This window comes from Parashewanella hymeniacidonis, assembly GCF_016900895.1.
Lineage (GTDB): Bacteria > Pseudomonadota > Gammaproteobacteria > Enterobacterales > Shewanellaceae > Parashewanella > Parashewanella hymeniacidonis.
Window position 1 is genome coordinate 1 of sequence record NZ_JAFEUN010000023.1, and the last position, 46,492, is coordinate 46,492.

At 41.2% G+C, this 46,492-nt stretch carries 44 protein-coding genes and 2 riboswitches; of the genes, 27 read left to right on the top strand and 17 right to left on the bottom strand.

The genetic code is table 11. The features are described 5' to 3' along the window. Positions 1–358: 358 nt before the first annotated feature. The 5 genes from JQC92_RS06565 to JQC92_RS06585 form a co-directional block, all read right to left on the bottom strand. Complete coding sequence (locus JQC92_RS06565) at positions 359–2,812, bottom strand: ankyrin repeat domain-containing protein (RefSeq protein WP_204998901.1); 2,454 nt, start codon at positions 2,810–2,812, stop codon at positions 359–361. A gap of 365 nt (positions 2,813–3,177) precedes the next feature. Beyond that, positions 3,178–4,638, bottom strand: coding sequence for a M16 family metallopeptidase (locus JQC92_RS06570; protein ID WP_204998902.1), 1,461 nt, complete (start codon positions 4,636–4,638; stop codon positions 3,178–3,180). After that, positions 4,635–5,969: a M16 family metallopeptidase gene (locus JQC92_RS06575; RefSeq protein WP_204998903.1), complete on the bottom strand. Its 1,335-nt coding sequence runs from the start codon at positions 5,967–5,969 to the stop codon at positions 4,635–4,637. Before JQC92_RS06575 ends, JQC92_RS06570 begins: the two co-directional genes overlap by 4 nt. A 61-nt stretch (positions 5,970–6,030) precedes the next feature. Then, the gene (locus JQC92_RS06580) at positions 6,031–7,332 is read right to left on the bottom strand and encodes an amidohydrolase (RefSeq protein ID WP_204998904.1); all 1,302 of its coding nucleotides are present in this window, start codon (positions 7,330–7,332) and stop codon (positions 6,031–6,033) included. Between the two features lie 119 nt (positions 7,333–7,451). Continuing rightward, positions 7,452–8,678: a hypothetical protein gene (locus tag JQC92_RS06585; RefSeq protein WP_204998905.1), complete on the bottom strand. Its 1,227-nt coding sequence runs from the start codon at positions 8,676–8,678 to the stop codon at positions 7,452–7,454. Positions 8,679–8,870: 192 nt separating this feature from the next. Between JQC92_RS06585 and JQC92_RS06590 the strand changes: the two genes are divergently transcribed. The 4 genes from JQC92_RS06590 (at position 8,871) to JQC92_RS06605 (ending at position 12,461) form a co-directional block, all read left to right on the top strand. Then, entirely contained in the window at positions 8,871–9,674 is an 804-nt protein-coding gene (locus JQC92_RS06590) for a putative porin (protein ID WP_129946227.1), read from the top strand. An 86-nt stretch (positions 9,675–9,760) separates the two neighbouring features. Beyond that, positions 9,761–10,558 (top strand): putative porin, encoded by a 798-nt coding sequence (locus JQC92_RS06595; RefSeq protein ID WP_204998906.1) that lies wholly within the window; start codon positions 9,761–9,763, stop codon positions 10,556–10,558. Positions 10,559–10,657: 99 nt separating this feature from the next. Further along, entirely contained in the window at positions 10,658–11,473 is an 816-nt protein-coding gene (locus JQC92_RS06600) for a putative porin (RefSeq protein ID WP_204998907.1), read from the top strand. A 157-nt stretch (positions 11,474–11,630) separates the two neighbouring features. Continuing rightward, positions 11,631–12,461, top strand: coding sequence for a putative porin (locus JQC92_RS06605; protein ID WP_204998908.1), 831 nt, complete (start codon positions 11,631–11,633; stop codon positions 12,459–12,461). 45 nt (positions 12,462–12,506) lie between these two features. Here JQC92_RS06605 and hydA read toward each other — a convergent pair whose 3' ends face one another. The 4 genes from hydA to aptA all read right to left on the bottom strand — a co-directional run bounded on the left by hydA (position 12,507) and on the right by aptA (position 18,121). Continuing rightward, positions 12,507–13,952, bottom strand: a complete 1,446-nt coding sequence (hydA, locus tag JQC92_RS06610) for a dihydropyrimidinase (protein ID WP_204998909.1) — start codon at positions 13,950–13,952, stop codon at positions 12,507–12,509. Further along, positions 13,952–15,193, bottom strand: a complete 1,242-nt coding sequence (locus tag JQC92_RS06615) for a Zn-dependent hydrolase (RefSeq protein ID WP_204998910.1) — start codon at positions 15,191–15,193, stop codon at positions 13,952–13,954. The genes hydA and JQC92_RS06615 overlap by 1 nt, the downstream gene beginning before the upstream one ends. Before the next feature lie 14 nt (positions 15,194–15,207). Then, positions 15,208–16,707 (bottom strand): CoA-acylating methylmalonate-semialdehyde dehydrogenase, encoded by a 1,500-nt coding sequence (locus tag JQC92_RS06620; RefSeq protein WP_204998911.1) that lies wholly within the window; start codon positions 16,705–16,707, stop codon positions 15,208–15,210. A 97-nt stretch (positions 16,708–16,804) separates the two neighbouring features. Further along, positions 16,805–18,121: an omega-aminotransferase AptA gene (aptA, locus tag JQC92_RS06625; RefSeq protein WP_204998912.1), complete on the bottom strand. Its 1,317-nt coding sequence runs from the start codon at positions 18,119–18,121 to the stop codon at positions 16,805–16,807. Positions 18,122–18,237: 116 nt separating this feature from the next. Between aptA and JQC92_RS06630 the strand changes: the two genes are divergently transcribed. Next, positions 18,238–19,143, top strand: coding sequence for a LysR family transcriptional regulator (locus JQC92_RS06630; protein WP_204998913.1), 906 nt, complete (start codon positions 18,238–18,240; stop codon positions 19,141–19,143). Here JQC92_RS06630 and JQC92_RS06635 read toward each other — a convergent pair. The 3 genes from JQC92_RS06635 to JQC92_RS06645 are packed head-to-tail and all read right to left on the bottom strand — an operon-like array spanning position 19,127 to position 20,767. Continuing rightward, positions 19,127–19,774: a class I SAM-dependent methyltransferase gene (locus JQC92_RS06635; RefSeq protein ID WP_204998914.1), complete on the bottom strand. Its 648-nt coding sequence runs from the start codon at positions 19,772–19,774 to the stop codon at positions 19,127–19,129. The two genes, JQC92_RS06630 and JQC92_RS06635, sit on opposite strands and share 17 nt — an antisense overlap. Next, the gene (locus tag JQC92_RS06640) at positions 19,767–20,138 is read right to left on the bottom strand and encodes a hypothetical protein (RefSeq protein WP_204998915.1); all 372 of its coding nucleotides are present in this window, start codon (positions 20,136–20,138) and stop codon (positions 19,767–19,769) included. Before JQC92_RS06640 ends, JQC92_RS06635 begins: the two co-directional genes overlap by 8 nt. Before the next feature lie 35 nt (positions 20,139–20,173). After that, entirely contained in the window at positions 20,174–20,767 is a 594-nt protein-coding gene (locus JQC92_RS06645; protein WP_204998916.1) for a tRNA-uridine aminocarboxypropyltransferase, read from the bottom strand. Positions 20,768–20,858: 91 nt separating this feature from the next. On the opposite strand from JQC92_RS06645, the gene JQC92_RS06650 reads away from it, so the two are divergent. The 3 genes from JQC92_RS06650 (at position 20,859) to JQC92_RS06660 (ending at position 24,161) form a co-directional block, all read left to right on the top strand. Then, positions 20,859–20,972 (top strand): hypothetical protein, encoded by a 114-nt coding sequence (locus JQC92_RS06650; protein ID WP_204998917.1) that lies wholly within the window; start codon positions 20,859–20,861, stop codon positions 20,970–20,972. A gap of 241 nt (positions 20,973–21,213) precedes the next feature. Then, complete coding sequence (locus JQC92_RS06655; RefSeq protein ID WP_204998918.1) at positions 21,214–23,043, top strand: M14 family metallopeptidase; 1,830 nt, start codon at positions 21,214–21,216, stop codon at positions 23,041–23,043. Between the two features lie 254 nt (positions 23,044–23,297). Then, positions 23,298–24,161, top strand: coding sequence for a DUF4097 family beta strand repeat-containing protein (locus tag JQC92_RS06660; RefSeq protein WP_204998919.1), 864 nt, complete (start codon positions 23,298–23,300; stop codon positions 24,159–24,161). A 58-nt stretch (positions 24,162–24,219) separates the two neighbouring features. Here JQC92_RS06660 and JQC92_RS06665 read toward each other — a convergent pair whose 3' ends face one another. Next, positions 24,220–24,510, bottom strand: coding sequence for a GIY-YIG nuclease family protein (locus tag JQC92_RS06665; RefSeq protein ID WP_204998920.1), 291 nt, complete (start codon positions 24,508–24,510; stop codon positions 24,220–24,222). A gap of 61 nt (positions 24,511–24,571) precedes the next feature. Further along, positions 24,572–24,772: riboswitch (FMN riboswitch) on the top strand. Between the two features lie 174 nt (positions 24,773–24,946). Between JQC92_RS06665 and ribB the strand changes: the two genes are divergently transcribed. Next, the gene (gene ribB, locus JQC92_RS06670) at positions 24,947–25,594 is read left to right on the top strand and encodes a 3,4-dihydroxy-2-butanone-4-phosphate synthase (protein ID WP_204998921.1); all 648 of its coding nucleotides are present in this window, start codon (positions 24,947–24,949) and stop codon (positions 25,592–25,594) included. 41 nt (positions 25,595–25,635) lie between these two features. Here the strand turns inward: ribB and JQC92_RS06675 are convergent, their stop codons facing one another. Both JQC92_RS06675 and ftnA read right to left on the bottom strand, forming a co-directional pair. Continuing rightward, the gene (locus tag JQC92_RS06675) at positions 25,636–25,776 is read right to left on the bottom strand and encodes a hypothetical protein (RefSeq protein ID WP_198677763.1); all 141 of its coding nucleotides are present in this window, start codon (positions 25,774–25,776) and stop codon (positions 25,636–25,638) included. Between the two features lie 99 nt (positions 25,777–25,875). Beyond that, positions 25,876–26,409 carry a non-heme ferritin gene (gene ftnA, locus JQC92_RS06680; protein ID WP_204998922.1) on the bottom strand — a complete coding sequence of 178 codons (534 nt, stop codon included), beginning with the start codon at positions 26,407–26,409 and terminating at the stop codon, positions 25,876–25,878. Positions 26,410–26,669: 260 nt separating this feature from the next. Here ftnA and moeA point away from each other — a divergent pair, with 260 nt between their 5' ends. The 6 genes from moeA to JQC92_RS06710 all read left to right on the top strand — a co-directional run bounded on the left by moeA (position 26,670) and on the right by JQC92_RS06710 (position 34,618). Further along, the gene (moeA, locus tag JQC92_RS06685) at positions 26,670–27,923 is read left to right on the top strand and encodes a molybdopterin molybdotransferase MoeA (protein WP_204998923.1); all 1,254 of its coding nucleotides are present in this window, start codon (positions 26,670–26,672) and stop codon (positions 27,921–27,923) included. Further along, positions 27,923–28,684: a molybdopterin-synthase adenylyltransferase MoeB gene (gene moeB / locus JQC92_RS06690; RefSeq protein WP_204998924.1), complete on the top strand. Its 762-nt coding sequence runs from the start codon at positions 27,923–27,925 to the stop codon at positions 28,682–28,684. Before moeA ends, moeB begins: the two co-directional genes overlap by 1 nt. A 24-nt stretch (positions 28,685–28,708) precedes the next feature. Then, on the top strand, positions 28,709–29,416 hold the full coding sequence (locus JQC92_RS06695) for an SDR family NAD(P)-dependent oxidoreductase (RefSeq protein ID WP_204998925.1): 708 nt from the start codon (positions 28,709–28,711) through the stop codon (positions 29,414–29,416). Between the two features lie 13 nt (positions 29,417–29,429). Further along, positions 29,430–30,560 (top strand): glycerate kinase, encoded by a 1,131-nt coding sequence (locus JQC92_RS06700; RefSeq protein WP_204998926.1) that lies wholly within the window; start codon positions 29,430–29,432, stop codon positions 30,558–30,560. A gap of 634 nt (positions 30,561–31,194) precedes the next feature. Next, positions 31,195–34,194, top strand: a complete 3,000-nt coding sequence (locus JQC92_RS06705; protein ID WP_204998927.1) for a TonB-dependent receptor — start codon at positions 31,195–31,197, stop codon at positions 34,192–34,194. 250 nt (positions 34,195–34,444) lie between these two features. Then, positions 34,445–34,618, top strand: a complete 174-nt coding sequence (locus JQC92_RS06710) for a hypothetical protein (RefSeq protein WP_204998928.1) — start codon at positions 34,445–34,447, stop codon at positions 34,616–34,618. Between the two features lie 600 nt (positions 34,619–35,218). Here JQC92_RS06710 and JQC92_RS06715 read toward each other — a convergent pair. Next, positions 35,219–36,868 carry an electron transfer flavoprotein-ubiquinone oxidoreductase gene (locus tag JQC92_RS06715; protein WP_204998929.1) on the bottom strand — a complete coding sequence of 550 codons (1,650 nt, stop codon included), beginning with the start codon at positions 36,866–36,868 and terminating at the stop codon, positions 35,219–35,221. A gap of 334 nt (positions 36,869–37,202) precedes the next feature. Then, positions 37,203–37,360: riboswitch (molybdenum cofactor riboswitch) on the top strand. On the opposite strand from JQC92_RS06715, the gene moaA reads away from it, so the two are divergent. From moaA to JQC92_RS06775, 12 genes are all read left to right on the top strand, one after another. Next, entirely contained in the window at positions 37,348–38,328 is a 981-nt protein-coding gene (gene moaA, locus JQC92_RS06720) for a GTP 3',8-cyclase MoaA (RefSeq protein WP_204998930.1), read from the top strand. It overlaps the preceding riboswitch by 13 nt. Positions 38,329–38,359: 31 nt before the next feature. Further along, positions 38,360–38,893 (top strand): molybdenum cofactor biosynthesis protein B, encoded by a 534-nt coding sequence (gene moaB, locus JQC92_RS06725; protein ID WP_204998931.1) that lies wholly within the window; start codon positions 38,360–38,362, stop codon positions 38,891–38,893. After that, the gene (moaC, locus tag JQC92_RS06730; protein WP_204998932.1) at positions 38,893–39,378 is read left to right on the top strand and encodes a cyclic pyranopterin monophosphate synthase MoaC; all 486 of its coding nucleotides are present in this window, start codon (positions 38,893–38,895) and stop codon (positions 39,376–39,378) included. Before moaB ends, moaC begins: the two co-directional genes overlap by 1 nt. 26 nt (positions 39,379–39,404) lie before the next feature. Further along, complete coding sequence (gene moaD / locus JQC92_RS06735) at positions 39,405–39,656, top strand: molybdopterin synthase sulfur carrier subunit (protein WP_204998933.1); 252 nt, start codon at positions 39,405–39,407, stop codon at positions 39,654–39,656. Next, complete coding sequence (gene moaE / locus JQC92_RS06740; protein ID WP_420851301.1) at positions 39,656–40,114, top strand: molybdopterin synthase catalytic subunit MoaE; 459 nt, start codon at positions 39,656–39,658, stop codon at positions 40,112–40,114. The genes moaD and moaE overlap by 1 nt, the downstream gene beginning before the upstream one ends. Beyond that, the gene (gene modA, locus JQC92_RS06745) at positions 40,086–40,898 is read left to right on the top strand and encodes a molybdate ABC transporter substrate-binding protein (RefSeq protein WP_204998935.1); all 813 of its coding nucleotides are present in this window, start codon (positions 40,086–40,088) and stop codon (positions 40,896–40,898) included. The genes moaE and modA overlap by 29 nt, the downstream gene beginning before the upstream one ends. Positions 40,899–40,924: 26 nt before the next feature. Further along, on the top strand, positions 40,925–41,599 hold the full coding sequence (gene modB / locus JQC92_RS06750) for a molybdate ABC transporter permease subunit (RefSeq protein WP_204998936.1): 675 nt from the start codon (positions 40,925–40,927) through the stop codon (positions 41,597–41,599). Then, positions 41,586–42,647: a sulfate/molybdate ABC transporter ATP-binding protein gene (locus JQC92_RS06755; RefSeq protein ID WP_204998937.1), complete on the top strand. Its 1,062-nt coding sequence runs from the start codon at positions 41,586–41,588 to the stop codon at positions 42,645–42,647. Before modB ends, JQC92_RS06755 begins: the two co-directional genes overlap by 14 nt. A 256-nt stretch (positions 42,648–42,903) precedes the next feature. Continuing rightward, positions 42,904–43,422, top strand: coding sequence for a hypothetical protein (locus tag JQC92_RS06760; protein ID WP_204998938.1), 519 nt, complete (start codon positions 42,904–42,906; stop codon positions 43,420–43,422). A gap of 8 nt (positions 43,423–43,430) precedes the next feature. Continuing rightward, entirely contained in the window at positions 43,431–44,108 is a 678-nt protein-coding gene (locus JQC92_RS06765) for a response regulator transcription factor (RefSeq protein ID WP_129946194.1), read from the top strand. Positions 44,109–44,133: 25 nt separating this feature from the next. Further along, entirely contained in the window at positions 44,134–45,414 is a 1,281-nt protein-coding gene (locus JQC92_RS06770; RefSeq protein WP_338049497.1) for a sensor histidine kinase, read from the top strand. A gap of 15 nt (positions 45,415–45,429) precedes the next feature. Then, positions 45,430–46,077, top strand: coding sequence for a TIGR01621 family pseudouridine synthase (locus tag JQC92_RS06775; protein ID WP_204998940.1), 648 nt, complete (start codon positions 45,430–45,432; stop codon positions 46,075–46,077). A 60-nt stretch (positions 46,078–46,137) separates the two neighbouring features. Here the strand turns inward: JQC92_RS06775 and JQC92_RS06780 are convergent, their stop codons facing one another. Further along, positions 46,138–46,344 carry a hypothetical protein gene (locus JQC92_RS06780; protein ID WP_239480430.1) on the bottom strand — a complete coding sequence of 69 codons (207 nt, stop codon included), beginning with the start codon at positions 46,342–46,344 and terminating at the stop codon, positions 46,138–46,140. Positions 46,345–46,492 lie beyond the last annotated feature (148 nt).

Below are 46,492 nucleotides of genomic sequence, written 5' to 3' on the forward strand. Positions count from 1 at the left end.
GTGGTTTATCTGCGCTCGAAGTTATCTCTGAAATTGTTACGGCTGTAACACAACGTAAACCTTATCCAGATGTGTTTAACCTCACCAGCGATTAGTCAATACTACGCTGGTGAATGGTTACAAAAACGCAGTTGGTCGCTAAAAACAAACTTAATTTATTGATACGATATTAATATCCGCAATGTAATAGCTCACTTAAAAGGTGAATCGCTATACGCTCACAAGCTTGCTAAAATTCCCGATTACTGCGTTGTAACTTTTGCGAGTAGAATTACTACTTGCTGCAAGCTACGCCTTGTTTTCTGAAATTTTTCTACGCCTGAGTTCGTATCCAACTGCGTTTTCTAGGATAATCGAACTAAGACTCTTTATTAAAAGGAGTCATCTCAATCCCTGCAGACCTAGGCTTAGAATTCGTCTTTAATATTGAAGGTGTTGACGATGCTTCTGCAACGTCTATGATATAAGCACCACTAAATTGTGAGTATGTTTTTTCAATATAACCCAGTGCTAACTTATTGTTAAATTGAAAGGCTTGCTGCCAAACATTTACTGTCAACTCTTTTAATTTATCACCGGTCGAGTTTGTTGTTTTTTCAATCTCAGAAAGCGCATTTTTAATCAATTCAACATCTTCTAATTTGGCAATGCTTATTAAAAATACATCTGACATTAATATGCTTTTAGATTCTTCAGTCTCAAATAGGTTAATTAATTTTACTAGGGTTTCACCTTTACGGTCTTGCAACGCTAATTGAAATAAGCCTCTCACCTCTGGTACACTAAATGATCTAACATCGGCTTTAACCCAACGGTCAATTTCATCGATATTTCCATCAGCTACGGCCTCTTTAAAACGCGCTTTTTTAAAAAATAGCGTTCTATTTTTATCTTTTTTCGCTTGAGCTTCTGGGTTAACGTTATTTTCAACGGCCGTATTGCTGCTTGTCACTTTCTGCATATATGTTTTGACATTACTTTTCGAAGCTCTCTCTAGAGATTGAGTATCTAAACCATCAACATCACTTCCTATAGGTAGGATGAACTTAACCAAATATAAATGTCCTTTTTTACATGCCCATTGCAACATGCTTGTTTTACCTTCTGGATCCCGTAATTTTCTCAACTCACTTGGTGTAAAGTTGGAAAGCAGCTCTTTCACAAGCTGTTCATTACCATCCGAGAGCGCTCGATTAAATATAAGAATGCTCTCAGATTGAATGCTTGAAACCATCGGCCCAACGAGTGTTTGGGATCTGACGACATTGACCTGCTTTACATCTATATCATGATTACGCATTAAAAAACGCACAACATCAAATTGTTGTATATGACATGCATGGGCAAATAAGGTTCGAGATTCCCTTGCATTGCCAATACTTTGAACTGGATAATCAGAAGTTACACTACAAGCTGTATCACCAAGCAAAGTGAGTAAATATCCAAGAATTGTCGTGTTATTTTTTTCAACCGCTTCAAATGCTATTTCTTTTACTTCATGTTCTACTCTGTTTTGAAGATTGCAATGCTGTATTAAATCTAACCATCCGCGTTTAACCGCCATGGATAGCATAGGTTTTATCTCTTCCCAAGGTATTTTTTTTAGGACGTCCTGAGGTAATGAAAGTAGTGTCTGATGCTTAAAAAGACATAATGCAGAAATAGGAAGAGATCTTGCCTTAACGACCACGTCCAAAAGCGCTTTTTGTTCTGAAGCAGGTAAAATTGAGCAAAGAGTTAATAACTGATGTTCTTTAAAAGATTCGCCTTCAATATATGGAGTGAAACTCTCTGAATGAGCTTGATCTTTACTTAATTGTTGAGCTTTATTTTTAAATGCCATCTCTAGTATTTGGTACGTCTCATGCCCACTTTGTTGAGCATTAAACTTAGGAAGAACTCTAAGCGCCAATTTGCAAACATCTTCGGTTGATTTGCATTGTGAAATCGCAGCCTCACACATTGGAATATAAATATGAGGATGCATCGAACTGACATCTAATTGTGGAATACATTCCTGTTGTATGCTTGTATACTGGTTCCAAGGCATAACCTGAACATTATATTTTTTACTTCCCCAACGGAACCCTTCAGGTGCTCTCTCCACAAGCTTTGAACCCCATGCAATTGCTACTCTGGATACTCCCTTAGCTGCCGTTTTATTCATAATTCTAGTCGGAGAAAGATATGCGTCCGCTAACTTTAAAAACCCTTCTGCATCCGCGTATGAAACATGTCCTAATTGTGAACATCTTACGAACCCATTTCTTGATTGTTGTTCAGGTGACTGTTGTTCCGGCTCATAGCCGAAATCACTTGCTGCAAACCTCACAAGTTGAGCCACATACTCCTTTTTATCCGCCTTAATATCATCTCTAGAGTCAACATATTTTTCTGCCAACTCGATAACCAAGCTCTTTTTCACCTCTATAAAAGATTCAGTGCACTTTTCGTTCTCACAATTTAATGTTTGAATTGCCCTGTATAACCTGGTTGGAGCGCCCATAGTAGCGTTAATTTGTTTAACAGCCGCCTCTTTAACCTTTAAAGGGATATTTTCATCTGCCATCAAGGCATTAAATTTTGCGAATTGCTCTTTTGGTGTTCCATACAGATTTTTATGATGCCGAAATTCAGGTGGTTGTTTTGATAAAGCGGAAAATTTAGGTTCGAGCTCATACTGACATAATAATCCTCCTGCGCAAACAGGCTTCGATTCATCAGGAATCACCCATTCATCTTCATCGAAGGAATAACTTTGTTGCTCAGGTGTAGTTTGTGGCTCACGAGTACTACTTGCTGCTAAAGACATATCAAACCATTAATAGTATAGTAAGTTGCTGTTAACCATATCACTATCGTTATCAATGTATTAATTAAACTCTCTTCATAATTCAAGCATCAACAATTAATCTTATCGGCCAAAAGCATCGAAGTAAGCCCAAGGAATTGAGCTTGAAGTATCTCCAAAACTTCCCAACTCAATGTCTTAACAATTCCATTGATGAACCTCGATGTTCGAGATCGGCTTTGCTTTCAACTTTGTCGATCAACTTCCTCATGCAACTCTAAGCATTTATATCCTTCAATACCTTCAAATGCTTGTTGAATCGTTTTGTAAGACCCAAAAAAAAGCATGGTTTGAAACCATGCTTTTTTACTGAATCAACTTTGAGTTTACTGAGTGTTAAACCCAACGGATTTAATGTCAACTTGAGTCACTTCCCCGTACTGTTTCGCTATTGGTGCCACTTTTCCTGCATTACCAATCAATACATATTGTAAGTTCTGTTTCGGGAAATACTGCTTCACTAGACGCTTAGTTTCATCCAGTGTTAAGCCATCAACTTTTGCTTGAAAATCGTTGATGTAACTGTCGTCAAAACCATACAAATACATATCACCGAGAAGCTTTGCCAGCTGACCACTGGTTTCATATCTTGGCGGGAATTGACCTTTTACATAGGCTTTAGCTGAATCAAGGGTCGCTTGGTCGATACCTTGCTCCCATAAACGGCCATAAGTCTTCAGAGCTAAGTCAATCGCTTCTTTTGTGGTGGCCACTTTAGTAAATGTGCTGATACGAAAGATACCGTCTTTTGCGTAGGGAACAAATGCAGAACGCGCACCGTAGGTCAGACCCGCGTTAACACGCAGCTCGTCATTAAGCCATGAAGTAAATCGACCACCTAAAATCGTATTTACAACCGTTAAACCGACACGATCTTTATTGTCGAAACGGATACCTTTACCACCAATTAAAAAGGTCGTTTCAATGGCATCACCTTTGTTCACCAATAACACTCTGCTTTTGCTTGGCTTTGGCAATGCGGCTAAATTTGGCTGTTGAACCTTTACCGTCGATTTCCAAGAGCCAAATGTAGCGTCAAGCTTCGCTTTCATCTGTTTTACGTCAAAGTCACCTACTATGCTGATTGCTGCATTCTGCGGTTGATAATAAGCTGCATAAAACGCTTTAAGCTTTGCTACATCGAGCTTTTTAAGGCTATCACTGTTGCCTGAACTCGGCTTACCATAAGGGGTATCAGCAAAAATCATACGGTCAAAGTAACGACCGATGACATTTCGAGGGCTCTCTTTCGCTTGCCCTAAACCAGCAATCTCACGATCTTTAAGCTTAGAGAATTCTTTGCCATTAAACTTAGGATCAAGCAATACCGCTTCAATGATCGGTAACATCTTATCGAAATCTTTAGCCAAAAAGTCACTGCGAACGGAACTGCCTTCTTTACCTGCATTAGTGGTTAAACTTGCCCCCATAAAGTCAATGGTTTGTTCAAGTTCAGACTTTGACCACTTCCCAGCACCAAGCATCAGCCCCTTCGCTGTTAAGCGAGCTTCTCCACCTAAGATATCATTAACGCTACCCACTTTAATTGCAGCATTAACCGTGATCAATGGGACTTCTTTATGCGGCATTAAATATACGGTCAGCCCGTTGCCCATTTTATAAGTGTCATAAGTCGGAATTTTAAAGCTACCAGTATCAACAACTTCAGCTTTAGCCGCTTGAGGCGCTGGTGTTGAATTACAGGCGGAAAGCGTTACTGCACAACCTAAGGCTAAACCAAGCATCCACTTAGAGTTGATGGCCGTTGTCATTTTAGATGGCTTCATTGATCTTTCTCCTCATGAGCCGCTAAAACGCCCACTGTGCGGTTAGATTTTTTAAGATAGGTTTGCGCAACACGCTGAATATCTTCAGGCGTAACTTTGTTGTAAAGTTCTGGTGCATCAAACAGCTTTTTATAGTCTCCAAAGAACATTTCATAGGTTCCTATGGTGTTTGCCTTACCATTTATGGTTTCCATCGTACGATAAAAATCCATCAATTTGATGTTCTTCACTTTATCGAGTTCATGCTGAGAAACACCTTTCTCTGCAATCAGATCGATTTGCTCTATCAAGGCTTTTTCTAGCTGTTTTTCAGACACTTTTTGGCTTGCTATTCCGTAGATATAGAATAAGTTAGGATCAAAAGATTTTGGGAGATAAGACTCAGCTGCAATCGCTATTTGTTTATCGACTAACCCTTTATATAAGCGAGAACTCTTACCGTCACTTAGTATCGAAGACAAAATATCTAATGCGTAATAATCGGCAGATTTTGAATTTGGGATATGGTAAGCCAACATAAGATTTGGCGTGCTTACTGATGCTTTTTTTACAAAAACTCGACGTTCACCTGTTTGCTCTGGCTCAACGGTGCGAACCTTAGCCGGTGGCGTCTGTGCAGGAATCGGCTCAAAGTACTTCTTAGCTAAACGCTTAACATTATCAAACTGAACATCACCAGCAATCACCACAACCGCATTATTCGGTGCATAATAGGTTTTGTGATACTGCTGTAAATCTTCCATCGTCCATGCTTGAATATCAGACTCGTGACCAATAACAGGCCAAGAATAAGGATGGGCGATAAATGCCACACCTTTAACAGGGCCTGATAATGCACGCCAATTTGAGTTTTCCAAACCTGTGGTGCGCTCAGACGCAACAACACCTCGTTCGCTTTGTACCATCTTTGGATTAATATCTAAATGGCCTATGCGGTCAGCTTCTAAGTCAAACATGGTTTCAATCGCATTGGATGGAAACCAATCGGTATAGACGGTTAAATCTTCTGTTGCATAAGCATTATTAGCGCCACCAGCGGCTTCCATGGTGCGGTCGAACATTTTAGGACCGTATTTCTTAGCACCATTAAACATCATATGCTCGAAGAAATGTGAAATCCCCGTTATGCCAGGCACTTCATTACGAGATCCGACTTTCCAAAATAAATACATGTTGGCATTCGGTATTGAATGATCTTCCAATACCATCACTTTCATGCCATTTTTTAAGGTAAAGCTTTTCACATCTACTGCTGTGGTTTCTGCTTGTACCGAGTTTGCGGTAAACATTAACCCCAGAGATAGACTTAAAGCTGTGAGTGTGCGCTTCATTATCGTTCCCTATTTTTCATTGTTAAGGCTGAGAATTCTCATCTTTTTTTAGTTTTTAACGTTATTTTGTTGCATTTAGCTCTGTCATTGCTAACTTCGTCATCGCCTCTACCCCAATTTTAAATGCTGATTCATCCGCATAAAAATGCGGAGAATGATTGCTGGCAACGGTTTTTAAATCTTGATCTGGCGGAGTAACGCCAAGAAAAAAGAAGAACCCAGGCGTTTCCAATGCATAATAAGAAAAGTCTTCTGCACCCGTAAATAAGCTTGGCTCAATCAATTTGCCTTCGTCTACAACAGTGGCTAGTACGGGTCGCATTTTTGCTACTAATTCTGGGTTGTTCACGGTAACCGGATAACCATCATCAATTTTGGTTGTCGCTGTTGCGCCTAATGTTGCCGCAGCATTCGTTACAATCTCGCCCAGTCGCTTTTTAATGTCTTTACGCATAGCCTGATCAAAAGTACGAATGGTACCGATAAGCTCAACTTCATCAGGAATAATGTTCGAACGGACGCCACCATTGATGGCACCAAAACTGACGACTGCTGGGGCTTTTGTCACATCTACTTGACGACTGATGATGGTTTGAACACTATTGATCACTTGCGCAGACGCTACGATAGGGTCAACACCTTGCCATGGACGAGAGCCGTGAGTTTGCTTACCTTTTACCTTGATGGTAAAAGAATCTTCACTCGCCATAGCTGGACCACTGCGTAGGGCGATTGTGCCAGTATGCATGCTAGAGCTGACATGCAGACCAAACACTTTTTCAGGTTTCCTTTCAGCAAATAAACCTTGTTTCAACATCAACTCAGCACCACCTTCTTCGCCTTCAGGTGCGCCTTCTTCAGCAGGCTGGAAAATAAACATCACATCACCAGCTAACTGATCTTTAATTTTTGTTAAGTTATGCGCCACACCTAATAACATGGCCACATGAGTATCATGTCCACAGGCATGCATTACTCCAACTTTGTTACCTCTGTACTCAGCCGTCGCTTTCGATGCGAATGGTAAATCAACTTTTTCAGTAACGGGTAACGCGTCCATATCCGCACGCAAGGCAATCAAAGGGCCGGGGTTCCCCCCTTTGAGCATACCCACAACACCAGTGTGAGCAACACCAGTTTGCACCTCAAGCCCAAGACGGCGTAGTTTTTCTGCAACAAGTTTACTGGTTTTAACTTCTCGATTTGATAATTCTGGATACTGATGCAACTGCCTACGTAGCTCAATAACTTTCGCTTCGATGTTAGTCGTGAGCTGTTTGGCATCAGCAGCTGATGCTTGTGAAAAAAAGAGAGGAGTCGTTATCAGAGTGAATAAAGAAAACGACTGTTTGAAGTTAAGCATAGCATTCCATCCGTGTCATTTGAGAACGCTACGTTACCGATAATTTTACAGTTTGTTAACTATTTACACGTTATTTTTAGTAACTAAGTGTGAACATGTGTTGCCTGTTTTTTTGATGATCACGGTTTCACTGTTGATGACTGTACTTTCACTGCCTCTCCTTGAGAGTATTGAGGTAGTGCACTCTGTACCCATTTCATTGCTGTTGTATCTTGATCTTGATTAAACATGAGTAAATGCACACCATTCGGATGTTGGAGCGAAACATAGCTCGGGATTTGTAACTGAAAATATGAAACATTGCTCGAATGTTTATCCAAATGTTTTTGGAAATTATCACCAAGTAAAATCAACGAGAATGGCTTTTTGAAGTCTTTAGTAAATTCACACAGTTCTTTAAGCATGTCTTCTTCAATGGCTGCGGCGATGAATACCATCGGCTTATCAGTAGCATATCTTTTAATGACCGCTTTTTGTTCGTATGAATATACTTTTACATTCCCAAACTTTTTTTTAGGTGGTGTTTTATCCGTGGCATACCCTTTTAAGCCCATTTTCTCTCCATTACTCTCTTTGAGCGCTACTGTAGTCATTGCTCTACCTGCACCAATTTCGACGAACCCTCTATCTCCTCTCGGTAACGCTTTGATCACCACTTTCAAATCCTCTGCTAAATCAGCACTGGAGATCTGATACAGCTGTAATTGAGTCGTTATATAGAGGTGAGCAAAGCTAATAAACTCTGACATTGTGGCTTTTTCTGTAATTTGATCTCGTCTTTCACCGCCTATAGCTCCATCACGTAAACGTTCTTCAATCACTTTTAAGTGAGCAAGCGACTTCGGGACTTTATCATCATTGAGTTCTGCAATGGTTTGCATTAGTGCTTTCGCAGCATCGACATCTTCTTTTGAGATAGAGCTATCACTTTCGAGCATTCGAACGCACTCCACCAGCCCACGTAAAATCTCATTTTTCTTATAGACACCACCCAGTTTCATATTCTTATCTAATGACTTAAAAAGTGTAAGTTGAGAACTTTTTGAAGCCGGCATTTCTGAATATCGACTCTGAAAGGCATCTGCAGCATCAAAGTCATGAAATGATCTTGCATTGATTAAATCAGCAATAGCTTGCTGCTGGTTCACACCCGATTCATAGAGATATTGAAAGCATTCCAAACCATCCGGTGGGCGAGTATGAATACTCTGCGATTTGCCTTGCGTATAGGTTTCGCTCAACTGAGTTTTTAATACTTCAGCTATACCACTTAACTGGTAATCGGCCTGAGATTGTAAATAGTTCGGCGTTAATGATATTGCTTGTTTTGAAGCTGCTTCAGCCATGACTCCGCCCTTATGACCAATATACCGTCAAAGCATACCACTTCGCCTTGTGACCGAATTAAACGAGCCGATTAAACTTGATTAATTCTTGTTTATCTTATTCACGGAGATCGAATAATTTAAGCAAATATCAAATTTGTAACTACACTTTCATTGGATTTGAAATATTACTTTCATGGAGGAAAGATCCCGATGAAATCGTTATCTAAGCTTATTATCTCTAGTGTCGCTTTAACCAGCTTCAGTGCCTTTTCAGCGCTTGATTTAGACTATCAACATGAAGTGAGCCTACAAGCTAAAGACCAAACTGGGAATTCCAATTCCGATACTTATTGGAAAGGTCAATACACCTACTATGCAAAGCCTATAGAGCAAACCAAAGGTCCTTATATTCTTAATGCTTTTCTGGCTCATAGCTCTCAGCTGACCCTCATGTATGGTCATAAAAAAGATGACAATGATTATGGTATCAAGGGTAAATGGTTTGTAAGAGATCACTGGTTCATCGCCGGTGAATATGAACGAGCTGAACTGTACGGTGACTACTTTGATAGATATCATTTTGAAGTCGGTAACTATGTCAATGACTACACCAAAGTGTATGTATCAGCAGAGCGTGATGATTTGGGGGATAAGAACGGTAAGCTAGAAATCGATACATACAGCCTTGGCGTAAAAAGTTTTATATCTCTGCCTAATGATACGGGTGTATTACTAAAAGCAGCTTACTTATTTAAGGACGTTGAAACCGGTGCACCAAAGTCGGATACCAATAACATCAAACTCCATGCTGAGTATTTCTTTAATCAGTCATTTTCTATCGATGCCCATTATGAAAATGGGAATAATGATGATGCTCAATATGGTGTGAAAGCGGCCTACTTTATTCGTATCTTAGACAATTTATCTTTAGATCTCACAGCGGGTAAATACTTTGAGCCAGAGGATAAAGACTCAGGCATCAATTGGTCAGCAAGATTCGTTGGACGCTTTTAATCTAACTAAGATTTGATTTAACTAATTACTCTATAAAGGACTGTCATAAACTCATTGAGTTCATGAATGGTTTGCAAGGACGAATGATGAAATTTAATCGTACTCAACTCGCATTGCTCATCGGTTGTATAAGTTTATCCTCTTATGCAGCTCAAGATGAAAAGTACCACCATGAAGGTGGTATTGGAACATACGACAATACTTCTGTACCAAATTCTGATGCATATTGGATTGGTGATTACACGTATTATTCAAAAGGTATTGATCAGAATAAGGGGCCTTACCGTTTAAATGCATTTTTGGCTCACTCTTCACAGGTGCATTTAAAGTATAAACATCGTGATGACTTCGATGCTTATACAATAAAAGGTAAGTTATTTTTTGGTGACCATTGGTTTGTTGCTGGCTTATACGACTATACCGATGACCTAGGAACAGGTGAAAACACCTATAAATTAGAGCTCGGTAATTATATTAGCGACACGGCAAAAGTGTATATTTCGGCTCAACGCCTTGAACGCGATATCTCTCCTGCCAAGTATGACTATGACAAGTATGCCATCGGCGCAAAAGGCTTTATTCAGACCAGCGGCGATATGGGCTTTCTCCTAAAAGCAGAGTACCTATTCAAGGAGTATAAGATTTCCGATTATAAATCGGATTCGCATGGGTATTTAGCTGAAGCCGATTACTTCTTTACTAAATCGTTTTCTGTCGGCGGCTTTTATTCGGATGGTAATCATGAAGATAAATCCTATGGCGGACGAGCGAACTATTTCTTACGTCTAACGGACAACTTATCACTGGATTTATCTGTCGATAAAAAATACGAGCCTAAAGAAGATGGTACCAATTGGGGAGCAAGGCTAGTAGGACGATTTTAATAAACGCTTACAAGTAAGCCATTGAACTTTAATTAGACCTTGTGCTCTAATAAGCCGCCAATATTAAGTATTGGCGGCTTTTAATTACAAGGATGAATTATGAAATTTACTCAAACGGCACTTGCCGTACTTTTAGGGTGTGTGAGCTTTTCTTCTTTTGCTACTAACGACAAACCGTTTCAACATCAAGTGTCAATTAGTGCTGCTGATTCGGTAAACAGTGATTACGATTCTGACACCTTTTGGTCAGCATCGTATCAATATTACTTTTCTCCTGTTTCCCAAGAAAAAGGGCCTTATGCCTTAAATAGCTGGTTAGCACAGACCAGTGAGCTCGGCGCAACGATTGCGAGTGGAAGCGACTCTCGAAACTATGGACTGAATGGCAAATACGTTACTGATTCAAAATGGTTCATCAGCGCTAGCTATTTAATGTCGGACCTAGATGCACCACGGAATCCATCGATAGATAGATATGGTGTTTCTGTAGGTTATTATCTAGATGACTGGACGAGTATTAGCCTTTCGTATGACAGAATTGAATTTAATGAACTTTTATCTGATCCTGAAACCACTGGTTACGCAATCAATGCCAGCAAATACTTTTCATTTGAGAACGACAGCGGCTTATTTTTAAGGGGTAGCTTTGCTTATGCTGATTTCGAACACGGTGAGTTTAATGATGACTCAACGTCGTTATCCATCAGTTCTGACTATTACTTTAATAAGTCTTGGTCTGTCGGATTGAATTACTCAAGAAATAACGATAAAAATGATGAACTCTATGGCATTCAAACAAGTTATTTTTGGCGAATTACCGATAGCATGTCTTTAGTCGCTGATTTGAGCAAAGCGCTTGAATCTAATTCTGACGATGCAATACAAGTGGGATTAAATCTCACTGGAAGATTCTAGCCCTATCGCATGACTAAGGTTAGTGAGTTAACCACCACTAACCTTGTAACCCAGCTATATCAAAGATTAATTTTTTAATCAAAAATTAGACATCCAAAAAATAACTTCTATGCTTTAGCCTGATTTTACAATTATGTTAAACATAGGAAGAATGAAGATGATGAAATGGACGTCAACACTTACCGCATTAAGTTTAAGCGTTATTGGCTTTTCAGCACTCAGTGCACAAGACAATAATTACCAAAGTGAGCTTACCGTAAGTTACATGGATTTTTCGTCTAATAAGTTAGACATTGATCCAACATGGGGTGTTCAATATTCTTATTATGGTTCACCGATATCACAATCTGCAAGCCCATATCAGTTAAATCGCTTCCTATCTCAAACTTCAGTATTGGATTTAAATTATTCAAATACTGATAGTAATAATACTTATGGTATCGCTGGCAAATACGTATTTGATTCAAAATGGTTTGTGGGTGCAAATTACCAAAGCACAGATACAGGCTCGTTTGGCGATGCTGATATTTATAATGTCAATCTTGGTTATTATCTAAATGAATTCACTTCTGTTTATGTTGCAGCAACCAAAACAGATTCTGGTAATAGTAGAAGTGCAATTATCATTGACGACTATCAGTATGATATTGGTATTAAAAGTTTTATTGAGACAACTTACGGTGAAGGCGTTTACTTTACTGCAGATTACAGCTTTTCCGATGATGAAATTAAGACACCTATAGGTACGACTAAACTGGATTATCGTAACTGGGGGGTATCTGTCGATTATTACTTAACGAATGCATTTTCTATTGGTGGCTCATACTCAGACGCTTCTTACGACAATGCTGAAGACACTTACGCTGTGAATGCCGCCTACTTTATTCGACTTGTCGATAACATCTCATTATCTATTAGAGCAGATAAAACACTAGAGCCTAGCTCAAGTGGCTTTAGTTACGATATAGGTCTCGTCGGTCGTTTCTAAACTTTTGGATGATGTCTACGCTTCTGGGTAGACATCATCCTTCATTTACTGATCTCGTTTTACCGCTTTTGCCACCTTGCGTTGATGACTCTGTTCTATGGTTTGATAGTATGAGGCATAAGGCGGACGGTTAATGTATTTACCCTTACCCACTTTGACTAAAACTTCGCCACGTTGATAAGCCACTTCTCCCGCCGCAATCGTGTATGCAGGAATACCTGTCATCGTCATGCCTTCATAGATGTTAAAATCAACCTTTGAGTGTTGGTTGATGACAGATAGCACTTTCGTTGCTTTAGGGTCCCAAATAACCAGATCCGCATCAGCGTTAATTTGAATTGCACCTTTTCTTGGATAGATATTAAAGATTTTCGCAGCATTGGTGGACGTGACAGCCACAAATTCATTCATTGTAAGTTGTCCTGTATTAACTCCATTATTCCATAACACCATCAATCTCTCTTCCACTGAAGAAACACCGTTTGGGATGTTAGTAAAATCATTTTTGCCCATGGATTTTTGTTCTGCACAAAACGCACAGTGATCTGTTGCCGTTGTTTGCAATGCTCCCGACTTTAGCCCGTTCCAAAGCGCTTGTTGATGATTTTTAGGTCTAAAAGGTGGGCTCATGACATGTGCTGCAGCATGCAACCAGTTTTTATCTTGATAGACACTATCATCAATCGTTAAATGAGCGGCTAAGCACTCTCCAAAGACGCGTTGCCCGTTCTCTGTCGCATAACGAATGGCATCGAGTGTTTGGCTGGCCGAAACATGCACTAAATAGAGTGGGCTGCCAAGTGTATCAGCAATACTAATTGCACGATTCGCAGCTTCTGACTCTACAATTGGTGGTCTAGATAAGGGGTGTGCTTCTGGCCCTGTAATATTTCTTTCTAATAATGATTGTTGTAGGTGATACACCAATTCACCATTCTCGGCATGTACGGTTGGGATTGCACCTAGCTCAATACAGCGGCTAAAGCTGGCGATCATCATATCATCAGTGGCCATAATGGCATTTTTGTATGCCATAAAGTGCTTAAAGCTATTTACACCATGTTTCTCTACCAGTGTTTGCATGTCCCGAGATACTGAATCATCCCACCACGTTATCGCCACATGAAAGCTATAGTCACACGTGGCTTTCTCTGCCCAGCCACGCCATTGATGGTAAGCCTCCAATAAATTCTGCTGCGGATTTGGGATAACAAAGTCGATGATCATCGTAGTACCACCTGCTAACGCTGCTTTAGTACCAGATTCAAAATCATCTATTGCGACCGTTCCCATAAATGGCAGTTGCATGTGCGTGTGAGGGTCAATCCCTCCCGGCATAATCAGCATTCCTTGTGCATCAATCACTTCGGTGACATTTTCATCGGGAATATGGTCATTAATTTGTGTAATCACACCGTCTTCGCATAACACATCAGCAAAGTAGCTTTGCTCATGAGTGATAATCTGACCATTTTTGATGAGTAGGCGCATTATTTAGCTTCCTCTGCAAGACGTTGACTGGCAGCCAACATACTATGAAGAAGTACATTTGCCCCTGCTTCACATTGTTCTGGCGTCGTGTTCTCGATTTCGTTATGGCTAATGCCATTCTCACACGGTGTAAAGACCATTCCTGATGGCACAATATCCGCCATATAACAGGCATCGTGTCCGGCTCCCGCCACGATATCCATATGACTGTACCCCACTTTTTCAGCGGCTTTCTTCACATCATCCGAGGCTTGAAACTTCACAGGAGCAAAATACCAAAAATGATCAACCTCTATGTCGACCTGACGAGCTTTAGCAATGCTTTGACACATAGAATTGAATTCTTCATGCATAGACTCAAGCACATCTGGATGCGGATTCCTTAAATCAACACTAAAGCGAACTTGCCCCGGAATGGTATTTCTAGAGTTTGGCGTTACTTGCATAAAACCTGTTGTACCAACGGCATGTTCATACTTTAATCCGAGCTTTTCGACTTCAGTGATCACTTCGCAACTGGCGGCCAACGCATCTTTACGCAACGCCATGGGAGTTGTGCCTGAGTGAGACTCTTGTCCATTAACCACCACATCATACCAACGGATCCCTTGCCCTAATCGAACAATGCCCACCTCTTTGGATTGGTTTTCAAGTATTGGGCCTTGCTCAATGTGCGTTTCAAAAAAAGCGCCGAAGTTGCGTTGGCCAATAGGCTCACTCCCTAAATAGCCGATGCGCTCTAGTTCATCTTTTACATTATGTCCATCGACATCTGTTTTATTCCATTCGGTTTGTAAATCGAAACGCCCAACATAAACACCAGAACCTTGCATTGCTGGCTGAAAGCGTGAACCCTCCTCGTTGGTCCATACACTGAACTCAAACGCGGTTTCAGTTTCTATGTTGTTATCATTGAGTGTTCTGAGGACTTCTACTCCTGCTAAGACGCCGAACACACCATCAAATTTCCCTCCCGTTGGTTGAGTATCAAGATGACTCCCGGTTGCAACCGAAGGCAAATCTGAATTTTGCCCTTTACGTTTAGCAAAAATGTTTCCGAATTGGTCGATACTTATCTCGCATCCCGCCTCTTTACACCATTTACAAAATAAGTCTCTGGCCTTTTTATCATTATCTGTCAGTGCGAGCCGATTGCATCCCCCTTTTTCAGTCAATCCAAACTGAGCCATGATCATCAAAGATTCCCACAGCCTTTCAGCATTAACTTTGAGCTTTTGCATCAAATACCTCTTAATTAACTGGGAAAAGAAAACTGGGCTTGTTGCTCTAAATTTGCCAACCAACGAGCCGTAATGGTTTTCCTTTGAGTATAAAATCTAACAGCGTCTGGCCCGTAAGCGCTTAAATCCCCAAAAATTGATTGCTTCCAGCCGCCAAAGCTATGACTGGCCATAGGTACCGGCAATGGCACATTAATGCCAACCATGCCCACTTCAATCGCTTGACTAAATTCACGAGCGGCATAGCCATTCTGGGTAAAAATGCAGGTACCATTGCCATAGCGGTGGTTATTGATAAGCTTTATTGCGTCAGCCAATGATGACACTCGAACAAGACACAATACGGGCCCAAAAATTTCCTGTTGATAAATGTCCATTTCAGGTGTGACATGGTCAAATAAGCTGCCTCCGAGAAAATAACCTTGCTCGAATTCAGTGCTTGAGCCACTCAAGTGAAACTGCCGTCCATCAACAACGAGAGTTGCGCCTTGCTCGACCCCTTTTTCAATTAAGCCTAGAACCTTCGCTTTATGCCCTGCAGAGATCAATGGCCCCATATTGTTTTCTTCATCAAAGCCAGAACCAATTTTAAGATTTTCAATCAGAGGTGCTAACTTGGCCGTGAGTGATTTTGCAATATCATCACCCACAACTACTGCAACCGATATCGCCATACAACGCTCACCGCAAGAGCCAAACGCAGCTCCCATCAATGATTGAGCGACAAGATCAATATCTGCATCCGGCATAACTACCGCATGATTTTTTGCGCCTCCGAGTGCCTGGCAACGCATATCCGCCATCGTAGCTCGACGATAGAGTTCTTTCGCTACTGGCGTTGACCCTACAAAACTTAACGCTTTAATTCTCTTGTCTTGCAGTAAAGCTTCAACCGTTTCAGCATTACCATTGATGACATTGAGCACCCCAGGGGGGAAGCCCGCCATCTGTGCGAGTTTACAAATAAAATAGGGGGCACTCGGTGCTTGCTCAGAAGGTTTGAGGATGAAAGTATTGCCGCACATAACGGCCATCGGCCACATCCACAATGGCACCATTGCAGGGAAATTAAATGGCGTCACGCCTAAGACGACGCCTAAAGGTTGAAGTTCGCTCCAAGAATCATGTTGACTACTGATATTAGGCGAGTGTTCACCTTTTAATAGTTGTGCGATGCCACAAGCATATTCGATGTTTTCAATCCCTCGATTCAATTCACCTCTGGCATCATCTAATACTTTACCGTGCTCTTCTGTTAGCAAGTTACACACTTCATTGGCGTGCTGTTCGAGTAGCGTTTTAAATCGAAATAAAATTTTTGCCCGTTGGCTAATTGATGTTTGTTTCCAACGTTTAAAGGCCATCGTGGCGGCTAAAATCACTTCTTCAACAATCAACTTAGACGCACATTCAACTTCTGCGGTTTGCATTGCGGTCGCAGGATTGGTTACAGGGAGCGTAGATTGATTTTCAGAAAATGGTTCGCCATTAATCAAATGAGAAAGGTACTTCATTTATACTCCTTTCATGACTCAATAATGTGTTTATGTTGCTTTTTTACTGAGATAATAATCAAATAATGAGTGGTTCATGACTCACTCATTATGTTAATTAAAGCTTGGCAAGCACATCTGATAACGCATTTATCACATCATCAATTTGTGTTTGTTCAATAATGAAAGGCGGTGCAAATTGAATCGTATCGCCTCCCCATCGCACGTAAAACCCCTTACGCCACATAGACATGGCAATCTCATAAGGTCTTTGGGTTACTGATTCTTTATGGGGGTCAATAGTAAAGCCAGCGGCTAAACCATAATTTCTGATGTCAGTGATCGCATTAGAGCCACGCAGACTGTGAACCGCTTGCTCAAAATATCCTGCCACTGATTTAACACGTTGTGGAATTTTCTGCGTTTCTAAAATCGTCAAACAGGCACTTGCGGCTGCACACGCAACAGGGTGACCTGAATAGGTATAACCGTGAGGTAATTCAACATCATGAAGCGGCTTATCGGTGTCCATAAACGTTTGATAAATTTCACTACTGCAGACAACAGCACCCATTGGAATAACACCATTGGTCAATTGTTTAGCGAGGTTCATGATATCGGGTGTCACGCCAAACTCTTGGGCACCGAACATCGATCCTGTACGACCAAAGCCCGTAATGACTTCATCAAAAATTAACAGAATATTATACTGGTTGCAGATTTCTCGAAGTCGTTGCAAATAACCAACGGGAGGAATGATAACGCCCGCTGAACCAGAAAACGGCTCAACAATCACCGCAGCAATATTTGACGCATCATGCAGCGCAATGAGCTCTAGTAACTCGTCAGCTAAGTATGCGCCAATTGCTGGCATCCCCTTTGTGAATCGGTTTTCATCCAGTAACGTATGCGGTAGGTGATCAGCATCGATAGCCTGCCCCCAAATTTTGCGATTCCCGCCTATTCCACCAAAGCTTATCCCGCCCCAGCTAGAGCCATGGTAACCTTTCATTCTGCCAATGATTTTTGTCTTTGATGAGAGCCCTTTTTCTCGCCAATAACCTCGAGCAATTTTTGTTGCAGTGTCAGCGGACTCTGATCCAGAGTTGGTATAAAACACATGATTTAACGGCTCCGGTGTCAGGCGAGTAATTTGTTCTGCAAGCTCATGAGCTTTAGGGTGAGAAAACTGAAATGTCGGTGCGTAATCCAGTTCATTGAGTTGTTGCTGTACGGCAGAAATAATATCCGGTTGCCGATGTCCAAGGCCACACGTCCACAGCCCTGATAATCCATCTAGGATTTTTCTGCCATTACTGTCGATTAAGTAGACCCCTTCTGCACTGTGTATCATTCTGGGATCTGACTTAAATTGCCGATTCGCCGAATAAGGTAACCAATATGCATCGAGGTTGGGTAGAGAATCATTTGTCATAAGTTGACCTAAAACTGAATAAAGTCGAGTTAAATCAATCAAAAATTCACTATATCGTCGGATCTGTGTTTAATAAATGATCACTTTTCTATGTTTACTTTCATAACGGTGAAACTTTGAAAACAACCATTGGAAATTTGTCTAACATTGATTTGCGTCTACTGCGTGTATTTAAACGAATTGTAGAAGCTCACGGGATCTCAGCGGCTGAGCGCAGTTTAAACATCGGCCGCTCTACCATCAGTCGGCATTTAAAAGAACTCGAACACCGTTTAGGTGTGGTGTTGTGTTATCGCGGGCGCAGTGGTTTTAAACTGACAGAAGAAGGTCTGACAATCTATCATGCCATCAACACCTTACTCGATTCTCTTGATGAGTTTTGTCAAAGAGTTAATCAGATTAATCATGAGCTTAAAGGCAAACTGATTATTGGTATCTTCGACAATATGGTAACCAACCCGAATTGTCAGTTTCATACTGTTCTTAACCAATATTATCAACTTGCACCAGCGGTACACATAGAGATTCATGTGCTTCCAACTGTTGAAATTGAGCAAGGGATCTTAGAAGGGAAGATTCATTTTGGTGTGCTTCCTTGCCACAACCCAACGAATTCGCTGTGTTATTTGCCATTGTTTTCAGAGGAGATGACCATCTTTTGCGGTGTTACTCACCCTTTAGCTAACAACAATAAAGCGGTGACAAAAGAGGCATTACTTGACTATTCTTTTGCAGGATTGGCTTTTAGCAGCACCAACAATGAACTGCTCACACAAAACAATCTGATGGTCTCAGCGTCAGCATACGCACAAGATGGTGTCGCATTATTAATTCTCACCGGAAACTACCTAGGTTTTTTGCCTCGCCATTTTGGTTCGGTATTTGTAGAGCGACATCAAATGTTCAGCCTCTCACCTACACCTTTAGATTACTGTAGCCACTTCAGTGGTATTTTCCGCTTTGACTCGAAAAATGATAGAAAAATAAAACAGCTGATTGAAATCATTAAGGCTTACTCTTAAATAACAAAACGACGTCATTAGCGACAAACTCGAAATGCCAGTTATAACTGTTGGCAAGCCACTCAAAGGTATATTCGGAATAAAAGCAAATATGAGTAGGGTCATTTTTATAGTGCCAGCGACTGAAAGCATCAACATCTTTTATTCGCTTAGTCATTAGCGCTAACATTCCACCAGTCTTTAATCGATCATCAAATAACTCAAATGTGCCTTGGGCATCATAGATATGTTCGATCACTTCAGTCGCTGTAATAAAGTCGTATTGCTGCTCAAGAACAGAGTTATCATTAGCATAAAAGAGATCATAATTACTCATAGCAAAGCCCGCTTCTTGCGCCATTTTACTGAGCACTCTCCCTTCTCCACAGCCAAAGTCTAGTCCTTGTTGCTGGGGGCTGACCATTTCAAGAACTGGGTCTAGACATCGTGATAAAAATCGACGATAACCTGCATCATCATCTTGATTATCATGTTTATCGTACTCAGCTTTTTCTTGCTCAACAGTAAGGTGAAATGATTTTGGAACTTGAACGAGCAGGCAATGCTGGCATTGCCAATATTCACGTTGTTTATCTTGGTGGTAAAACGTTAGAGACGGCTGTTTACACAACACACAGCATTGATCAGTCATACTTATCTATTTTTTTCTCTTTTTTAGCGGCTTGTTTGGCATCTTGTAATTGTTTTGAAATACGTTTCTTTTGCTCAACAAACTGTTTTTGTGAACGTTTTGTCTGCTCACTTTCCCAGTCTGGTCTCAGCTGATTTTGCTGTACTTTCAACTCACGTTTTTGAATCTCTGAATTTGCTTGCTGAGCTTTCTTTAGTTGCAGCTGTTGTTCTGCACTGTATTCCGTCGGCTTTTGTTGAGGCTTTTCTGCAGCTTTAGGTGTCCATTTAAGGCGCTTTTTTTCTGAAGCCTGAGCAGGGAATGTAAACATGCTGATCAGCATCAGTGAAAGTATAACGAGCGACAGTTCCGTTGTCTTTGGCATAACATTGTTCCATTTGCTATCTATATTGCATTGAATTAGCGGTATCGTTTTCGTACATTAGCAGGCATAGCCGCCAATTGCTGGGCTATCATAGCATCAAATAAATTCAAAAGTGGAGAAATATTCACCATTGGTTCTAATGTCTTAATGCCGAATGCGGCGGCTTCAAGGCTCGATAAACTATCGCTACGACTGGCTTTACGAATTTTGTAATTTGATGGCCTGTCTGGCGTAATACTTAAATGCGTAAACGCTAATAACCAAGGGTTAAGCATCAACATCTTATGCGCTTTTCTCCATGTGCCATCGAGTACGATCAAAATGGCATTTTCAGTTGCTTGAGTTTCACTGATATCCCGACTGCTATCCGAAGGATAAAGCAAGTAAATGGGTTTCTTCTGTGTAATTAACCAAGCTCTTAATTCAACAAAATCCGCTTCTGATTCCCCCACTACAATTTGTATGTTTGGCAAACTAAGAGGCAATAATCTCACTGAATTTTTAGCGTGCTTCACTTCTGACGGGTGCTGCAAAATAATAAGGTGAGTTTCACAATCCACCTTTTCTACATGCCCGCACAAGCAATGTGACGCAGGAAACTGACATTTTGAACAAAGATGACGTGACATAAACTATTGAAATAATGAAACCAGTACTTATTTTATCAAGATTTTTTTAAAGCAACTATAGTTATAGCAGGCTCAATAGCAGGGATTCGCTATGAAGTGTGCTGAAGCAATTACCATTTTTGATACCACCTTGAGAGATGGCGAACAAATGCCTGATGTCACTTTCTCTCCCAACCAAAAATTAGAGCTTGCGATTGCTCAATAAAATGAATGAGCTCAACATAATCTTGCCATCAGAATCTGACTTTGATGACTACTTTCACAGCGTGAAGCGAGTTGCAGCAAAGCAACAGGTCTGTGATAACACATTAATACAGCTTCAAAAAAAGTATTAAGACGGCAGGCACTCGTCACCTAAACAAACTGTTTTAAGTTAAGCGGTTGCACTCAGTTAGCGTATCGGCAAAGATACTCAATAATTATTTTTATTGCTACGGATTGCTACCATGCGCACCGCTCTCACTGCTTCATTCTTATTGTCTTCACTCAGTGGTTTTGTTTACGCTGCTGACCATAGTACTCCAACCATTCAAGAAACCTACGTTAACGACCCTTTTCTGCCACCACAAATCACGTGGCACGGCAAAAGCGAAGCCTTATTACAGTCAACTGATAACCCATGGGTCACTGACTTCGAATTATCAGATTATATCGATAGCCCAAGTTATCAACGTACTTTCGAATGGCTTGACCGACTCGTCGAGAGCAGTGACAAACTCAAGAAAGTCAGTTTAGGCAAAAGCCCGCAAGGTCGTGACATTTGGATGGTAATCGCCACTCAATCGGGTGTAAGTAGCCCTGAAACACTCAAAAAAAATAGTAAACCAACCGTATTGGTTCAAGCAGGCATTCACGCTGGTGAAATTGATGGAAAAGACGCCGGTATGATGCTGCTTAGAGACATTGTACATGGTGAGAAAGCACAACTATTAAAAAACGCTAATTTGCTCTTTGTGCCTATTTTCAATGTTGACGCTCATGAACGTGCTGATAAGCATAACCGAGTGAATCAACGTGGCCCGATATCCATGGGTTGGCGTACCAATGCCAATAACCTTAATCTAAATCGCGATTATGCAAAAGCCGATACCTCTGAAATGCAGCATATGCTCAGGGCGATCAACACTTGGCAGCCCGACCTTTATATCGATGTTCATGTTACTGATGGCATTGATTATCAATATGACGTGACCTATGGCTACAACTTATCGGTCGGTTTAAGTCCTGCCAGTTTTGATTGGCTAGAAAATACTTATAAGCCACAAATTGATGCCACCTTATCCGAACAAGGCCATATTCCTGGCCCATTGGTGTTTGCGATGGACAAAATGGACATCAACAAGGGGATGGCGTTATGGCATGCTTCTCCACGTTATTCAAATGGCTATGGTGATGCGAGACATTTACCAACCATTTTAATTGAGAATCATAGCCTAAAACCTTATAAGCAACGTGTACTCGGCACTTATGTCATGCTTGAGCAAACACTAAAAACCTTAGCGAGCAATGGCATAAAGCTGAAAGCCGCAATATCTAAAGATAAATTTGCTTACCCGCAACGAGTCACACTCAATTGGAAGTCAGAGCAACAAGCTAAAGGCTGGGATTTTAAAGGCATCGAATATTCAAAAGAATATAGTGATATCAGTGGTAAAGAAGTGGTGCGTTGGTCGGGTATCCCTAAACTCTATCCAAACTTACCTGTTATTGGCCGAACTCAAGCAGATGTGACCATCAATCGTCCAAGCGCTTATTATCTTCCACCCCAATGGCAGCAGGTGATTAAGCGCTTATCAATTCATGGCATTCGTATGACTCGCCTAGAACAGCCAACAACCAAAACATTGCAGCAGTATACTTTTGATAAGCCTAAATTTGCCGATAGCTCGTATGAAGGTCACTTACAAGTCACCGCAACACCAACCTCTTCTCAGCAGCAAGTCACTTTACCTGCTGGAACGGTGAAAATTGATACCGAGCAACCATTGGGCAATTTAGCGATTTTGCTGTTAGAGCCGCAACACGGTGATTCCTTGTTCCAATGGGGGTTCTTTAACCCTATTTTTACTCGAACTGAGTATATTGAGGATTATGCTATTGAGCCGTTAGCGCAAAAAATGCTGGCCGCCGATCCTAAACTGCAAGCTGAGTTTGATAACGCTCTAAAAGATAAAGATTTCGCTAATGATTCAAAAGCCCGCTTACGTTGGTTTTACGAGCGCAGCCCATACTATGACAAACAGTATTTAATCTATCCGGTATTGAAAGAACTCTAAATTCATCACCTTGTTTCAAGTCGCCAATATCGCCAAATTCACTCTCTGAAGTTGGCGATATTAATTCATTTGTTATTTTCACCATTAAGTTGCGGTTTCAACACATTAGTGTCCATTTTTGAATTGAACACCCTCACAACAAAACATAAAACACTTAAAAATCAATGATTTGAAATTTGGCACGTTAACTGCCTTACAAAACCAACTGACTGATTAAATAAAAAATTACAGCATTAGGATTAAGGACAACCACAATGAAATTGAAAGCACTTGGGATCATCATTGCAAGTAGCATTGCGCTATCAGGCTGCATTATTAACGTGAACGGTAAAACATCAGGACCCACCCATAAGGAACATAAGTCCTTAGAGCTTAATGCTAGTGATTTATCTGCATTTAAAGCCGCCGTTGGTGCGGGTGAACTGTCCATTAAAGGTGTCCGCGGACAGACCGATGTCCGAGTCGAAGCGGACATTAACACCTACGATGATGTGAGCTATACATTAACGCTTGAAAAATCGGGGAATAAAGCTGAATTGATTGCTGAGTTCGACAATAATTTCAGTTTCAACCGTTCGCCTTACATTGATTTAGTAGTGACTGTCCCGCAACAAATGATGCTGGACATCCATGATGGTTCAGGCCCTATTAATATTCGTGGTGTCGATGCTGATATCAATATTAACGATGGTTCTGGCAGCATCGATTTAGTCGGTGGCCAAGCGGTGAGCATTCAGGATGGATCTGGTTCAATTTCAATTAGCAATGCCAAGCAAGACATTGACATCGCCGATGGCTCAGGTGGGATTGAAATTGATGGCGGGCAAAATATTGATATCAACGATGGTTCTGGCAGCATTTCGGTAAGTAACACCAATGGCAAACTCGATATTGATGATGGTTCCGGCAGTATCGACATCGATCATATCGGAGGTAACACCAAGATTAATGATGGTTCAGGTTCGATTTCAGCACATCATATCAACGGTAAAGTCACCATTGATGACGGCTCAGGCAGTATTGATGTCGAATACACCAAAGGGTTAAACATTATTGATTCAGGCTCAGGCGGCCTGAGATTCAAACATATTGATGGGCCAGTATCTGTCGACGAATAAGACAAGGCTCGTTGTAAATAAACTTCCCGACGCAAAACTGATTAATAACACTATCGCCTTATTTCTCAGTTTTGCTCCCCATTGATATTAAGGTTAATTTTTTTGACCGAGGCATTTTCTTAATTTCAATTTCTCGTTTAAGTGCGGTGCTTTTATCATTAACTTGCTCACGATACCGTAACTCCAACGGCCCTTTTCCCTTCAAAAATTTGGCCGCTTTAGTGCCACCTGATTGATGCTCTCGAAATCGTCGCTCAATATCTGTCGTACATCCTGTATAAAGTAAACCTTTGTGAGTCTGAATGATGTATACCCACCATGGCTTTGTTTCGAACTCATTGTTATCCATTCAATTTCACTTATAGCCCTAATAAGCGCATACTATACCTTGCTGACAATACAGTGTGTTAGCACATTCTCAGGGCGGGGTGTGATTCCCCACCGGCGGTGATCAAAGTGATTTGTAAGCCCGCGAGCGCCTGTTCAACTTAAATGATGAATAGGGACAAGCAGATTTGGTGAGTGCTGAGCTTTACGTTTAAGCATAATTCCAAGGCCGACGGTGTTGCTGTTTTTATCAAATAGCTCAGTCCGGATGGGAGAGAATAAGTAGCTGTCGATCAGTTATTTAATAGACAATCAGCGAACATTCCTGTCATCAGGAAGCGTCGCTATTTCTGTTGCGCTTTTGGCTGCCTTTTTTCAACATGAAACGGGTGCGGCAAACGGCGCTGTTCTTCATTGCCCTGATCCAATATTTCAATGTTTCTTATAAGGAAAATATTATGGATCAGTCCAATCCAACTATAGCGGCTATCAGCCGTGTTAATCATGCACTTGAAGCGCTGCAACAAGGGTGTGGCGTACTGCTGATGGATAATGAAGCTCGTGAAAACGAAGCTGACGTCATCTTCTCAGCACAGACACTGACAACATCACAAATGGCACAGCTCATTCGAGATTGCAGCGGTATCGTTTGTCTGTGTTTAACAGGAGCACGAATCAATCAATTGCAAATACCCATGATGGTAGAAAACAACACCAGTCAGTATGGCACTGCGTTTACCATCAGTATTGAAGCCGCTTATGGTGTGACTACGGGTGTCTCTGCGGTCGATAGAGTCTCTACCGTTAAAGCAGCCATTAATGAGCTCGCTAAACCGAGTGATTTAGCCCGTCCCGGTCATGTTTATCCATTGAGAGCACACCTACAAGGCGTACTCGGTCGTGGTGGGCATACCGAAGGTACCATCGATTTAATGACCCTTGCAGGTTTAAAACCAGCTGGCGTGTTGTGTGAGCTGATGAACCCTGACGGCACTATGGCCAAAGGTAAACAAGTCGAACGTTACAGCCAGCAGCACGATATGCCAATGCTATGGATTGACGACATTATCGCCTATCGCCTACAAGGTGAGCAGCAAGCGAGTTAATTAAATGCGACTGCCGTTTTTCAACTTAGAAAAGCGGCAATTCAATGCGAACTGTATTCTTTGTCTAAAATACCCTTCTGTTTTAAATGCTGTTCGAGCCGATTTAATCTAACGAACGTCGTCATCCCAAATAAAAAACCAACAACACCGATAGTCGTTCCGACAATTGCAACTGTTCCCATAGTGACGTTCCTCATTAATTTCAGGCACAAAAAAAGCTATACCTAAGTATAGCTTTCAATAATTCACGAGTGGAAATTACTTAAGTCGTAGCAGATTAACTATTCAACCGTAATTTGCGCATTCATTACGCTGTCATGGCCTTTACCCGCCAGCATTTCTAAATCTTTATCGATAAAGAACAGTGCTTTACCATCTTCGCCAACCAGACGGATTTTATCAACGATAGACTTAAACAACTTTTCTTCTTCATGCTGCTCAGCAACATACCACTGTAAAAAGTTAAAGGTTGAATAATCATGATTTGTGAAAGCAGAATGTGCGAGCTCATTAATCTTTGCCGTGATCATTTGCTCGTGTTCATAAGTATGCTCGAACAACGACAATAATGATTCAAAGCTAGAAGGGGGTGAATCAATCGTACCAATTAGAGGTAAGCCGCCAGTTTCACTGACATAAGTGAATAAGCGGCGCATGTGCCCCATCTCTTCTTCGGCATGATCACGCATGAATTTTGCCGCACCTTCAAAGCCTTGATCTTCACACCAAGCGCTCATTTGTAAATATAAATTCGATGAGAAGAACTCTAAATTAATCTGTTCGTTTAAATTTTCAATCATAGGTTTGGCTAACATACTCTTACCTCAAGGTCTTATCGGACCGCCACCGTACTGCATTCTTGAGCTACATTGTGCGGCAGTTAAGATTTAAAAGCAACAAAATCTCACTAACTCATTGTTAAATAGTAATTATTTTTATTTTCACAATTAACTTGTTTTTGATCAAACAGATATGCGAAAAAGAAGCATGATCAACAGAAGCACTTGATCACCAGATGCACAAAATGTGAAGATGCATCTTTATCAAATTCAATCGCTTGATCTGAGGTCGTTTTATGTCGCATGCCGTTGATCCCTGTGCAAAACCTGGTTTAATTCACCCAAATGATGCTTTACCAAAACTGCTGGAACAAGTCACTCCGCTGTCTCGCACTGAACGTTTACCCATCAACAATGCATTAGATCATGTGCTTGCCGAAGACATCACTTCAAGCATCAATCTTCCTCCTTTTGATAATTCTGCAATGGATGGTTATGCTTTTCGTTTTAATGAGTTATCAACTCAGTCAGCAGAAACAAATTTCACACTCGTCGGGACTGCATTCGCAGGACACCCTTTCGATGATGATATTCCGAGTGGTGGCTGTATTCGAATCATGACAGGAGCACAGGTACCTGCGTCTCTGGATACGGTACAAATGCAAGAACTAACTGAAGCGAACGATAATGTCATTAGCATCACTGCACCTAAGCGAACAGGCGTCAATGTGCGTAAGCAAGGTGAAGAAGCCAGCATTGGACAAGTTATCTTAACAAAAGGAACTAAAATCGGCGCTGCTGAACTTGGTGTATTGGCTACATTGGGCGTTGCAGAAGTCACGGTATACAGTAAAGTAAAAGTGGCATTTTTTTCAACAGGCGATGAACTACAACCTGTCGGTACAGAGCTAAAAGCAGGCCAGATTTACGACTCCAATCGCTACTCTATTCAAGGATTACTCACTAAGTCTCAAGTGGAGTGGATCGATTTGGGCATCATTGAGGATAACCCAGAGTCGATTAAACAAGCGTTTATTGAAGCATCTTCACAAGCTGATTTAGTCCTTACTTCAGGTGGTGTATCAGTGGGTGATGCCGATTACGTCAAACAAGTCCTCAATGAAGTCGGTGAAATCACCTTCTGGCGTCTAGCAATGAAACCCGGAAAACCGTTCGCCATGGGTAAATTGGGTGACGCAATTTTCTGCGGGCTACCAGGCAACCCAGTAGCGTCCATGGTGACTTTTTACCAACTGGTACAACCGATCATCAATAAAATGAAAAATTTGCCTCATTCTGACCCATTGAAAGTCAATGCGAAGTTAACTCACGCCATTAAACGCAAACCGGGTCGAGTTGAATTTCAACGCGGTATTTTAACACGTAATCACAATGGCGAATTGGAAGTGTCAACGACCGGAGCGCAAGGCTCAGGAATGTTAACCTCAATGAGTGTCGCTAATTGCTTCATTCACATTGCGATTGATCAAGGTGAGATTAACGCTGGTGAAACTGTGATTGTCGAGCCATTTTCAGGTGCGCTAAGTTAATGCAACATCATCAAGAAATACTCTCTGATGAAGAGACACTGAGATACAGTCGCCAAATATCCATTAAGGCCATCGACTTTGAAGGTCAAGAAGCATTGAAACAAGCTAAGGTGCTGATTATTGGTGTTGGCGGTCTTGGTTGTGCTGCCAGCCAATATTTAGCTGTAGCAGGTGTGGGCGAGCTCACTTTGGTTGACTTTGATACTGTCGAACTCTCCAATCTTCAAAGACAAGTGTTACATCAAGACGCCGATATTGGCTGTGCAAAAGTACATTCTGCTAAAGACAGTTTGTTACTCGCTAACCCGCATATTAACGTCAATGCAATCCACGGGTTGTTAAGTGATGATGCTTTATCTGAGCTAATTGAACGACACGATATCGTTGTCGATTGTACCGACAACTTATCAGTACGCCAGCAACTAAACCACATTTGTTTTGATCAAAAAACGCCTTTAGTTTCAGGTGCCGCCATTCGTATGGAAGGCTTAATAACGGTCTTTGATTATCAGCATGAATCCCCTTGTTATCAATGTTTCAGCCAGTTATTTGGTGAGCAGCAACTCACTTGTGTTGAGTCAGGAATTTTAGCGCCTGTCATCGGGGTAATGGGCAGTTTGCAAGCGGTTGAAACCATCAAGCTTATCTGCGACATCGGCCAACCGCTTATTGGTCGAGTGTTAATGTTTGATGCGATGACATTAGAAATAAGGCAAATGAAACTGAACAAAATGCCAAGTTGCTGCGTATGTAGTGGTTAGTTATGTATCTCATACGGATAATCGATGCACATTTTAATCCTGGGTGGTGTCGGTGGCATAGGTGCCGGCATGATAACCGAAGCAAGACGTCGTTTCCCGACGGCAGAAATTCATGCCACTTACCATAAGCACACATCAGACAACTTTGACACAAGCGTGATTTGGCATGAAGTCAATATCTGCGATGAAGCAGAAGTCGAAACACTGGCCAACCAGTTTGATGAATTACAACTTTTGATAAATTGCGTTGGTTTATTGCATCTGGACAGTCAACTGCCTGAAAAATCCATCAATCAATTCAACCCAGATTTTTTTAACGCCAATATTCAAATTAATGCTCTGCCCAGCTTATTGCTGGCAAAACATTTTCAAACCGTACTTAACCGATCAACATTAAGCTATTTCGTCACCGTATCAGCAAAAGTAGGCAGCATCAGCGATAACCGTTTAGGTGGCTGGATGAGTTATCGTTGCTCTAAAGCTGCGCTTAATATGGCACTTAAGACATTAAGCATAGAATGGCATCGAACGGCACCTAACATCTGCGTATTATCATTTCACCCAGGGACAACGGACACGGCATTATCAAAGCCTTTTCAGGCACGCTTACCACAAGGGCAATTGCAAACACCTGCACAAACGGCTCACTACTTTTTTGACTTGTTGTCTAAACTAACCACTGAAGACAGTGGCAGTTTTATCGACTATGCTGGCAATAAACTCCCTTGGTAATTTTGATTGATTCATGAAAAGCATCATTGTCGCACCGGATTCATTTAAAGAAAGTTTAACCGCAACCCAAGTTGCCGATGCCATAGCAGAAGGTATTCTCGCCGTAAATCAGAATATCGAGGTGATAAAGTTACCAATCGCAGACGGTGGTGAAGGCACGTTAGATGCGTTATCAGGCCTGATCCCCTGCACCAAGATTCCCAGTTTAGTGACAGATGCACTTGGTCTACCGATGCACAATCATTTTTTACTTGCGAGCAATCAACGCATAGCGATGATTGAAGTTGCGCAATCTTGTGGTCTGGCACAAATCGCTCCAAACCAAAGAGATCCGATGCAAGCCACTAGTTATGGCGTAGGGCAACAAATGGAATTAGCCATCGAACTCGGTGTCGATGAAATCGTTCTGGCTTTAGGCGGCAGCGCAACCAATGACTGCGGCGCAGGACTACTACAAGCATTAGGTGCAAGATATCGAGATAAAAATGGCCAAGAAATCTTAGTGTCAGGTGGAAACCTCTGCCAAATAAAATCTATCGATATTTCAGAGCTTAACCCCAGACTGGCTAAAACAAAGATCACTTTATTGTGTGATGTTACTAATCCTCTTTTCGGTAAAGCGGGTGCCAGTCATACATTCGGTTCGCAAAAAGGCGCATCAGCACAGCAAATTGATATTCTTGAAAACAATATTCAGCACTTCGCCGTCTTACTGGATGCTAAGTTTGGAAAGCCACTGAGTAATATTGAAGGCGCTGGAGCGGCAGGTGGTATTCCAGCTGTTTTAATTGCTATTTGCAATGCACAGTTAACATCAGGAATTGATTATATTTTAGAGCGGTCTGAATTTTCTACCCATCTGCAAAATGCTGATTTAGTCATTACAGGCGAAGGTAAAATTGATACACAAAGTGTTGATGGGAAAGCACTCTCTGGAGTGGCAAAACAAGCCATGAAAGCAGGCGTTCCCGTTATTGCATTAGCTGGAAGTGTAACCTGCGATGTTAACTCCTTAAATAAAATTGGCATTACTGCCGCCTTTAGTATCTGCAATCAACCACTCACGCTAGAACAAGCCTTTAAAGATACTTCAGAGAATTTGAAACGCACGGCTGAAAACGTTACTCGTTTGTTATTGTGCTAAAAGTGGATTAACAAATAACCTTTGGTGATCGTATAGAATGAAACTAGCTTTTGGACAAAAGCTTGCCAGAAATTAAAAATAACTGTTAGCAATTCGGATTAAAAAATCTAAGGATAGATCAGCTGACCATCGAACTAAACCAACGCTGGCAATTCGCTGCACCATCACGCCTTAATTTATCCATTAGTTTGCAATAAAATGTTAGATATTGCATTTCCAGCTACACCTTTAAGTAACATACCAAACTCTGTGCAGAGCTTGCCATATTTTTGCAATGCAAATGGGGGCGTTCGAGAATATGTGTACGATGACAGAATTGCTCCTCTTCTATTTACCTTTATGACTATTTGAGTTTCTGCATAAAAAATAATTACTTGCATTGGTAGGATTATCTTTAGGCGCAATTGATTTGATCATTTTGCAATGTAGGTAAAGCAAAAGTCACTCAGGAAGATGAATGCAAAACTTGCTGATGTAACGCTTAGCCTTCCTTTTGAACGCCTAGATTAAATTACAGCTTTAGCCCTATTATCCTTAAAAGCAAATAACAAGCTTGAACCGTCTGTAACAATATGATAACAATTGTATTGACCTTTAGTTACTGGTCAACAAATAAAATATTAGGGAATGCGAAATGATGAATAATACATTTAAGCGATCATTATTAGCCGCTGCAGTTGCAACAGGATTAAGTGTCGCTTTACCAGCTTATTCTGCAAGTAATACAGCGGGTTCTGTTTACGGACAAGCTGATGCAAACAGTAAGATTACTTACGCAAATGAAAGAACTGGGATTACCAGAACTGTTTCGGTTGGTTCTGACGGTAAATTCAGTATAAACAACGTACCTCCAGGTAGATACAAGGTTACTGATTCAAATGGAGTTAGTAGAGAGGTCGAAGTAAAAATTGGTGTAGGAACTTCCGTAACATTCGATCAAGGAGTTGAGACAATAGCTGTTTTAGGTTCAAGAATTAATGCTATTGATACTTCTTCTGTAGAATCTTCAGCAGTGTTTACATCTGAAGATATTGAGCTTTTACCAGTGCAACAAAATGTTGTCAATATAGCTCTACTGACTCCCGGAACGACTCAGGGAGGTTCAAATTTCGGAAGAAACTTACCATCTTTTGGTGGTTCATCCATTGCCGAGAATGGATATTACATCGATGGATTTGATGTAACCAATTTACGGTCACTTTTGAATTACGCAAAACTTCCTTATGATGCTATTGAACAAACTCAAGTAAAAACTGGTGGGTATGGAGTTGAATATGGCCGCTCTCTTGGTGGAATCATCAATGTTGTAACTAGAAGCGGCTCTAATGACTGGGAATTTGGCGGAAGCGTTAAATATACCCCTCATCAGTTAACAGCTACTGCAAAAAATGTTGTAAGTAAGAATACTCCTGATGTTTACACTGGCTACTATTCAGAAAATACTCATGATGATTTGTCCTATACATTATTTGCCGGTGGAGCAATCATTAAAGATAAGCTCTTCTTTTTTGTAAATGCTGAAGGTCGCAAAGATTCGGATGAGTATTTTTATAAAGATCAAAGTAGAATTTATGATCGAACTAATCCAAATTACCTCGCTAACTTAGATTGGTATTTGAACGAAGATCATCACTTCCGTTTAACTCATATTGGGAATAAAGTTACACGCGAACGTCAAAACTTTGAAAATCCTTATGACGATGAAGGAAATAGACTGGAGTTTACAGGACGCCACGGTATACCTTCGTCAGACTATGACCTGAAATCTGGTGGTGACATATTTATTGCACGATATACCGGCTATCTAACAGATGATTTTAGTGTTCGTGTCTTATATGGACAATTAGAGCATGAATATGAAGTAACTCCTAATTTAGAAGGAGGAGATTGTGCTTATGCTTGGGATACTACAGGTGAAAAACAATGGGCACAACGTGATAGAATTGGTTGCTGGAATCCAGTGCAAAACCTTGTAACATCAGACTTTCCTATGAAGGATGAACGTGAAAGTTACAAAGTCGATTTTGATTGGACGATAGGTGATCATCATCTCCGATTTGGTTACAACCATGAGAACTATGACTCTTATGATCCTGGCACTCAATATTCGGGTGATATTTACTACAGATATATTGATGGCGCAGAGTACAATGGTGGTGTAGTTAATGGCGTAGACGTTGGTGTTGGGACAAAAACTGTTCGTGTCAGAACATATAATACAGATTCAGCATCTTTTTCTTTAATTAATACTGCTTGGTATTTAGAAGATAACTGGCAAATAACCGACAACGTTTTGGCTTACTTAGCTGTACGTGGTGAAACATTTGAAAATACTGATGGCAATGGCGATACATTCATTAAATCAGAAAATTTAATTGCTCCTAGGTTCGGTATTTCTTGGGATATCAACGGTGATAGCTCCCAAAAACTTTACGCAACTTTAGGTCGTTACTATATTCCAGTTGCAACAAACACTAACATTCGAGCTACTCGAGGAGAGGTTTTCACACAACAGTTCCATTATGTCGATGGTTTTAACCCTAGTGACGGTACTCCAGTCGGTCTTGGAGACCAGTTTGGTGGGACTATTCTGGATGAACAAATTGCTGATCCACGTAAAATTGCTGATCAAAACTTAAATCCAATGCACCAAGATGAGCTAATTATTGGATATCAATATGCATTAAACGAAGATTGGACTCTAGGCGTGAAATTCATGGGACGTACTATCCAAGATGGTATGGATGATTACTGTGGTCACGATGGCTTCATAGATTGGGCAGCAGATAATGGCTACAACAACTTTAACCCTTCAGATTTACAAGGTTGTATTGTAATAAACCCAGGACGAGATGTTACTTTAGATATAGACGTTGATCATAGTGGTAACCTAGAAACTCATACGATAGATAGTAAATATCTCGGTCTTCCTGAGTATAAACGTCACTACTTAGGTCTAGAATTTACTGCTGAAAAGTCTTGGTCAGATAACTGGAAAGGTAGTTTCTCCTACGTTCTTTCGAGAGCATTTGGTAACGCTGAAGGATATGTTAACTCAACATTAGCCCAAGAAGATGCTGGGGCGACTCAAGATTTCGACCATGGTCGATTTATGGATGGAGCCTATGGTGATCTACCTACAGATCGTAGACATCAATTTAAATTCTATGGGGCGTATCAATTTAATGACGAATGGACAGTATCAGCTAACTTATCTGTAACATCTGGTATCCCACTAAGCTGTAATGGTTATATCCCATTGGAAGGATTAAAACAAGATCCATCAGGTAATGGGAGTACAGCTTACGATTACCATAATTTTGAACGGTATTCAGCTTCAAGTTTCTACTGTAAAGATGAAAATGGGAACCCGACTCTTACTAAAAGAGGCGATCAAGGGCGATCAAACTGGTTATTTGACACTAGCTTGAGTGTGGTTTATAAACCAGAAGCCTTTGAAGGTTTAACTCTTCAAGCGAGTGTCTATAACGTATTTAACACACAAAGACCTAATACGTATGACCAACAGTTAGACTTGGCACGTGATAATAATGAACAAAGCAAAAACTTCTTGAACGCTACAGGCTATCAAGATCCGCGAGAAGTTCAATTTATTGCACGTTATAGCTTTTAATTTATTGTAATTAGAATGTATCCCTAAGTTATTCCCTGGTAACTTAGGGTTATAAAGCCAAGCCCTACGATGTTTAGGGCTTTTACTATTTTTTATTGACTCAATATTTATTTAGTGTTTAAAGAACTTGCCACCTTAATTCTAGTTGCCTTATAAAAACTAATCGGAAAAATCACCCTTATCGATTTCTAGAGTTGAAGCACTAACCAAGTTTGGGGCAAAACCAAGCCAGTAATTTCAGATAACGTTGATGGCTGCAACATACCCCATCGAAGTTGTTGAGGATATGATTGAATGCAAAATGGCGTGGGCGAGACATGGACGTCGAGCCAAGCTCTGGGGTACAGGATGTACCATCAGAGCTGTTAGAAATTTATTCAATCATATCCGAAACGCTCAGCTTCGTTTGGGCGGCATGGGATGATGCAAGAAGGGATTTGCTGGAGAATCCCTTTTTGCTCGGGTGTGGGCAGAAAGCCCACGACTTTGTAAACTTCGCAGAAGTTTTGCCTTCAAATACAAAAGCCACTGGACACCCGCTTTCGCGAGTGTGACGCTAATGACTTGAACTTGAATGTCTCAGGCCAGCCAATTTTGGGGCAAAACCAAGCCAGAAACTTCAGATAACTTTGCGGGTTGCAACTTTCTCCATCGAAGCTGTTGAGGATATGATTGAATGCAAAATGACATGGGCGAGACATGGACGTCGAGCCAAGCTCTGGGGTACAGGTCGTTCTCGCACATCCGTGTGCTTCACGACATTCAGGCGTCCTGCCTATTAGATTTACCATCAGAGCTGTTAGGCATTTATTCAATTATATCTGAAACGTTCAGCTTCGTTTGGGCGGCACGGGTTGATGCAAGAAGGGATTTGCTGGAGAATGACCTACATACAAAAGGCACTGGACACCCGCCTTCGCGAGTGTGACGGTAATATGTTGAACCTATATCATTGAAACTAATCAACCATATGGCGTGAACCAATTACAGCACCGTCACAGTCTTCAATATAAAACCACCGTTATCACATGTTCGGATAATTCGGACCACCGCCGCCTTCTGGCGTCACCCAAGTGATATTCTGGCTTGGATCTTTAATGTCACAGGTTTTACAGTGAATGCAGTTTTGACCGTTGATCACAAATTTCTGTTCGCCCGCTTCTTCCACGACTTCATAAACGCCTGCTGGACAGTAGCGTTGCGCAGGCTCATCAAACTTAACCAAATTAACTTGAATCGGAATTTGGGCATCTTTCAACTTAAGATGACATGGCTGATCTTCTTCATGAAAGGTATTTGATAGATAAACCGATGATAATTTATCAAACGTCAGCTTGCCGTCTGGCTTTTGATAATCAATTTTACTGTAAGCCGACGTTTCGGCCATTTGCGCATAATCAGGCTTTTCATCACGTAATGTAACTGGGAACTTGCCACCGAACCAATTTTGATCAATATAGTTAAACGCACCACCCATCAACGTACCAAACTTGTGCAGAGCAGGACCAAAATTACGTGAACAGTATAGCTCTTGATATAACCAACTTTGTTCAAACTTATCTTGGAAGCAATCTAAATCTTTACCGCCTTCAACGCCAGCCATCAATGCTTCAGCGATGGTTTCGGCAGCTAACATACCACTCTTCATAGCAGTATGAGTGCCTTTAATTTTAGCGAAGTTAAGAGTTCCAGCATCGCAACCCACAAGCAAGCCACCAGGGAAGCTCATTTTAGGGAGTGAGTTTAACCCGCCTTTGGCAATAGCACGTGCGCCATAACTAATTCGCTCACCATTTTGTAACTCTTTTGCAATAACAGGGTGAGTTTTATAACGCTGAAACTCATCAAATGGGCTTATATGGGGATTCTGGTAGTTTAAGTCAACAATTAGCCCAACAACGACTTGGTTGTCTTCAATGTGATACAAGAAGCCACCGCCTGAAGCGCCTTCTGTTAATGGCCAGCCACCTGTATGAACAACTTTTCCTTGCTGATGTTGCTCATCAGGTACCTTCCAAATTTCTTTAAACCCTAAGCCGTAATGTTGTGGGGTTTTGCCATTATCTAGATTGAAGGTTTCAATTAATTTTTTACCAATATGGCCGCGGCAACCTTCAGAGAATACCGTGTACTTGGCATGCAATTCCATGCCCGGCATATAACTGTCTTTTGGCTCACCATTTTCGCCAACACCCATATCTCCGATTAAAATGCCTTTAACACTGCCATCTTCATGATATAACGCTTCGCTTGCTGCGAAGCCTGGAAAAATCTCTACGCCTAGGTTTTCAGCTTGTTCCGCCAACCAACGACTCAAGTTACTCACACTGATAATATAATTGCCATCATTGTGCATCGTTTTAGGCACAAAAGCGTTTGGCATTAAACGGCTGCCATCATCAGAGTTCAACAAATAAATTTCATCATGAGTGACACTGGTTTTTAGTGGTGCATCTTGAGACTTCCAGTCCGGGAATAATTCATCCAATACCTTTGGTTCAAACACAGCACCTGAAAGAATATGAGCTCCAACTTCAGAGCCTTTCTCCACGACACAAACGGTAAACTCTTTACCTGAGTCTTTTGAGATTTGCATAAGTCGACAAGCCGTGGCTAACCCAGCAGGGCCTGCACCAACAATGACTACGTCAAACTCCATTGATTCGCGTTCCATCATTTCACCTTTATTTGTTGAGCCTCCGACTTTATTTTATTTACGATATTCGTCGGATGTTATTTTTGATTATTGCTATGACATTTCGCCACCTTACCGCAAAATGAGTATTTTTCGAAATACACCATTCAAGGATAACGAGCAAAGGTTTACGTTTACGTAAATGTAACACAAATTAATCTGGGTACAAACTCGCACAATTGAACCAAACCGGTTTGTAAGCTTGATTTAGCTCAAGAATTGTCAAATAAGCGCTATCAGCGTATTCAAAGATACGTCTATAATTGGTTTCGAGTATCTGATCATAGGGCCTTTTTAATGATTGCCATATTCAGGTACCTAAAATCTCCGAGCTTTTTTTTCTAAGTCTCCGGTCTGATGCTATTCAACCGTGAAGATATGGAAATCTAGCCGTGGCGATGTTGCCACCAGGGTTAAGTGCAGAAATGTCTTGGCCTCCCGAATTTGGAAAGGTGATTATGTCTGATCTGTTAGATGACTTTGGTCGTAAATTTAACTATTTACGGCTATCTATAACCGACGTTTGTAATTTCAAATGTACTTATTGTTTGCCTGATGGTTACCAACCTGAAGGGAAGCCTCACTTTTTGCGCCTTGATGAAATTGGCCGCATTGTTAATGCCTTTGCCAAAGTCGGCACCAAAAAGCTGCGTATCACAGGTGGTGAGCCGAGCCTGCGTAAAGATTTTACTGATATTATTCGTACCGTTGCTGACAACGATGCGATTGAAACTATAGCGACCACCACTAATGGTTACCGTTTAGAGAAACACGCCAAAACATGGTTTGATGCCGGTTTAAGGCACATTAATGTTTCTGTTGATAGTTTAGACCCTCGCCAATTTCACCAAATTACCGGTGAAAATAAATTCCAAGACGTCATGCGCGGTATTGATGCGGCACTTGATGCGGGATTTGAGCGAATCAAAGTCAACGCCGTGTTACTCAAGGATCTCAATGATTCAGATTTACCGAAATTCACTGACTGGTTAAAAGACCGTCCGATTGACGTACGCTTTATTGAGTTAATGGAAACAGGGCTGCATCACAATTATTTTAAAGCTCACCATTTAAGTGGCGACGTGATTAAATCAAGGTTGTTAGCACAAGGTTGGTTGCACCAGGTGCCAAAACAAACCGATGGCCCGGCGCAGAATTTTTGCCACCCTGACTATCAGGGACGCTTTGGTTTGATCATGCCCTATTCGAATGATTTCTGTAAAACGTGTAATCGCCTAAGGGTTTCGTCAAAAGGGAAACTGCACCTGTGCTTGTTTACTGAGTCAGGCATCGATCTACGAGACTTGCTGCAACACGATAATCAGCAAGATGAATTGATTGCACGTTTGCATGAGCAACTACATCAAAAGAAAGCGACCCATGACTTGCATCAAGGCATTACTGGGGTGACAAAACATTTAGCCTCAATCGGTGGTTAGTAAGTAATCACAAACTAAAGTAGGAATGATTATGGCCAAGTGCACGACAAAAGTGTTTGTTCCATTAAAAATTGCGGTAATGACGGTCTCGGATCGACATACGATGGAAACGGATACCTCCGGACAATACCTAGCAGATGCCATCAACGAAACTGGCCATCATTTATCAGCACGGATAATCTGCGTCGATAACACCTATAAAATCCGTGAAGTTGTGTCTAAATGGATAGCCTCTACTGATATCCAAGCCATCGTCATCAATGGTGGTACAGGCTTTACAACGCACGACAGCACACCAAATGCTGTTTCCGTGTTATTTGACCGCCCAATGGAAGGCTTTGGTGAACTTTTCAGATATTTAAGCTTTAAGGATATTGGGACTTCCAGTATCCAATCTCGCGCCATTGCTGGCATGGCCAATAAAACGGCGATTTTTTGTATGCCAGGTTCACCTGGAGCTTGCCGTTTAGGTTGGGAAGAAATAATAAAAGAACAACTCGACGCTCGCCATCGCCCTTGTAACTTCGTTGGCCATTTAAAATCAGTATCAAAGGACACAGATTAATGACTCAAACCTTGTCTCATATTAATGCTTCTGGTGAAGCACATATGGTGGATGTGAGCGAAAAAGACATCACTGTTCGCATTGCAAGAGCGCAGGCCTTTGTCGAGATGTCATCAGACACACTTGAGTTGATTCTATCGGGTAAGCACCATAAAGGTGATGTGTTTGCTACGGCGCGCATTGCTGGCATTATGGCGGCGAAGAAAACCCCCGAACTCATTCCTCTTTGTCACCCATTAATGCTGACTAAAGTCGAAGTTGATATCGAGGCCGAACCAGACAACAACCGAGTGCGGATAACCAGTCTTTGTAAGCTCAGTGGCAAAACAGGCGTTGAAATGGAAGCCTTAACCGCCGCCTCCGTTGCAGCACTGACGATTTATGATATGTGTAAAGCGGTGCAAAAAGATATGGTGATTTCTGCGGTGACCCTGCTTGAAAAGCAAGGCGGTAAATCAGGCCATTTTGTGCATAACCCAGAATAGTAACCAAAAATATAAGAACACAAATTATGATTACGATTTTATTTTTTGCACAAGTAAGAGAACGTCTTGGTGAAGCTAAGCTTGAACTTGAGTATCAAGACGATTGGCAACATGCCGAGCAAATAAGAGCAAAACTATGCGAGCGTGGCGCTAAGTGGGCCAGCACGCTTTCATCAGACAAATTATTAGTCGCCGTGAATCAAGAGTTATGTTCATTAGATCAGACTATCAAAGACGGTGACGAAATCGCTTTTTTTCCGCCTGTGACTGGAGGCTAATCGTGTCGACAATTAAGGTTGAAGTTCAACAAGCTGATTTTTCGGTAGCCGATGAGTATCAGCAGTTAAGCCAAGATCAGGCTGATGGTGCATTGGTTACCTTTGTTGGAAAAGTACGTGACTTTAATGACGGTAGCGAAGTGAGTCAGCTGACATTAGAACATTATCCAGGCATGACGGAAAAAGTGCTACATAAACTCGCACAGCAAGCTCGTCAGCGTTGGGATGTTAATCACATCACCATCATTCATCGCATTGGAACGATGTCACTTGGTGAGCAGATCGTTTTCATTGGTGTTTCCAGTGCTCATCGACAAGCTGCATTTGACACCTGTGAGTTTTTGATCGATTTTTTAAAGACTAAAGCCCCTTTTTGGAAACTCGAGGCAACAGATGCAGGCGATAAATGGGTTGATGCAAGAGACAGCGATGAACATGCGACGCTTCAATGGCAATAGATTAGTTTGGTTTTATCGACTCTTCATTGCCGTTTTTGCTTTAACTTTCAGTGCGACTTCTCTCTCACAGCAAGTTCCTCCTATTGCTGCTGCCGCCAACGTGCGTTTCGCTATGAACGATATTGCAAAGCAATTTACGCAACAATCCGGTATGCAGATTCGCTTAAGCTATGGCTCTTCAGGGCAATTAGTTCAGCAGATAAAACACGGTGCGCCTTTTCAGTTATTCATCAGTGCTGATCAACATTATGTTGATTGGTTAACGCAACAAGGACTCACCCAAGGTCAAAGCGTAATTTATGCTATTGGCCGCTTAGCGTTAGTCAAAGCCAAAGATTCGCCACTCACACTCGATCCAGAGCTTCAAGGTGTTTCTCGGTTACTGACTCAAGGTAAGTTGTCTCGTTTTGCAATTGCAAATCCAGAACATGCGCCCTATGGTCTGGCTGCGAAACAAGCGCTCGAACATCAAGGTTTATGGAAAAGGCTGCATAAGGAACTCATTATGGGTGAAAATGTTGGGCAAGCTGCACAGTTTGCTCTTTCAAATGCAACTCAAGGTGCCATTATTGCACTTTCGTTGGCTAAAGCGCCCAATTACAGCAGTAAAGTAGACTATGTTGCACTTGCTCCTGAGTTGCATCAGCCACTCCACCAAGCAATGGTGTTGACGAATAAAGCGGACAGCGTTGCCAAAAAGTTCTTTTTATTTCTGCAATCTCAAACAGCACAAGATACACTTAGAAAGTACGGGTTCGATATACCTACACTGAAATCACATTAGTCGTTTATAAAAGGCATTTCCTATCGATGGATTGGCAAGCTCTACTTTTATCCTTAAAACTCAGTAGCATTACGACGTTGTTATTGATCCCTTTGGCTATTATCGGTGCCAGAGCCTTGGCGTTTAAACAATTTAAAGGTAAGGCCTTCGTTGAAGCGATTTCAATGACACCATTGATTCTTCCACCTACCGTCATCGGTTATTATTTGCTGGTTGGGTTTGGCCAACAAAGCTGGTTAGGGCAACTACTTTCATCTGTATTAGGCAATGAACTTGTGTTTCACTTCTCCGGTTTGGTTGTCGCATCTCTCATCATCAATATTCCTTTTGCACTGCAGCCAATTCAAAGGGCGTTTGAGTCTATTCCTGAAGACGTTCGAGAAGCTGCAGCCTGTTGTGGTTTAAACCGCTGGCAATCATTAATCCATATTGAACTGCCACTTGTTTGGCCTGGTGTGATTACTGCAATAGTATTGTGCTTTTCGCACGTGTTAGGTGAATTTGGTGTCGTACTTATGATTGGTGGCAATATTGCTGGAGAAACCAAAACCTTATCCATCGCAATATATGACAGCGTGCAATCCTTTGATTTCCACGCCGCAGGTTTAATGTCTGCCCTGTTGTTGATATTTGCAGTGCTTACGCTGGCAATAACGACACACTTATCCAAAAGAGTGGGAATAAGACATGACCGCAGTTGATCAGCCTCACTTATCATGCAAGGTTCGCATATCAGAGCCTTTTCCTGTTGTTGCTGAATTTACAGCAAGCTCCAGCGATGTCATTGCGATTTTAGGTCCTTCAGGTGCAGGCAAAAGTACTCTCTTAAAAGCCCTAGCAGGCATTGCCACCAAAGCTAGAGGAGAAATTCGTTGTAATGGCAATGTTTGGTTGGATTCTAAAATACAACTCTCGCCTCAGCAACGATTCATCGGCTATGTTCCGCAACATTATGGTTTATTCGAACATCAGTCGGTCATCAATAACATTGTTACTGCACTTAAGCATTTGCCTAAACCAGATCGTTTCACTCAAGCTAAGTTATGGTTAGAAAACGTCGGTTTATGGCAACATAAAGATAAACGTCCGATACAACTGTCTGGCGGACAAAAACAGCGCGTAGCTTTGGCTCGGGCATTAGCCAGAGAACCTCAACTCCTATTACTTGATGAGCCTTTTTCTGCAGTCGATAATCAAACGAAAGAACAACTGCATTTGCAGCTGTTAAAACTTAAATCAGCCATTGAATGCCCTGTGATTCTAGTCACACACAACTATCATGAAGCCATGTTGTTGGCCGATAAAATATTAATTATTGATCAAGGCTATATCATTCAGCAGGGTACCCCCCAACAACTATTAACGTCACCCACTTCAACATTAGTAGCTAAACAAATTGGCTTAAAGAATTTAGTGCCAATAAGCAAAATCAAGCCATCAAGCGAAGGACTCTACAGCATACATTTCGGTGAACAACAACTGACCATACCAGCTCAATGTATTACACAATCGCAACAATTGACGACGTGCATATTACCGAGTAGATTCGGACAACACACTTCTTCACACAGTGTTTCGTTGCAACTTCGGCCCATCTCTTTTTTCCAAATTAGGGATGGACGTCGATTGTTAGCACAAGTGATCGGCACAGATTCTGTGATCGAGCTTGATATTGAGCAAGAGGTTGAAATATCTTTAGATACACCCTTGATTTGGGCGTTTGACCCAAACACAATAAAAACAATATAAATATCAACAAATTAATAAGTCAAGATCATCTAAATTATTTATGCGTTATGACAAAAACAGTCAAGATGATCAATTGTTAATCTCCCCGAAATATGGAATTAAAGTGTCTACAGTTAGACTAACTTCGTCTATGTTTGTCAGTCACTTTTTGAAGGTCACTTTTCAACGCTTTTTTCAGCGAACAAAAATTCATTAAGAGATTGATTGGTTCATGCTCAATAACAAAAAATAGAGCACGAAAATCGGGGAGAAGAAAATGCGTTGGCTTATCTGTTTGCTGCTTTACAGTAGTATTGCCACTGCGGCTCCTAATTTGTTATCTGTACTAACTCAAACACCATTTCAGAATCCAATTGATACGATGAGGAATATTGAGAATAGTACATCAGGGGTCATTACCCATTTTGCGATTGATACTAATAATTCGCCTATGCGTTACTTATTTACAGTATTAGATCCCAAAAAACATACGGTCACTCAACTCGAATATTGTGCCGTTGATGGCGTATTAATAAAGCGTAAAGCAACCACTTATGATTCTGATAAACATTCAGAATTAGCTGCAATCAACTTTATTTCTAAAAATAAACTATTATTTTCTGAGCTTGTAGAATTAGCTATACATAAAAATTCTGTGCATTTATTAAACGCAGAACTGGATCATGATCTAGGCATTAGCTATCTTGAATTAAAGCTGATCGATAATAATGGACGATATCGGCTAGCTTTTGATGTAGAGAAACTGCGTCCGTTACCATTATTGAAATGGTACTAAGGAGTGTTATGAAAGTCTTACTGGTTGAAGATGATGCAACTACTTTGGACTATATTGTCAAAGGTTTTACAGAACAAGGTCACAATATTGAGACGGCAAGTGATGGTCATCAAGGGCTTTTATTAGCCACCAGCAATCAATATGATCTCATCGTACTCGATAGAATGCTTCCTAGTTTAGGGGGCTTAAAATTATTAGCGGCAGTACGAGCAACAGGTAATCAAACACCAGTTATGCTTCTTTCTGCTCTGAGCCATGTAGATGAAAGAGTCAAAGGCTTACGTGCGGGTGGTGATGATTACATGACCAAACCTTTTGCGTTTTCTGAATTACTGGTTCGTTGCGAAAAGTTAATGCAACGCGGTCATACTCAACCAATGCAAACTCATTTGCGTGCAGGTCCATTAGAAATGGAGCTTCTTACACGTAATGTCACACTGGATGGACATGAAATCATGTTACAGCCAAAAGAGTTTCAATTGCTTAAATATCTCATGGAACATGTTAATCAGGTCATCAGTCGTACCTTACTCTTCGAAGCGGTTTGGGATTATCATTTTGATCCTCGCACCAATGTTATCGATGTTCATATCGCTAAATTGAGACGTAAATTTGAAGAGCTCGGCCACGGTGAATTAATTGAAACGGTAAGAGGTGCAGGTTATCGCTTACGGCAGAGGAATTAACCCTTATCAAAGTAGTGCCTGGCGAATCACCATTGTTTTTTCTGTACTCGTTACTCTGATTATTGGCGCATTACTGTTTGCGCTTTATCAGCAGTTGGTTATAGAACAACGATATCAGGTTACTGAAAGCTTAAAAGCAGAAGTTCAACGTTATCAGCAACTGGCAAAATCAGTCAGTCGCCAAAATTTTGCACGCCAAATTGAGGCCACAGACTCAAAAGCAGCTTTAGTCGCATGGAAAAATGGTGATAATGTCATCGGTGCACTCAGTTTCATGCCCGATGAAATGCCTTACTTGCCAAGAACCAAAGATTTCCCAATTCTCACAGCAGGGCCTGACAAGCTTCACATCTTAACGGGTGGCTTAGTCAAAACTCGTTATGGCCCAGTACTTATTGCATCTCGAACTGATCACTTTGCGTCCTTAATCGATAAGTTTGTAAGTGCTTCAGCCACAGCAGTAATGCTTACAGTGGTATTTGCATTAGCGCTGGGGTTCTTATTCTCTAAAGCCATTTTGAGGCGATTAATCCATTACAACCGTCTCAGTAAACAAATTGAACAAGGTCATTACAATACGCGTTTACCTGTAAGCTGGCGTAATGATGAGTTCGATATCCTTGCGCAAAAGTTTAATAATGTCCTCGACACGCTTGAAAATAATCTCACAGCCATTCGAGGAATTACCGACAATATTGCCCACGACTTAAGAACACCTTTGTCTCATTTACGCATTGGTATTGAGCAGCTCATCAATAGTCCTACGGATGATTTGCCTGATCATTGCGCTGAACTCCTTGAAGAACTTGACCATTGTCTAGGTACGTTTGATGCCATGTTATCTCTGACTCGAATTGAAGAAGGGCAATTAGCATTAGAGAAGCAACCTATTGAGCTCCACCACTTATGTCATGATTTAAGAGATATGGCTGAAGCATTAGCAGAAGTGAACGAACAGACTCTGTTACTAAATCTCGGGCGTGAATTTTCAGTACAAGCAGATAAGCACTTGCTGTTTCAAGCCTTATTTAATCTTGTGGATAATGCGATTAAATACTCTGGAACAAATGCCACGATTGAAATTCGTCAAAATGCCAATCGTATTGAAATTGTTGATAACGGACCCGGTATTCCAGACGAGCATAAAGAAAAAGTATTTGACCGTTTAGTGAGACTTGACCCTAGTCGACATCACAAAGGTACAGGGCTCGGTCTGTCTATGGTAAAAGCCATTTTAACCCGTCATAATGCAACGGTTAAGCTCAGTGATAACAACCCCGGGCTAAGTGTAACCATAGATTTCTAACAATTATTCAAACTAATGCAAAACTCTAATTATCAGATTCTGGCTGATGAACCACACTTCATCGTCATTAATAAGTCTCCAAATGTACATTTTCATAGCCAAAATGGCTCTGCTGGTGTGGTTGCTCAAGTTGAGGCAGATTATGATCTGTCTCTGTTCCCTGTTCATCGTTTAGATACACCAACATCAGGGCTATTGCTGCTCGCAAAATCCTCAGCAGCGGCCAATCAACTGGCTGAGCAATTCAAACAGCGACTCACTGAGAAATACTATCTAGCCATTGCCAAAGGGAAACCGAAAAAGAAACAAGGATGGGTGATTGGTGATATGACAAAGTCTCGCCGTAGCATGCACAAATTACTTCATACCAAAGCAAACCCTGCCATCACTCAGTTTTACAGTCACACAATTGCTGAACGGCTAAGACTGTATTTATTAAAACCTGATACAGGACGGACTCACCAACTCAGAGTCGCACTATCGAGTTTGGGTGTGCCCATTTTAGGTGATGATTTATATGGAAAACAGCAAAGTGATCGTTGCTACCTACATGCCTATGCATTGAAGTTTCAATTTAATAAACTGACCTATCAATACGTTTGCTTACCTTCATTAGGAGAGGAATTTCAACGGGAGTCTTTAAAAGTACAATTAGGGGTCTAAAGCCCAACGGTACGAAAACCTACGTTAAGCTTCTTAGATAAGTTAAATTATTGTTTTTTATCAGCCAGTTAAATCAGAGCTTAACTCAATTTCGATCTCTTCAATACTTGGGAGACTGGATTTCAGAGTTTCAGGCAGAGCTCGAGTTAATTCGTAATAAGAAACGCCAATGGGAGTATCAATCCCACGTAATGAATACTCAGCTAATTGGAGTTGCTTGCACTTATAAATCGGTTTGCTTGCACTTATCCGCCATTTTCTGCTCACATTGAATGATTCTATAAAAATTAGATTGGGTGTGGGTCTTTTACACCGACGTGTTTAATCACACTCATATAATCTCTGTTTCGATTGCTGTTTGTGATACTCCCAATATTTTTCAAGATCACCACTCGATCTCAAAGACCGTAGCTTT

What these genes read in the sequence shown, in the direction of transcription:
- JQC92_RS06665 (WP_204998920.1), bottom strand. Translation starts at nt 24,510, where the DNA reads ATGGATAACAATGAGTTCGAAACAAAGCCATGGTGGGTATACATCATT.
- JQC92_RS06570 (WP_204998902.1), bottom strand. Translation starts at nt 4,638, where the DNA reads ATGAAGCCATCTAAAATGACAACGGCCATCAACTCTAAGTGGATGCTT.
- moeB (WP_204998924.1), top strand. Translation starts at nt 27,923, where the DNA reads ATGCAACATCATCAAGAAATACTCTCTGATGAAGAGACACTGAGATAC.
- aptA (WP_204998912.1), bottom strand. Translation starts at nt 18,121, where the DNA reads ATGACAAATGATTCTCTACCCAACCTCGATGCATATTGGTTACCTTAT.
- hydA (WP_204998909.1), bottom strand. Translation starts at nt 13,952, where the DNA reads ATGCGCCTACTCATCAAAAATGGTCAGATTATCACTCATGAGCAAAGC.
- JQC92_RS06755 (WP_204998937.1), top strand. Translation starts at nt 41,586, where the DNA reads ATGACCGCAGTTGATCAGCCTCACTTATCATGCAAGGTTCGCATATCA.
- JQC92_RS06600 (WP_204998907.1), top strand. Translation starts at nt 10,658, where the DNA reads ATGAAATTTACTCAAACGGCACTTGCCGTACTTTTAGGGTGTGTGAGC.
- JQC92_RS06595 (WP_204998906.1), top strand. Translation starts at nt 9,761, where the DNA reads ATGAAATTTAATCGTACTCAACTCGCATTGCTCATCGGTTGTATAAGT.
- JQC92_RS06605 (WP_204998908.1), top strand. Translation starts at nt 11,631, where the DNA reads ATGATGAAATGGACGTCAACACTTACCGCATTAAGTTTAAGCGTTATT.
- JQC92_RS06710 (WP_204998928.1), top strand. Translation starts at nt 34,445, where the DNA reads ATGGCTGCAACATACCCCATCGAAGTTGTTGAGGATATGATTGAATGC.
- JQC92_RS06660 (WP_204998919.1), top strand. Translation starts at nt 23,298, where the DNA reads ATGAAATTGAAAGCACTTGGGATCATCATTGCAAGTAGCATTGCGCTA.
- JQC92_RS06765 (WP_129946194.1), top strand. Translation starts at nt 43,431, where the DNA reads ATGAAAGTCTTACTGGTTGAAGATGATGCAACTACTTTGGACTATATT.
- JQC92_RS06705 (WP_204998927.1), top strand. Translation starts at nt 31,195, where the DNA reads ATGATGAATAATACATTTAAGCGATCATTATTAGCCGCTGCAGTTGCA.
- JQC92_RS06655 (WP_204998918.1), top strand. Translation starts at nt 21,214, where the DNA reads ATGCGCACCGCTCTCACTGCTTCATTCTTATTGTCTTCACTCAGTGGT.
- modB (WP_204998936.1), top strand. Translation starts at nt 40,925, where the DNA reads ATGGATTGGCAAGCTCTACTTTTATCCTTAAAACTCAGTAGCATTACG.
- JQC92_RS06565 (WP_204998901.1), bottom strand. Translation starts at nt 2,812, where the DNA reads ATGTCTTTAGCAGCAAGTAGTACTCGTGAGCCACAAACTACACCTGAG.
- JQC92_RS06620 (WP_204998911.1), bottom strand. Translation starts at nt 16,707, where the DNA reads ATGAAGTACCTTTCTCATTTGATTAATGGCGAACCATTTTCTGAAAAT.
- JQC92_RS06695 (WP_204998925.1), top strand. Translation starts at nt 28,709, where the DNA reads ATGCACATTTTAATCCTGGGTGGTGTCGGTGGCATAGGTGCCGGCATG.
- JQC92_RS06700 (WP_204998926.1), top strand. Translation starts at nt 29,430, where the DNA reads ATGAAAAGCATCATTGTCGCACCGGATTCATTTAAAGAAAGTTTAACC.
- JQC92_RS06640 (WP_204998915.1), bottom strand. Translation starts at nt 20,138, where the DNA reads ATGCCAAAGACAACGGAACTGTCGCTCGTTATACTTTCACTGATGCTG.
- JQC92_RS06715 (WP_204998929.1), bottom strand. Translation starts at nt 36,868, where the DNA reads ATGGAACGCGAATCAATGGAGTTTGACGTAGTCATTGTTGGTGCAGGC.
- moaD (WP_204998933.1), top strand. Translation starts at nt 39,405, where the DNA reads ATGATTACGATTTTATTTTTTGCACAAGTAAGAGAACGTCTTGGTGAA.
- JQC92_RS06590 (WP_129946227.1), top strand. Translation starts at nt 8,871, where the DNA reads ATGAAATCGTTATCTAAGCTTATTATCTCTAGTGTCGCTTTAACCAGC.
- JQC92_RS06775 (WP_204998940.1), top strand. Translation starts at nt 45,430, where the DNA reads ATGCAAAACTCTAATTATCAGATTCTGGCTGATGAACCACACTTCATC.
- moaA (WP_204998930.1), top strand. Translation starts at nt 37,348, where the DNA reads ATGTCTGATCTGTTAGATGACTTTGGTCGTAAATTTAACTATTTACGG.
- JQC92_RS06585 (WP_204998905.1), bottom strand. Translation starts at nt 8,678, where the DNA reads ATGGCTGAAGCAGCTTCAAAACAAGCAATATCATTAACGCCGAACTAT.
- modA (WP_204998935.1), top strand. Translation starts at nt 40,086, where the DNA reads ATGAACATGCGACGCTTCAATGGCAATAGATTAGTTTGGTTTTATCGA.
- ribB (WP_204998921.1), top strand. Translation starts at nt 24,947, where the DNA reads ATGGATCAGTCCAATCCAACTATAGCGGCTATCAGCCGTGTTAATCAT.
- moeA (WP_204998923.1), top strand. Translation starts at nt 26,670, where the DNA reads ATGTCGCATGCCGTTGATCCCTGTGCAAAACCTGGTTTAATTCACCCA.
- JQC92_RS06645 (WP_204998916.1), bottom strand. Translation starts at nt 20,767, where the DNA reads ATGTCACGTCATCTTTGTTCAAAATGTCAGTTTCCTGCGTCACATTGC.
- ftnA (WP_204998922.1), bottom strand. Translation starts at nt 26,409, where the DNA reads ATGTTAGCCAAACCTATGATTGAAAATTTAAACGAACAGATTAATTTA.
- moaB (WP_204998931.1), top strand. Translation starts at nt 38,360, where the DNA reads ATGGCCAAGTGCACGACAAAAGTGTTTGTTCCATTAAAAATTGCGGTA.
- JQC92_RS06760 (WP_204998938.1), top strand. Translation starts at nt 42,904, where the DNA reads ATGCGTTGGCTTATCTGTTTGCTGCTTTACAGTAGTATTGCCACTGCG.
- moaC (WP_204998932.1), top strand. Translation starts at nt 38,893, where the DNA reads ATGACTCAAACCTTGTCTCATATTAATGCTTCTGGTGAAGCACATATG.
- JQC92_RS06675 (WP_198677763.1), bottom strand. Translation starts at nt 25,776, where the DNA reads ATGGGAACAGTTGCAATTGTCGGAACGACTATCGGTGTTGTTGGTTTT.
- JQC92_RS06635 (WP_204998914.1), bottom strand. Translation starts at nt 19,774, where the DNA reads ATGACTGATCAATGCTGTGTGTTGTGTAAACAGCCGTCTCTAACGTTT.
- JQC92_RS06650 (WP_204998917.1), top strand. Translation starts at nt 20,859, where the DNA reads ATGAAGTGTGCTGAAGCAATTACCATTTTTGATACCACCTTGAGAGAT.
- JQC92_RS06575 (WP_204998903.1), bottom strand. Translation starts at nt 5,969, where the DNA reads ATGAAGCGCACACTCACAGCTTTAAGTCTATCTCTGGGGTTAATGTTT.
- JQC92_RS06615 (WP_204998910.1), bottom strand. Translation starts at nt 15,193, where the DNA reads ATGCAAAAGCTCAAAGTTAATGCTGAAAGGCTGTGGGAATCTTTGATG.
- JQC92_RS06580 (WP_204998904.1), bottom strand. Translation starts at nt 7,332, where the DNA reads ATGCTTAACTTCAAACAGTCGTTTTCTTTATTCACTCTGATAACGACT.